Origin of the sequence: Rhodococcus daqingensis, from assembly GCF_042665615.1 — a bacterium.
Taxonomy (GTDB): Bacteria; Actinomycetota; Actinomycetes; order Mycobacteriales; family Mycobacteriaceae; genus Rhodococcus_G; species Rhodococcus_G daqingensis.
The window spans coordinates 55,951-111,949 of the sequence record NZ_JBHTCS010000002.1; the positions used below are offsets into that span (position 1 = coordinate 55,951).

Below are 55,999 nucleotides of genomic sequence, written 5' to 3' on the forward strand. Positions count from 1 at the left end.
CAGAGCCGCGGTCATGAACGCCTTCATGGCCTCCACCGAATCGTCGAAACCGCAGGCCTTCTGCAGCGGGGTGCCGCCACCGAGGTAGATGAACCCGCCGGCCATCGCGGCCGCGCCGCCCCAGCCGCCGGTGCGCTCGAGCACCAGGACGTCGGCGCCCTCCTGCGCCGCCGCCAGGGCCGCGGACGCACCCGCGACGCCGTACCCGGCGACCACTACGTCGGCCTCGTGATCCCACTGTGCGATCTCGTCGGCCCGCCTCGGGCGGACGGTCGCGCTGCTGCTCGTCATGTGCGTCTCTCCTGCATCTCTGATCCGAATGGGGCGCGGCGAATCCGGACAGCGAAGCGCCGTGGACACATCACAGTGCGCTCACGCAAACCCGACCATCGCCGTTCCCGCTGATCGGAACAAACACCCACACGCACCGACCACTGCGGCCGCGGCCCCGCACCCGAGCGAGTGGTTCGGCCGCTGGTGCCACGGTTTTGGTTGGTTGTCGCGCGGCGAGCTGGAACGTGTTCTAGATTCGGGGTATCGCGCTCGACACCGGGGGCCCGTGCTGAGAGGAATGATGATGCAGTTCAACCTTGCGGACGTTTTCGAGACGGTCGCATCCGCAGTACCTGATCGCGTCGCGCTGACCTACGAGGACGAAAACCTCACCTACGCCCAGCTGGAGGCGGAGGCCAACAGGACCGCGAACCTGCTTGCGGCCTCCGGGGTCGGCCACGGCGACCACGTCGCACTGTTCCTCAAGAACAGCCTCGAGCACGTGACCAGCATCCTCGGCCTGGTCAAGATCCGCGCGGTGCCGATCAACGTCAACTACCGCTACACCCCGGCCGAGCTCGAATACATCTTCACCAACTCCGATTCGGCCGCGGTGGTCGTCGAACTCCCCGAGCACCAGCGGACCCTCGCCGGACTGCTCGAGTCGTGCCCGCTGATCCGGACGGTGTTCGTGGTCGGTGAGACCGTCGACGAGCTCCGCACCGCCGCCGCGGCCCGCGGGGTTGCCCTGGTCGACTTCGCGGAGACCCGCAACCAGCCGGCGACCGGTGAGTTCGCGTCCCGCTCCGGCGACGACCTGTACGTGCTGTACACCGGAGGCACCACCGGGTACCCGAAGGGCGTCATGTGGCGCCAGGACGACTTCTTCCGCAAGCCGCTCTCCGGCGGAAACCCGTACGGCGACCAGCCGCGCCAGGACCTCGCCGAGGTCGCGGCCGCCGCCAAGGAGTTCCCCGAGCTCGCCTTCCTGATCGCCGCACCGCTGATGCACGGCGCCGCGCTGTACTCGCTGTTCACCTTCTTCACGCTCGGGGCGCGGGTGGTGCTGCGGCGCGACTTCGATCCGGCGAAGGTCGTCGAGTCGATCGAACGCGACCGGGTGCAGGTGATCCTCATCGTCGGCGACGGCATGGGCCTGCCGCTGGTCGACGAGATGGAACGCCGCAAGGACGAGGTCGACATGAGCTCGCTCTTCTCGATCACCTCCGGCGGCGCGATCTGGTCGACCAGCGTCCGCAATCGGATGCTCGCGGTGAAGCCGGATCTGCTGCTGCGCGACAACTTCGGCGCCTCCGAGTCCGGCAACGACGGCGCCTTCACCATCGACGAGGCCGGCAACCTGCGGATGCCGCCGTCGCCGAACATGATCGTCGTCGACGAGCGGTTCGAGCAGCTCCCCGCCGGCTCGGGCGACGTCGGCTACATCGCCCGGATCGGCAACGTCCCGCTCGGCTACTACAAGGACGAGGAGAAGACCGCCCGCACGTTCCCCACCCGCCCCGACGGCACCCGCATCTCGGTGCTCGGCGACATGGGCCGGGTGGAGGCGGACGGCACCATCGTCTTCCTCGGGCGTGGCTCGCAGTGCATCAACACCGGCGGCGAGAAGGTCTTCGCCGAGGAGGTCGAGGCCGCGCTGCACGCGCACCCGTCGATCGCCGACGCGCTGGTCGTCGGCGCCCCCGACGAGCGGATGGGTCAGCAGGTCGCGGCGGTGGTCGCGGTGTACCCCGACGCGCCCGAGCTGACGCTCGAAGAGGTCCAGGAGCACTGCCGCAAGACCCTCGCCCGCTACAAGGCGCCGCGCATCCTGGTCGTGGTCGACGAGGTCAAGCGCACCCCCGCGGGCAAGGCCGACTACCGCTGGGCGTCCTCGATGGCATCGTCCTAGCGACCGGGAATGACCCTGCCCGGGGCCGACGTGTCGGCCCCGGGCAGGTCCCTCACCTCCGCGCGGCGTCGAGGGCGGCGAGATAGCCGAAGACGATCGCCGGGCCGATGGTGGCGCCGGGGCCCGCGTAGGTGTGTCCCATGACCGGTGCGCTGGTGTTGCCCGCGGCGTAGAGGCCGTCGATCACTGTCCCGTCGGCGCGTAGCGCCCGCCCCGCGCTGTCGGTATCGACACCGCCCTTGGTGCCGAGGTCTCCTGGCACCATCTGCGCGGCATAGAACGGCGCCTTGGCGAGTTCACCGAGGCTCGGGTTGGGCTTGTTGGTGATGTCTCCGTAGTAGTGGTCGTACCTGCTCTGCCCGCGCCCGAAGTCGGGGTCGCTGCCAGCGCGCGCGTGAGCATTGAACCGGTCGACGGTGGCGGCCAGGGCGTCGGCGGGGACGCCGATCTTCCCGGCCAGTTCGGCGACGGTCCCGGCGGAGGTGATCGCGCCGGAGCGCTGCCAGGAGCGCGGCAGCGGTTGGCGGGCGGGCACACCGGCGAACATGTACCGGTCCCGGTAGGTCTGGTCGAAGATCAGCCAGGCCGGCAGGTTGTCCGCGGCCCCGTCGCCCTGCCCGAACGGCCCACCGAACATCCGATGGGTGGCCTCGACGTAGGGCAGCGATTCGTTCATGAACCGCACCCCGCGGTCGTTGACCATCAGGCTGCGCGGCAGCGAGCGCTCCGCCAGGGCGAACCACGGCCCCTTCGGCAGGGGGATCGACGGCGCCCACCAGGCGTCGTCCATGTAGGAGACGGCCGCGCCGACCCGCAGACCGGCGGTGATCCCGTCACCCGTGTTGGTCGGTGCGCCGAGGCTCCACGACGTGTCCACCGGAGCGCGCTGGTACTGCCGTCGCATCGCGCTGTTGTGGTCGAACCCGCCGCAGGCGAGCACGACGCCGCGGCGAGCGTGCAACGTGGTTCGTGACCGGCCGTCGTCGAGGGCCACGCCCACCACGCGGTCGCCGTCGGTGATCAGGTCGGTCATCGCGGTACCCAACCGGACCGGCACCCCCGCAGCGCGCACACCGAGCATCAGCTGGGCCATCAGCGCGGAGCCGAGGCCGATCAGCTTCTTGCGGCGGATTCGGCCGATGACGCTCCGGGCGCCCACCCGCAGCATGCGCTGCGGTCCGCGCCAGTGCCGCAGCCCGGTGCTCAGCCAGCGGTAGTCGGACTGCTTGACGACGACGCCGAGTGGGGCCTTCGTGTAGGAGGGGTGCAGTGTCGGCAGATCGTCGCCGAGCGCGCGAGCATCGAACGGCCGCGGTTCGCACGAACGTCCGGTGGCGCGCCCGCCCGGCGCCTCCGGGAAATAGTCCGAGTAGCCGTTCACCCATTCGAGATCCAGGCCGGAGTTCTCGATGAGAAAGTCGAGGGCCTCGGGTCCGCGGTCGATATAGGTATCGATGCGATCGGGGTCGGCACCGTCTCCGACGATGCTGGTCAGATACGTTCGTGCCGCGCCGAGGTCGTCGGCGGGCGCCTGTCGGCGCAACACCGAATTGCCCGGGATCCAGACCCCGCCGCCGGAGCGGGCCGACGATCCGCCCCAGTACTGGGACTTCTCCACGATGACCACGCTCATGCCGTTCCTGGCAGCGGTGATCGCTGCCGCCATCCCCGCTGCGCCCGACCCGACGACGACCAGGTCGACTGCTTCGTCCGTCCCGTTGAGATCCTGTGTCATGTCACGCCCTCCATGTCTCGTGAATCACGGTCTGGTGAATCACGCTGTGGTGTCGCGGTTTTCCGGTCCGGCTCCCCCGCTGCCGGGTCCCGCTCCCCACCGCTCGTCGAGGACGGCGCTGAGCGCTCCCTCGACACAGACGGGCAGGGACGCGCCCCGGTTGCTCGGATTGCCCAGCCATCGGAGGTAGCCGAACTCGGCGGCGGCGAGCATCAGGTGCACCAGCAGTCCGGGATTGCTGTCGGCCTCGGGATCACGCGACATTCGTTGCGCGACCAACTCGACCAGTCTCGACCGGTGTTCGGGGGTGATCAGGCCCACTCGATCGAGCAGATGCGGCGCGGTCCGGAAAGCGGCCCGCCACTGCTCGATCTCTGTCGCCGCGAAGGTGTTCGAGCGCGTCAGAATCGCCTGCGCCAGTGCCACGTCCGCCGACTCGGCGGCCGGACGTTCCTCGAGGAGGACAACGATCCCGGAACCGCCTTCGCGGACGGGATCGAGGAGCAGATCCTCCTTGCTCCGCACATGCCGGAAGTAGGTGCTCGGCGAGATACCCGCCTCTGCCGCGATCTGCTCGGTGGTCACGGCGTCGAAGCCGTCTCGGGCGAAAAGTGTGAACGCGGCGCGCTGGATCTCCGCCCGTACCTGAGCCCGCTGCCGCTCCCGCAAAGACATCCCGACCGTTCCTCTCACACACGCAACGCGACGCCATTGGCTGTCGCGCGACCACCTTCAGTGGTGAGAGTATCTACCTACGTGAGAGTTACTGTCAAGAGGATAGGCGCTGCCAGGCGGCGGTCAATACGGTGCGCGGCCGTACAGGTCGTATTCCGACCTCAAGCTGTTGAGCGCGTCGGGGGTCGCGCGAACGTAGTGGAGATCGCCATCGCCGAGATAGATCGGATCCTCGACGAGCCACGACTCGGTCCGCAGCACGGGCTTGTTGATCTTCCGTGTGGCCGTCACCGGGATGGCCGTGGCGATCCGCACGATCCGCGGGGCCCACTTGGTCCCGAGGTCGGGCTGCTCCGCCACGAAACGCCCGAACGCCGCCGGGTCGAAGTCCGCGCCGTCGTCCATCTGGATCGTGGCCATCACCCGGTCGCCGGTGCGTGGGTCCGGCACGGGGTAGACCGCGACCAGCCGGACGCCGGGGAATCGGGCGAGAATCCGCTCGACGGGTGCGGCGGAGAAGTTCTCGCTGTCGACGCGGATGCGGTCGCCGGACCGGCCGGCGAAGTAGAAGAAGCCCTCCGCGTCGCGGTATCCGAGGTCCCCCGATCGGTAGGCGCCTCCGTCGATCCGCTCCGCGGTGGCCTCCGCATTCCGGTAGTAGCCCTCGAACATGGCGGCTCCGGTTCGGTTCACGATCTCCCCGATTGCCTCGCCCGCGTTGAGGAGCACCCCGTTGGCGTCGAACAGTGCGCGGGGGCACTCCCGGCCGTCCTCGTCGTGGATCGCGACATCCATCACCTCCGGGGCCCTGCCGAGCGAATGCGGCGGCGAATCCGGGGTCACGCCGATCACCACGGCACCCTCGCTGGAGCCGTAGCTCTCGATCGGGCGGACGCCGAATCGCCGTTCGAACTCGTCCCGATCGCGCGGCGCCGCCTCAGTGCCGAAGACCACCCGCAGGTTCGTGTCCCGCTCCAGCGGCGACTCGGGCGCGGTGAGGAGATAGGCCAGCGATCGACCGACGTAGTTGAAGAAGGTCACCCCGAATCGTTGGACGTCGGGCAGAAATCCCGAGACCGAGAACTTGCGGCGCATCGTGAAGGTGGCGCCGCTGAACACCGAAGGCGCCCAGCAAGCCATGATCGCGTTGCCATGGAACAGCGGCATCGCGTTGTAGGTCACGTCCGCTCGGGTCAGCGAGCAGTAGTTGATCGCACCCAGGGCGGCAAGGCGACCGGTCGTGCAGATCACCGCCTTCGGCGCGCCGGTGGAGCCGGAGGTGAAGGTCAACAGCAGGCGGGTCGCCGGATCCTTTGCCTCGGGTGTGATCGGAAGCGGGTCGACGGAGGCGGATTCGACGGCAGTCAGCCACTCGGCGCCGTCGACGAGCAGGAGACGGTCGGCCTCGACTCCCGTGTAGAGACCGTCGAGCAGGGCGAGCCCGGCCCGATCGGTGAGGATGAGGTCGCAATCGACCCCACGGATATCCGATGCCAGTTCGGCTCCACGGCGGGTGGGGTTGATCCCGATCAGGGTGGCGCCCGAGAGCGCCGAGGCCCCGATGAGAAAGATGTACTCGGGGACGTTCTCCAGCAGGACGCCGATGTGGAAGGGGCGGTCGGGCCGGCGCAAGGCGGACAATACCGAGGCACGGGCGGCGCATTCGCGCACCACCTCCCGCCAGGTCCAGCGGGAGTCCTCGAACAGCAGTCCGGGATGGTCGTCCTCCGCGCGCGCGAGCAACAGGTCGGCGAAGGTCAGGCGCCGCTCGGCGACCTCGGCGGGGGTGAGCCGTGGAACCTCTTGTCCGGCAACAGATTCTGCGTGCACGTCATCTCTACTTTCGTATTCCATCGGGGCGCGGGACCCCGGGGGTCGGGCGGGACTACGCCACGTCGGCGTCAGCCCTGGCCGATCAGGCCGAGGGACTGCTCGCGCATGGCGACCTTGCGGACCTTGCCGGTCACCGTCATCGGGAACTCGTCCACCACGTGCACGTACCGGGGGATCTTGTAGTGCGCCAGCTTGCCGGTACAGAACTCCTTGACGGCCGCCGCGTCCAACGGGGCGGCCCCCTCACGCATCCGGATCCACACCATCAGCTCCTCCCCGTACTTCTCGTCGGGGACCCCGATCACCTGCGCGTCGAGAATGTCGGGGTGCGAGTAGAGGAACTCCTCGATCTCCCTCGGATACACGTTCTCGCCACCCCGGATCACCATGTCCTTGATCCGGCCCGTGATCGCGACGTACCCGTCCGCGTCCATCACCCCGATGTCGCCGGTGTGCATCCACCGCGCCGCATCGATCGCCTCCGCGGTCTTTTCCACGTTGTTCCAGTAGCCGAGCATCACCGAGTACCCGCGCGTGCACAGCTCCCCCGCCTCACCCCGCGGCAACGTCAGCCCCGTCGCCGGGTCCACGATCTTCACCTCGAGATGCGGGCCCACCCGCCCGACGGTCGACACCCGCTGCTCGATGCTGTCGCCGGAGCGGGTCTGCAGCGACACCGGCGAGGTCTCGGTCATGCCGTAACAGATCGACACCTCGCTCATGCCCATCCGCTCGATCACCTGCTTCATCACCTCCACCGGGCACGGCGAGCCGGCCATGATCCCCGTCCGCAGGCTGGAGTGGTCGTAGCGGTCGAAGTCCGGGTCGGCGAGCTCGGCGATGAACATCGTCGGCACCCCGTACAGCGAGGTGCACCGCTCGGCCTGCACGGCCTCGAGGGTGGCCTTCGGATCGAACGCGGGGCCCGGGATCACCATGGTCGCGCCGTGGCTGGTGCAGGCGAGGTTGCCCATCACCATCCCGAAGCAGTGATAGAACGGCACCGGGATGCACACCCGATCCTGCTCGGTGTAGTGGCACAACTCGCCGACGAAGTACCCGTTGTTGAGGATGTTGTGGTGACTGAGCGTCGCCCCCTTCGGGAAACCCGTTGTCCCCGAGGTGTACTGGATGTTGATCGGATCATCCGCCGACAACCCCGCCTGCGCTGCCGCGAGAACACCCGGATCGGCGGCCTGGGCCGCGGCACCATCGTCGACCAGCGCCCGCCAGTCCTCGCCGCCGAGCAGGACCACCGACTCCAGATCTGGGCACCGCGGCCGCACCGTCTCGATCATCGCCGCATAATCGGAGGTCTTGAAACTCGCCGCGGCCACCAGCATCCGGATGCCGGCCTGCTCGAGCACGTACTGCAATTCGTGCGCGCGGTAGGCCGGGTTGATGTTGACCAGGATCGCCCCGATCTTCGCGGTGGCGTACTGGATCAGCGTCCACTCCGGACAGTTCGGCGCCCAGATACCCACCCGATCGCCCTTACCGATCCCCCGCCCCAGCAACCCGGCCGCGAGACCGTCCACCTCCGCGGCGAACTCCCGATAGGTCCAGCGACGGCCCGTCGGGCAGTCCACCAACGCCTCCCGGTCCGGGTGCGCGGCCACCGTCCGATCCAGGTTGTCGCCGATGGTGTCACCCAACATCGGGGCATCCCACACCCCCGACGAGTAGCTGGGCTCCGGACTGTTCGTTGCGGTCCCGCTCACTCTGCCCTCACTTCCACATAGACGGACATGCATTCCGCTGCACGGAGGGCGCTAGGACGCGGGGGCGTGGACCAGATCGATGTACGCCTGGGGAAGCTCGTCGAAGGACAGCTTGGTGATGCTCACCGGTCCGGACGCGTACGAGTCCTCACCCTCGATCTTGCCGTTCTCGTCCACCGGCCACAGGAGCAGCTGCCGGAACACGATGAGGTAGTCCGCGGACTCGTCGTCGACCGGGAACCCGAGCTGCGCGGCGTACGAGCCGGGGTAGATCTGCTTCAGGTAGCCCTCGGTGACCAGGCAGTGATCGTCGACGATCAAGCGGTCGAGTTCGTATTCGAGGATGTTGCTGCGCGATTCGACGAAGGCGGCGTAATAGGCCCGCACCCCCTCGGTGGTCTTCGGGCCGACGTCCTGGCCGTTGTTCCAGAAGTGGTAGTCGGGCGTGGGGCACAGCGTCTCCATCAGGCGGTCGAGATCCGGGACCGCCTCGGCCTTCATGTGCTCGAGAACGACGCTCAGGACCACGCGGTGCCGCTCGTTGGTGGTGACGGCGAGACGCTCCTCGACCAGCTCCCAGGTGCGGTTCGAATCGATTACGGCCATCGGATGTTCCTCTCGGTTGTGGATCACACTTCGTCACACATCGTGATCCACGCCACACCCGGGTGTCATCCGACGCCCGTCGGCAGATCGGGAGACCCGGCCCGACTCCCGTCGGATGGTCCGTCAGGGGTGCAGAAACGCCTCGGACGCCGCCAGCTCCGCCGAGGACAGCGACATCCTGCGGAGCATCAATGCCAGGGTCGCCATGAACCGGTCCGTCGACCGCTCGAGGTCCCAGCCCATCTCCTTCTCGATGTGCGCCAGCCTCGAGGCGACCGTGCTGTGGTGCACGTGCAGCTCCGTCGCGGTCCGCCGGAGCGAGCCGAACACGCAGAACGCCTCCAACGTCGTAACGTCCTGCGCACCGGTCTCCGTGACCGCAAATGCGTTGAGCCGCGCCACGTCCCGGTCGTTGAGCAGGCGCTCGAGAGGGATCTCGGCCAGGAGTTCGAGCGAGCCGAGGAACCCGAATGCCACCGCCCGTCGACCGAACACGGTCGAGGAGGCGAAGCGCAGCGCACGCCGCGCCTGGTCCCACGACGCCGGTGCCGCGTAGATGCTCATGCGTTCGCCGATCCCCACCCACGGACCGCGGTCGCGGCCGGCCCCCGGCCCGGACGGGTACGCGGCAACGATCGCCTCGTGGAGGCCGTCGGCGAGCCGCCGGCTGTCGAGGTCCTCCTGCACCAGCATCGCGGTGAGGTTCCCGACCGCGACCGACCGCACGATCCGTCCGGGACACGATCGCGAGATCAGTTCCGCCGCGGAGCTGTTGGCGGTCGCGGACACCGCGAGCACGCGAACGTTCTGAGTGGGGTCCAATCCCAGCAGCTCCACGGCGCGAATGCGGTCCTCTCGCCGCTCCTTCCCCGAGAGCACCACCTCGAGCAGTGCCGGATCCCCCATCCGCGGCCCGGCCACCGCACCCGGCCGCACCGCGGCCACCCTCAGGGTGTGCCGCAATCGATCCATCAGGACCGAATCCAGGGGATGCTCCCCGCCCGCGCGTTCGAGCCACACCTCGAGGTCCTGCCGGATCGGCGCCTCGCGCCGATCGTCGTCGAGCGGATCCCCCAGTGCGCCGTACCTGATGACGGTTCCCGACCCCCACCGGGCACCGACGGGGCACTCGGCGAGCAGCGCCGCAGACCGGACCACCGTGTCTGCGTTCGCGGCCGACTCACCCAGCTCGTCGAAGTAGGAGATGATCCGCAGCACGGAGACCGAATCCGACCCCAGTTCGGACATCCGAAGTCGCTCAAATCTCATGGAACCACCATCTCTCATCGACTCCGGTTCATCCACACCCGCCGCCGCGGGGTGAGAATCAGTGCGAAGCTCGGGTCATGACGACTGTGTCCGGCGACTTCGAGCTGACCATCGAGGAACTTCGAGCTGTCGCGGCCTACGTGGCGGAAAGCGCTCAGGAAGTCCTACCGGTGTTCGAGGCCGCGAGTCCCGATGATCCTCGGCCCCGCGCAGCCATCGATGCTGCGTGGGAGTTCGTCAACGGTGCGAGAAGGACCCAGCTGCAGCGCGTGACTTCGATGGACGCACACCGAGCCGCGAAGGAGGCACCCACCGAGGCTGCACGTCTCGCTGCACGTGCCGCCGGCGATGCAGCGTCTGCCGCCTACCTCCACCCGATCGCCAAATCCCACCAGGTCAGTCACATCTTGCGCGCTGCTGCAAGTGCAGCGCGCATCGGTGAGTTGAACGCAGGCGACGATCCCGACGTCGGGAACAAGCTGATCGAGCAGGCTCGGCAACGCGGCACGCCCACGTTGACTGATGTCCTCAGCCGGTATCCCATGGCGCCAACTGGTAGGGACCGCGTTGCGCAGCTCATGAGTTCCCTGGACGCTTCTCTCCGCACAACCACGGGCGACGCCCCGCGCTGACGGATCCGGGCGCGGGGTGGGTGGACACTGGAGGGGAAGCGGGCCGGACCGTCCCCGACCCGCACGACGCGGAGGAGCCGACGACGCCCGCGAACAGCAGTTCCGCCGAGAGCCCGGTACTCCCGTGAGCACCGCGGTCGTCGTCGGCAGCGGGCCCAACGGGCTCGCCGCCGCGGTCCACCTGGCCCGCCACGGCGTCGAGGTCCAGGTACTCGAGGCCGGCGACACCATCGGGGGCGGCACCCGCTCCGCGGAACTGACCGTTCCCGGGCTGCTCCACGACGAGTGCTCCGCCATACATCCGATGGGCGCGGGGTCGCCGTACCTGCGGACCCTGGACCTCGGGCGGTACGGACTCAGCTGGCGGTGGCCGGACATCGACTGCGCGCATCCCCTCGACAGCGGCGAGGCCGGACTCCTGCACCGCTCGGTCGACACGACGGCCGCAGGCCTCGGTGAGGACGGTCCCCGGTGGCGGCGCATGTTCGGCGGGCTCACCGACGGTTTCGACGACCTCGCGGCCGACCTGATGCGACCGATCACCAACCTTCCGCGACATCCGCTCAAGCTCATGAGCTTCGGACCCCGGGCACTGCTGCCGGCGACCGCGCTCGCTCGCTGGTGGCGCACCGACAAGGGCCGCGCGCTGTTCGGCGGTGTCGCCGCCCACACCTACTACCGGCTCGATCGCCCCGCGACCTCGGCGGTCGGGTTGATGATCACCGCGGCGGGTCACCGATACGGCTGGCCGGTGGCCGCGGGAGGCTCGCAGTCCATCGCGAACGCACTGGCCGCCATGCTGACCGATCTGGGAGGCACGATCTCGACGGGGACGCGGGTCCGCAGCTGCCGGGACATCCCACCCGCCGACATCGTCCTGCTCGACCTGGCCCCCTCCGTCGCACTCGACATACTCGGCGACCGGCTGCCGTCGCGGGTCGCCAGGGCGTACCGCCGATACCGGCACGGGCCCGCGGCGTTCAAGGTCGACTTCGCCATCGAAGGCGGTGTGCCGTGGGCGAACCCCGACTGCGGGCGCGCCGGGACCGTCCATCTCGGTGGCGGTTTCGACGAGATCGCCGACGTCGAACGCGCCGTCGCAGCGGGCCGGATGCCGACGCGGCCCTTCGTCCTCATCGGACAGCAGTACCTCGCCGACCCCGGCCGTTCGAACGGGAGCCTGCACCCGCTGTACGCGTACGCCCATGTCCCGCACGGATATACAGGCGACGCCACCGAGGCGGTCGTCGCACAGGTCGAACGGTTCGCTCCCGGGTTCCGCGATCGCATCGTCGCGACGGTGAGCAGCGGGCCTGCGCGGCTCGCGGCCTCGAACCCCAACTATGTCGGCGGCGACATCATCGGCGGCGCCAACACCGAGACTCAGGTGGTCCTGCGCCCGCGCATCGCCCTCGACCCGTACGGCACCGGCATCCCGGGCACCTACCTGTGCTCCGCATCCACCCCTCCCGGCGCAGGCGCGCACGGCATGAGCGGCTACAACGCCGCCCAGGCAGCACTGCGCTACCTCCGACGACAGGGCTGAGACGGCCGGTGAGTGTCCGGCAATCACGGCGAGACGGGCCTTTTCATCGAACACACGTTCGAGTAGAATTCGGTCATGGATCTCGCCGAGATGATCGCCGACCCCCGAGGAGTGGCGGCCTGGCAGCTCGATGAGCGGGAACTCCTCGCACTCGTACCGGAGCTGTCCAAACGAATGCGACAACTCGAGGCACTGCGCACCCGCCTGTCGCGGGAAGTGATCACCCGGTCGGCCCTCGACAGAATCGGGGCCTCGTCCGCGCAGGCCTGGCTGGCCGGATCCTCGAAGCTGGTCAACGCCCACGCCAAGCGAATCCTGTCGGTCGGAAACTGCCTCGAACGATTCCCTGACGTCGGCCGGGCTTTCGACGCCGGTGACATAGACCTGCAGCAGGCGCGGACGATCATCGACCTACTCGAGAAGATCCCCGACTACACCGCCGACATCCGAAACAGCGCCGACGGTGGTGTATTCGACGACCCTGCCGCCGAATGCACCCGCCAGTGCACCGACCATCTGCTCGCCCACGCGGCCCGCGAGAATGCCGAGGACACCACCAAGCGCGCTGCCGCGCTGACGAACATGCTCAAGCCGGACGGCGCCCTACCGCCGGATGACGAAAACGACAGACTCAACGAGTTCTTCGCCTCCCGCACGGCAGGCGGACGGGTCCGCGTCAAGGGCCACTTCGACAAGACCACCGGCGAACAACTCATGACCGCGCTCTCGGCGTTGTCGAAGCCGCAGCCCGGCCGCAACAACGTCACCGGCGATCCCGAACCCGACCAGCGTTCCGCACCGCAACGCCGAGCCGACGCCTTCGCCGACATCATCCGCCACTACCTCGACAGCGGCGACGCACCCGGCGAAGGCGGGGAGAAGCCCCACATGACGGTCATCGTCGGTCTCGGAGACCTCGCGAACGCGACCCGAAAGACACACGGCGACAACGATCGCGATGGCAGCTCCGTGCACAGCGACGAAGAGCCCGGGACCCGCGACGAGGACGAGATCGAGTCCGGCAACGCCAGAGGTGGCGTCGCCACCGACGCGGCCGGACCTGACGAGCGCTCCTTCATCCGGAGTGGGCCGGCTGGGGGTCCCCCCTGGACGAAGTCCTTGGGGGCGATGCCTTGGCTAGGACCGATCAGCACCCGCCTGGCGAACCTGCTCTCCTGCGACGCGTCGATCACCCCGATAGCGATGGACGAGGATGGCAACCCTCTCGACGTCGGACACACCACCCGAACCATCCCCCGCCGGCTTCGCCGCGCCCTCGACGCCCGCGATTGCGGTTGCGCCTTCCCGGGGTGCGGTCGCCCAGCCGCCTGGACCGACGGCCACCCTCCCCCAAGCACTTCGTGCAGGGCGGTGCCCCCATCCGTCACTGGCCCTTAGGAGGAGCGACCAAGCTCTCAAATCTGGTGCTGCTCTGCCGTTTCCATCACACGCTCATCTACAAGGGTGAATGGGAAGTCTTCATCGGCGAGAACGGACACCCGTACTTCGTTCCCCCGTACTGGATCGACGTCCAACGAAGACCGGTCCCCGCCCACAACCGCAGTCAACTACCCCTCGCCTGCTGAGACGCCACCCGAGCACCGCCCCGGACCACGACCCCGAAATCGGGGCCGCGATCCGAGGCGGCCTGGTCCGTCAGGCGAGGTCGAACCGGTCCAGGTTCATCACCTTGTCCCACGCGGAGACGAAGTCCGCCACGAACTTCGGCTGCGCGTCGTCGCTCGCGTAGACCTCGGCGAGCGCCCGCAACTGCGAGTTCGAACCGAAGACGAGGTCGACGGTGGTGGCCGTCCACTTGACCTCATCCGTGCCGCGAGCGCGGCCCTCGTAGACGTTCTCGGCCGCCGCCGATGCCTTCCACTCCGTGCCCATGTCGAGCAGGTTCACGAAGAAGTCGGTGGTCAACGTCTCGGGCCGGTCGGTGAGGACGCCGTGCGCGGACTGCCCCGCGTTGGCGTTCAGTGCGCGCATCCCACCGATGAGAACCGTCATCTCCGGAGCGGTCAACGTCAGCAGGTTCGCCTTGTCCAGCAGCAGCCGCTCGGCGGGCAGTTTCTCCCCGGCGCGCAGGTAGTTGCGGAACCCGTCGGCCCTGGGCTCGAGCACCGCGAACGCCTCCACGTCGGTCTGCTCCTGGGCGGCGTCGGTGCGGCCCGGGCTGAACGGGACCGTGACGTCGTGCCCGGCGCCGCGCGCCGCCTGCTCCACCGCCGCGCAACCCGCCAGGACGATCAGGTCGGCCAGCGAGATCCTCTTGCCATCGGAGCGACCACCGTTGAAGTCATCCCGGATCCGTTCGAGGGTCTGCAGCGACTCCGCCAGCCCGGCCGGGTCGTTGGAATCCCAGTCCTTCTGCGGGGCAAGACGAATCCGCGCCCCGTTGGCACCGCCGCGATTGTCGGTGCCGCGGAAAGAGGCAGCCGACGCCCATGCCACACCGACCAGCCGGGGAATGGACAGCCCCGAGCCCAGGACCGTGGCCTTGAGCGCGGCGATCTCGTCCGGCCCGACCAGGTCGTGATCGACGTCGGGGACGGGGTCCTGCCACAGCTGCGGCTCCGCAACCCACGGGCCGAGATAGCGCGAGACCGGCCCCATGTCGCGGTGCAGCAGCTTGTACCAGGCCTTGGCGAACTCCTCGGCGAGCTCCTCGGGGTGGTCCAGCCAGCGACGGGTGATGGGCCCGTAGACCGGGTCGAGCCGCAGCGACAGGTCCGTCGTCAGCATCACCGGGCTGTGGGACTTCGACGGATCGTGGGCGTCGCGGACGGTGCCCGCCCCGCCGCCGTCCTTGGGAATGTACTGCCACGCCCCGGCCGGGCTCTTGGTCTTCTCCCACTCGTAGCCGTACAGGGTCTCGAGGAAGCTGTTGTCCCACCTGATCGGGGTGGGCGTCCAGGTGCCCTCGAGGCCGCTGGTGATCGCGTCCCCACCGACGCCGGTGCCGAAGGAGCTCTTCCAGCCGAGGCCCTGCTGCTCGATCGGCGCGGCCTCGGGCTCGGGCCCGACGAGGTCGGCCGGTCCCGCGCCGTGGGTCTTGCCGACGGTGTGGCCGCCGACGATCAGTGCGGCGGTCTCGACGTCGTTCATCGCCATCCGGCGGAAGGTCTCGCGGATGTCGACGGCCGCGGCGAGCGGGTCCGGGTTCCCGTTGGGCCCTTCCGGATTCACGTAGATCAGGCCCATCTGCACGGCACCGAACGGGCCGGTGAGCTCCCGGTCGCCGGTGTAGCGCTCGTCGCCGAGCCAGGTGTCCTCCGGGCCCCAGAACACCTCGTCGGGCTCCCAGATGTCCTCGCGGCCGAAACCGAAGCCGAACGTCTCGAACCCCATCGATTCGTAGGCGCAGTTGCCGGCGAAGATGAGGAGATCCGCCCAGGAGAGCTTCCGGCCGTACTTCTGCTTGACCGGCCAGAGCAACCGCCGCGCCTTGTCGAGGCTCGCGTTGTCGGGCCAACTGTTGAGGGGGGCGAAGCGTTGGGCGCCCTCGCCACCACCGCCACGGCCGTCCGCGATGCGGTAGGTGCCCGCCGCGTGCCAGCTCATCCGGATGAACAGCGGCCCGTAGTGTCCGAAATCGGCGGGCCACCAGTCCTGCGACGCCGTCATCAGCTCGATGACGTCCCGTTTCAGCGCGTCCACATCGAGCGTCGCGAACTCCGCCGGGTAGTCGAAGTCCTCGCCCATGGGGTTGGACAGCGGCGAGTGCTGATGGAGAACCTGCAGGTCCAGCTGATTCGGCCACCAGTCCCGGTTGGTCCTGGGCCGGTGCTCCTGCGGGGTCGGGGAGCCCATTGCCGGGCATTCGCTTTCACTGTTGGACACGACGGTCCTTCCTTCCGGGAGTGGGTGAATCGGACTGCGATCGCGAACCTGGTCGCGAAACCTGTGCTGCCGAGCAGTCACGGCACGATCCCCAGTAGGTGACCTCGGCCTCCTCGACGACGAAACCGCTGTCGCCGGGCGCGGTCAGGCAAGGGGCCGCGCCGACCGCACAGTCGACGTCGGCGATGACACCGCAGGTACGGCAGACGAAGTGGTGGTGGTTGTCGCCGACGCGGGCCTCGTACCTGGCGGCGGTGCCTGCCGGCTGGATCCGCCGCACCAGGCCCGCGTCGCTGAGTGCCTGCAGCACGTCGTACACCGTCTGGCGGGAGACCTCGGGCAGGACGGCGCGCACGGCTCCGAGAATCGTCTTCGTGTCGGCGTGCGGGTGCCGGTGCACGGCCTCCAGCACCGTGGCCCGGGGACGGGTCACGCGAAGCTCGGCCGTGCGCAAATGCGCTGCGTATTCCCTCGTGGAGGGCACCTCAATACAATGGCGCATCGTTCTGGATTCGGTCAAGAGTGAGGCGAATCCAAACCCGATTGCGCTACCCGAGGGTCTCCCTGATCCGCCGCACGGCGAGCGTGAGGGCCGGGGCGAGAGAGTTCAGGCGGTCCGGGTCGACATGCCCGCGAAGGGAAAGGCAGGCCATGTACACCGGCTCGCCCTCACCGTCTCGAACGGCCATGCTCACCGCCGACTCGCGGTGTTCGTGGTGCCCGAACATCAGCGACAACCCATGACGGCGACGGATCGTGAAGAGCTCCTCGTGCAGAGCGCCGAGATCGACCCCCTGATCTCCCCGCCCGCCGTAGAGCGCATCGACCTTCTCGATCGGCAGCGTCGCGAGCACCGCTTTGCCCTCCGGCGTCCGATGCGCGGGGACCCGTCCCCCGACGCGGGTGTGGATCGCCGGCGCGCAACGCCCGCCGACCTTGTCCAGATACACGAGGTCGGTTCCCTCGAGCACGGCGAGGTGCGCGATGAGCTTGGTCGTCATGTGCAGGTCGTGGAGATGAGGCGCGGCCGCCGCTCGCAGATCGTCACGTCCACCGTGTCCGCTCAACGCGAGCGCCCGACACCCGAGGCGATAGAGCCGGCCCGTGCGCGTGAGCCAGTGCAGCTGGGCCAGTTGTTCCAGGATGCGATGTGTGGTCGATCGGGGCAGCCTCGTCCTGGCCACGACATCCTCCGCTCGCAGGTGCGACGAGGGCCCATCGAACGCGCCGAGTATCAAAGTCAGGCGCGCCGCGTACGACGGATCGGCGGCGTTCATCCCCGCGGGCGGCCGCATACCGGCGATATCTTCGGTTTGCATAGGGCTCCTATCCGGGTACGGCACCCATTCTGTCAAATGCGCGACACCGCGGCGTCGGCCCCAAAAGCGGCACGCGCCAGGCGAAAAAGCCTCCCGGTCAGCGGTCCACCACCTTGCCCCGCCACGCTTTCCGTGCTCAGGGGAGGCATCGCCGAGCAGCGGACCCACCGTCTCGGCCACGTGTCCGGCGAGCCGGACCAGGGACTTCTCACTCATCGAGAATTCTTCGTGGTCGAGGGCGGACGCCCGGTGTGAGATGAGGGCATGTCACACCGAGCGGCTTTCACCCCTGGCGCGATGCTGACCGGACGGCGCGCCGTCGTCACCGGCGGCGCCGCCGGTATCGGCGCCGCCATCGCGCGCAGCTTCGCCGCGCACGGCGCCCACGTCCTCGTGGTCGACATCGACCCCGTCGGGGCCCTCGACTACGACCCCGCCGCGGGCGGGCACCTGCACGCGATCGAGGCCGATGTCTGCGCGCAGCAGGTGCACCCCGCGCTGCTCGAACACCGGCCCGACATCCTGGTCAACAACGTCGGTCACTTCCTGCGTCCGCCGCAACCCTTCACCGCGGACACCACCGAGCAGTGGTCCCGGCTCCACGAGGTCAACCTCGGCCACGCTCTGCGCCTGACACACGCGCTGCTGCCGGGGATGACCGGGCGTGGACGCGGCGGCTCGATCATCAACCTCACCACCGTGGAGGCGCACCGGTCCATTCCCGGCCACACGGTCTACTCGGCGTACAAGGCGGCGCTGATGCAGTTCACCCGCTCGCTCGCGGCCGAGGTGGGACCGGCGGGCATCCGGGTCAACGCGGTCGCCCCGGACCTCATCGACTCGGCACAGGTGCCCTACGACGACATCGTGCCCGCCGAGGATCTGCCGCTGTGGCCCAACTGGTCCCCCCTCGGAGGTCCCGGTCAGCCCGAGGATGTCGCGGGCGCCGCGCTGTTCCTGGCCTCCGACCTGTCCCGCTTCGTCACCGGCGGCACCATCCACGTCGACGGCGGCACCCATGCCGCCGGGGGCTGGGTGCCGCGCGCCGGCGGCGGCTGGACCAACCGCCCCCGCAACCCCTGACGTTCCGTCGCTCGATTCATCGGTTCAACTTCGAAAGGTCCATTGCAGTGAAGATTCTGATCATCGGGGGCACCGGCATGATCGGCGCCCACGCCGCCCTCCATTTGCGCGATCGGGGCAACGACGTCACCCTGGCCGCCCGCGGTCCGATCGCCGATGACTCGCCGGTCGCAGACTTCCCGGTGTTGGTCGGCGACTACACGGTCCCGTCCTTCACGCTCGAGCAGCTGTCGGGGTTCGACGGCATCGTCTTCGCCGCCGGCCAGGACGTACGGCACAAGGGCGCCGGCGTGGACGACGGCCCGTTCTGGGAGGCAACGCAGAGCGTAGGCGTCCCGCGATTCGCGGCCCTCGCCAAGGAGGCCGGTGTTCCTCGTTTCGTCCAGATCGGGAGCTACTATCACCAGCTCCGCCCGGACCTGGCCGCCGGCAACCCGTACGTGGCCGCCCGGCAGGCCGCCGACGAGGGTGCCCGCGCCCTCGCCGACGAGTCCTTCAACATCTCCACCCTGAATCCCCCCTCCATCATCGGCGCCGTCCCCGGTGCGTCCGCCAAGCGCTATCGCCGGATGATCTCGTGGGCGGCGGGAGACGAGCCCGGAATTCCCGACTTCGCCCCCGCCGGCGGGACGAACTACATGTCCGCTCGTTCGTTGGCGGAGGCCATCGGGGGTGCCCTGGACAATGCCGAGCCGGGCGCGGCATACCTTGTCGGAGACCAGAATCTGTCCTTCCGCGAGTTCTTCCAGATGCTCGTGGATGCCGCGGGCGGACATCGGGTCATCGACGAGCGCGACGAGGAACACCCGCTGCTGCCCGACGCGTTCATCGTCCAGGGCCGCGGCAACACCCTCGCCTATGAGGTCACCCCGGAGGTCACCGCCCGCCTCCGATACACGCGGAACGACTGTGCTCGTGCGGTCGAGGATCTGGTTCGGGTGGTACGAGCCGCATCCCTCTGATCCATCCGACCCGGTATTGCGGCGGTCCTGTCCGCGGGTGCGGTCGGGACCGCCGTGTGCTCGGGGTGGTCAGCTGGGCCGATCGGGAGTCACCACCGCGACTCCCCGGTCCACCTCCACGGACACCCCGCTCACGGCCGCGCCGCCTTCACCGCCGAGATCAACTCGGCGACATGGCTGTCCGACACCGGGTAGCCCGGGAAGTAGCAGCACACACGGTCCGCGTGGTCGCCGAATCGAGCAACGATCTCCGCCGCGCACTGCTCGGGGGTGCCGTGCACCGCGAGGGTGGCCATCATGTCGCCGTCGATCAGCTCCGCCATCGCGGCGAACTCGCCGCGCTTGGACAGCACGTTGAGTTCCGGCTGCACGTCCGCCCACCCCTCGACCTCCAGCACCGGCCGATACGCCGGGGTGGAGCCGTAGAACGCGAGCAGGCCCCGCACTCCCCGCGCCGCCGCGTCCAGCTCCTCCGGGGTGCGGCCGGTCGCCACGATGACCTGGGGGTAGATCGCGAGGTCCGATCGTGCACGTCCGCCGAGCTCGAGGCCCTCCTCGATCGCAGGCAGGGTCCGTTCCCGGAAGTGCCTGGCGCTGTTGAAGGGCATGACGAGCAGGCCGTCGGCGACCTCGGCGGCCGCCCGCGTCATCAGCGGGCCCAGCGCCCCGAGGCAGATCTCCGGAGTCCCATACGGATTGGGGCCCGGGTTGAACGTGGGGGGCATCAGGGTGTGCGTGGTGAACTCGCCCTCGAACCTGAGCGGTGCCCGGCCCTCCCACGCGGCGAATATCGCCTTGATCGCGAGCACCGTCTCGCGCATGCGGGCGGCGGGCCTCGACCACTGTGCACCGTACCGGCGCTCGATGTGCGGCCTGATCTGTGAGCCGAGGCCCAGCCGGAACCGTCCGCGGCTCAGGGTCTGTAGATCGTTGGCGATGTGGGCCAGATGCATGGGGCTGCGGGGCAGCGCGATGGCCACGTTCGTCATCAGGTCCGCCTCGACCACGCCCGACGCCGCGACGAGCGGTACGAACACGTCGTGGGGTCCCTCGAATGTGAACAGCCCGTCCGCGCCGAGCGAAACGAGCTCACGCGCCCGCGCGGCCGCGTCCTCGAGTCGGCCGTCCAACTGCACGTCGACCTTCATCGCGGTGCGGCACCGAGTCTCATACTTCACTATTACATAGCGACTCGTTACGTGCGTCTGGTCGTCCATCTCCCCGCCGACACCGCCACCGCCGCGGCGCTCGACTCCCTGATGGGCCGCCGCCCCCTGCGGGCTGCGCGCGGTCTCGAGTTGACGGACGCCTTCTTCGCGTTCACCGGAGTCAGGTGCTATTCACCCAGCGGCGCAGGGTGTTCGGCATCCTGGCCTCGATCCACTGCCCGTTCACCCGGGCCGGTGTAGGCGGCGAGCAGAGGGGGCGGCATCGGCCCTTTGATGCGGCGCCCGCCCTCGTGCTCTTCCCAGGAGTGTGCCAGGATCCCGACCGATCGGGACAGGATGAACAGGCCGCGGGCCAGTTCCGGCGCGAATCCGAGCTCGGCGTAGATGACCGCGGTGGCCCCGTCGATGTTCATCGGCACGGGTCGGGTATGTCCTTGCGCGAGTTGATGTTCGACCTCTACGGCGATGGCCAGATGGTGTCCGGGAACCGTGCCGAGGTCGACGTGACGCTGCACCGCGGCGAGCAGGGGGTCACGGCGGGGGTCACGCGGGTGGAAGCGGTGCCCGAAACCGGGCACGTGGCGATCGCCGGAACGGAACTCGTCGAGGGTCCGTCGCACGGCCCGCTCCAGGTCCGCACCGCCGAGGGTGTTCCGGCGGATGCCGTCGAGGACCTCCATGCACTGTTGCCCGGCGCCGCCGTGGCTGTCGCCGAGCAATCCCACCCCGGTGGACATGGCGCCCTGCAGCCCCACACCGCAGGTCGCGGCCATACGGGCCGCGGCGATCGACGGAGCCTGTGGCCCGTGATCGACCGCGGACACCAGGGCCTTCTCGAGCAGCGAGGCCTGCGCACGCGTCGGGAGGTCGCCCCGCACCATGAGCCAGATCGTGTCGACGAATCCGACCCCGTCGATGAGCTGCTCGACGGGATAGCCCCGCAGACGGATGACGCCCGGCTCGATGTCGCTGACCGCGGTGGACCACCAGTCGACGACCTCACGGGTGCTGGTGTGCGACAGCGCGTCGTCGCGTGCGCCGCTCATATCGCGTGATCCTCACGGAGACGATCGATCTCGGACCGACCGAAGCCGGCCTCGGCGAGGACTTCCTCGGTGTGCTCCCCCAGCTTCGGCGCGCGCGACGTGGGCGACACCGCGTGTCCGTCGACATGGGTGGGAAGTCCGAGAACCCTGACGGTGCCGCCGCCTGCGGCCGGGGACTCGACGGTGGCCACGAGTCCGCGACCCGCGATCTGCTCCGAACGAAGAGCTTGGGGCACCGAGACCACGGGGGCTGCGGGGACACCGCCGCCCAGGAAGATCTCGTCCCATTCCGCGGCGGTTCTCGCCTTGAGGGATGTTTCGAGTTCCGCACGCAGCACGTCCCTGTTGCGCTTGCGGTCTTCGCGGGTGGCGAAGCGCGGATCGTCGACGAGTTCGGGGCGCGCGAGGATTCGGCACAGGATCTCGAATTGTTCCTGCTTGTTCGCGGCGATGTTGAGGGCGCCATCGGCGGTGCGGAACGTGCCGGACGGCGCCGAGGTGATGTTCTCGTTCCCCATGGGGGCCGGTTCCCGACCGGCGATGAGGTGGTCGGAGACCACCCATCCCATCGAGCTGAGGGCGGCGTCGAGCATCGAGGTGTCGAGGAAGGCCCCCTGTCCGGTGCGTTGCCGGCGCACCAGCGCCGAGGACACGGCGAACGCCGCGGCAAGGCCGCCGAAGCTGTCGCACACCGGGTAGCCGACCCGCAGGGGCGCGGTGTCGCGAGTGCCGGTGACGGACATGATGCCCGACAGTCCCTGAACGACCTGGTCGTAGGCGGGCCTGGTCCGCATGGGCCCGTCGGCGCCGAATCCGGAGACCGCGCAGTACACCAGACGGGGATTGATGGAACGCAGTCGGTCCCAACCGAATCCGAGCCGCTCGAGCACCCCGGGCCGGAAGTTCTCGAGCAAGACGTCGGCACCGGCCACCAACTTCTCGAACACCTCCTTGCCGCCGGCGGTCTTGAGGTTGACCGTGACAGAACGCTTTCCGCAGTTCTGCGCCAGGAAGGACGTCCCGAGGCCCTCGCTGCTCAACTCGGCGCTGTCGCCGAGCCTGCGGGCGAGATCACCGGTGCCGGGCGCCTCGATCTTGATGACGTCGGCACCCATGAGCGCGAGCTGATAGCCGGCGAACGGCCCCGCGAGGACGTTCGTCATGTCCAGGACGCGGATGCCCGCGAGCAATCCGACGCCCGCCTGAGGATCGACGTTCTCGATGTCGTGCTCGCGCCTTTCGTTCACAGGAACGCCTCCACACTTCCCAGGCCGACGCTGCTGATCTCTGCCGCGGCCCCGGTGACCGCCTCGACATAGCGGCCCACCCGATCGGCGGTGAAGCGCGAGGTGGGACCGCCGACGGACAGCGCCGCCAGCACGCGTCCGTCGGCCGACAGGATCGGTGCCGCGACGGCCGACGCGCCGAGTTCGCGATCACCATGGGTCACCGCGTACCCCGCTGCCCGGATGGCCGCCACGTCGCGGCGAAGCGAGTCGGCGTCGAGGTCCGGGCGACGTTCGGAGAGTTGACGCAGGACCGCCTCGGGCGCTCCGCCGAGGAGCACCTTGGCGGCAGCGCCGGTCTCGAGCGGGTAGGGGACGCCGGTCCTCACCACGCTGCGCACGGTGGCGGTTCCTTCGACCTGCGCGATCGAGACCCTGCTGAGGTTTTGGCGAACGTAGACGTTGACCGTTTCACCGCACGCGTCGACCAGGCGGGCCATGACGCGCCGGGCATCCGCACCGACTTCCCACAGCGACCGCGCGAGATCCACCCAGCGGAGGAAGCCGGCGCCCGGGCTGTAGCTGGAATCGCGCCGATCGACGATGAGGCCGAGCCCGTCCAGGGTCGCCAGGACCCGCACCGCCGTGGTCTTCGGCAGGTCGGTCAGCGCCACGATCTCGCGCAACGTGCGACTCGGATGATCGACGTCGAACAATCGGAGCACGTCGACCGCCCGGGCGATGCTGCGCACCCCACCGTCCACTGTGCCCGCCGCCGGTCCCGCCTCGGCCATACCTCAGACTAGACCGCCAGCCGGTTTCACAGAACCATTCTGCGGGTTGAGCTGGCACCGCATTCCCGACCGCCACCCCCGAGTCGTCAGGTGAGGGCGGCGAGCTTACGTTCCAACACCGCGCGCTCGCGCTCATTGGCACACAACCGAACCGCGAGCCCCAGTTCGGTGCGCGCCTCGTCGGTGCGTCCCATGCGGGTGAGCAGCTCCCCGCGAACGGTCGGCAGCAGATGCGAGTTCGACAGCTCCCCGGCCGCCGCCAGCCCGTCCACGATCGGCAGCGCAGCGGCCGGTCCCTGGGCCATGGAGACCGCCACCGCCCGGTTGAGGTCGACGACCGGCGACGGTGCGAGCCGGCCGAGCGCCTCGTAGATGAGCACGATGCGCTCCCAGTTCGTCTCCTCGACCGACGTTGCGACGGCATGGCATTCGGCGATCGCCGCCTGCAGGCCGTAGGCGCCCAGGCCCCGGCCGACCCGTCCCGCACGGGCCAGGGCCGCTCGTCCCCGCAGGATCGCGGCGCGATCCCAGCGGCGCCGGTCCTGATGCTCGAGCAGCACCGGCTCGCCGTCCGGACCGGTGCGGGCGGGGAAGCGCGCCGCGGTCAGCTCGAGCAGCGCCAGCAGGCCGTGGGCCTCGGGCTCCTCCGGTACGAGCCGGGCCAGCACCCGGGCGAGGCGCTGCGCCTCGCTCGCGAGGTCCAGCCGGATGAGATCGCCACCCGAGCTGGCCGAGGACCCCTCGGTGAAGATCAGGTAGACCACGCCGAGTACCGAGCCGAGCCGTTCGGCGCGCTCCCGGGCCGTCGGCACCTCGAACGGCACCCGGGCCGCCCCCAGGGTCTTCTTCGCCCTGGTGATCCGGGCCTGCACCGTCGCGGTCGGGACCAGGAACGCCTTGGCGATCTCGTCGCTGGTCAGACCGCCGACCACCCGCAGGGTGAGCGCCACCCTCGCCTCCCGCGACAGCACGGGGTGACAGGAGATGAACATCAACGCGAGCACGTCGTCATCGATCTGGTCCGGATCCCACAGCACGTCCTCGGCCTCCCGAGCCGGGTCGGCGGGCCCACTCCCGGAGACGGCGCCTCCCTCGTCAAGGTCGCGCGCGAGGGAGGCGTACCGCTCGTCGAGGGCGGAGCGCCGGCGAAACGCGTCGATCGCGCGGCGACGGCCGACGGTGAGCAGCCACCCCGCGGGGTTGCGGGGAACGCCCTCGCGCGGCCAGGCCACGAGCGCCTCGGCCAGCGCCTCCTGGGCGAGGTCCTCGGCGAGCGCGAAGTCGCCGGTGTACCGCGCGAGCGCACCGACGATCCGCGCGGACTCGATTCGCCAGACGGCGGCGACGGCCTCACGACCCGTGGGATCGGCCATCGCCGTTCGCCCGGTCAGAGCTGGCCGGTGGCCTCGCGCCACGCCCGCTCCTTCTGGATCCACTCGTTGTCCTGCGGGAATTCGTCGATCGTGGTGACCCGACGGATCTCGGTCTTGAAGCCCGGGCCGGTGATGGGCGAGCGCTTGGCCCACTCGATGGCCTCCTCCTTCGAGGCCACGTTGAGGATGTAGAAACCGCCGAACAGCTCCTTGGTCTCGCCATACGGACCGTCGGTGACCACCGGCGGCTCGGAGGAGAAGTCCACGACCACGCCCTCGGCGGAGTCGTCGAGGCCCTCCGCGGCAAGCAACACGCCGGCCCGGATCATCTCGTCGTTGTACTTCCCCATGGTCTCCAACATCTCGTCGAAGTCGGTGTCCATCATTCCCGCGAAGGCCTCGTCGGTGGCGCGCATGACCAGCATGAACTTCATGGTTGTCTCCCTATGTGTCCGGGTCCCTCTCGGACCCTCTCATCCATAGGTCGAACGGGGAAGGCGCCGGATCGACACGCTCACGAAATTTCTTTTGCGGCGATCCACATGCGGGCACCGCCGAGGCGGTCGACTCGACTCTTCGTCCCGCACACCGGCGCCCCGCCGTGCTACCGGAGCCGCTCCCGGCGGGCCAGGGTGCTGCCCAGTCCCGCGGCCGCTGCCCGCACGGCACCGACCTGACTCTCCGGGCGAAAACGGCCGGTCGGCCCGGTGACGCTGATGGCCGCAAGCGGCTCGTCCCCCTGCCCGAGAACCGGCACGGCCACGCAGGTGATGCCGAGCGCGGATTCCTCGTGCTCGAAGGCCACCCCGGTCTCCAGCACCCGCGTCAGCTGACGGCGCAACAGCCCGGGCGCGACCACGGTGTGCGCGGTGCGCCGGGCCATCGGCGTCGACAACACTTCCCGCTGGACCTCCGGAGCGGCATGGGCGAGGAGCACTTTCCCGATCGCGGTGCAGTACAGGGGTATCCGTCCGCCGGCACGGGAAGGGGACTTCGCCTGGTGGTGGCCGCCGATCTTCGCGATGTACACGACGTCGTGGCCCTCCCGCACGCCGAGGTGCACGGTCTCGTGAGTGCGCTCGCACAGGTCCTGCAGAAACGGCATCGCCACCTCGAGCAGGCTCCGTTCGAGCGATGCCCGCATCCCCAGCTCGAACAGGCCTCCGCTCAGTCGGTAGCCACCGTCGAGACGGTCGAGCAGTCGGTTCGCGACGAGGTCGCCCGCGAGTCGATGAACGGTCGCCTTGTGCAGACCCGTGCGACGGACGAGTTCGGCGAGGGTGAGCACCTGGTCGTCTGCTCGGAAGGCACGCAGGATGGTCACCGCTTTGCCGAGCACGGTATCGAGGTCCGCCGTCTCCGCCACCGAAACAGTGTATCGCTGAGTGAGACGCCATCCTGGTTCAGGGAGCCGCCGGCCGACACAGTGGTGGCATGAATCAACCCACGAACTCAGTTCCGGCGCGAGAGGCCGACACCGTCACTGCGGCGGACCGTCTCGTGTCCGCCGCGGCCGCGGGTGTGCCCTGCGCGCCGATCAGGGACCTGATCGGCAGCGACGACCTCGTCGCCGCGTACGCGGTGCAGAACCGCGTCAACGCCCTCCGAGAGGAGGCAGGCGCCACCGTCGTGGGCCGCAAGATCGGCCTGACGTCGAAGGCGGTCCAGCAGCAGCTCGGCGTCGACCAGCCGGACCTCGGCGTGCTGTTCGCCGACATGGAGTACCCCAACGGCGGCGACATCCCGATGAGCCGGCTGATCCAGCCCAAGATCGAGGGCGAGGTCGCGTTCGTGCTCGCCGCCGACCTGGTCGACGGCCCGCTGGACGCGGCGCAGGTCCGCGGCGCGATCGAGTACGCCGTCGCCGCGCTGGAGATCTGCGACAGCCGCATCGAGAACTGGGACATCCGCTTCGGCGACACCGTCGCCGACAACGCCTCGTCCGGCGTGTACGTCCTCGGGACCGAGCGCCGCACCCTCGACGAGGTCACACCGGTCGACGTCGTCATGTCGATGGCCGTCGACGGCCAGGAGGTCTCCTCCGGCAACGGCGCCGCCTGCCTCGGCGACCCGATCGAGGCCGTGGTGTGGCTCGCCCGCACGGCCCGCGACCTCGGCCAGCCGCTGCTCGCCGGTCAGGTGATCCTGTCCGGCGCCCTCGGCCCGATGGCGACCGTCGCCGCCGGCAACACCGTCACCGTCACCGTGTCCGGTCTCGGCACCGTGACCGCCCGTTTCGTGGGAGAGAAGGAAGCATGAGCAAAGTCAAGGTCGCGATCATCGGATCGGGCAACATCGGCACCGATCTGATGATCAAGGTGCTCAACCATTCGGAGTACCTGGAGATGGGCGCGATGGTCGGCATCGACCCCGCCTCCGACGGTCTGGCACGGGCGGCGAAGCTCGGCGTGCCGATCACCGCGGAGGGTGTCGAGGGCCTCGTCGCGCTGCCGAACTTCGACGAGATCGAGATCGTCTTCGACGCCACGTCGGCCAAGGCGCACGTCGCGAACGATGCGCGTCTGCGCCCGCTCGGCAAGCGCATGATCGACCTCACCCCGGCCGCCATCGGCCCGTTCGTGATCCCCGCGGTCAACGGCGACGACCACCTCGACGCCCCGAACGTGAACATGGTGACGTGTGGTGGCCAGGCCACCATCCCGATGGTCGCGGCCGTCTCCCGGGTTGTCCCGGTGGCCTACGCCGAGATCGTCGCGTCGATCGCGTCGAAGTCGGCGGGCCCCGGCACCCGCGCCAACATCGACGAGTTCACCGAGACCACGTCCGGGGCGATCGTGTCGGTCGGCGGCGCCAAGCGCGGCAAGGCCATCATCATCCTCAACCCCGCCGAGCCGCCGCTGATCATGCGCGACACGGTCTTCTGCCTCGTCGACGCGCCGGACCCGGCCACCCACGACGAGATCCGCCAGTCCATCGAGAAGATGGTCGGCGACGTCTCGGCCTACGTGCCCGGCTACCGGCTCAAGCAGCAGGTCCAGATCACCGAGATCCCCGCCGACCAGCCGGTCGAGACGCTGGTCGTCGACGGCAACCGCCCGACCCACCAGGTGTCGATCTTCCTCGAGGTCGAGGGCGCCGGACACTACCTGCCCGCCTACGCCGGCAACCTCGACATCATGACCTCCGCCGGACAGCAGATCGCGGAGCGGATCGCACAGAAGAAGGAAGCCACCCGATGAGCACCAACCCCACCATCTTCGTCCAGGACGTCACCCTCCGGGACGGCATGCACGCGGTGCGCCACCGGATCTCGCCGGAGGACGTCAAGCGCATCGTGACCGCCCTCGACGCCGCGGGTGTCGACGCCATCGAGGTCGCGCACGGTGACGGTCTCGCCGGCGGGTCGGTGAACTACGGTCCCGGCTCGAACACCGACTGGGAGTGGATCGAGGCCGCGGCGGACTCCATCAAGAACGCTCGGCTGACCACGCTGCTGCTGCCCGGCGTCGGCACCATCGAGGAGCTCAAGCACGCCTACAAGCTGGGTGTGCGGTCGGTGCGCATCGCGACGCACTGCACCGAGGCCGACGTCTCCGCGCAGCACATCGAGACCGCCCGCGAGATCGGCATGGACGTCTCGGGCTTCCTGATGATGAGCCACATGGCGCCCGCGGAGGAGCTCGCGAAGCAGGCCAAACTGATGGAGTCGTACGGCGCGCACTGCGTCTACGTCACCGACTCGGGCGGACGCCTGACCATGGGCGGGGTCCGCGAGCGGGTCCGCGCCTACAAGGAGGTCCTCAACGAGGGCACCGAGATCGGCATCCATGCCCACGAGAACCTCTCGCTGTCGGTGGCGAACAGCGTCGTCGCGGTCGAGGAGGGCGTCTACCGTGTCGACGCGTCCCTCGCCGGGCACGGTGCCGGCGCGGGCAACTGCCCGATCGAGCCGTTCATCGCGGTCGCCGACCTGTACGAGTGGAAGCACGGCTGCGACGTGTTCGCCCTGCAGGACGCGGCCGACGACATCGTCCGTCCGCTGCAGGACCGGCCGGTGCGGGTGGACCGCGAGACCCTGACCCTCGGCTATGCCGGTGTGTACTCGAGCTTCCTGCGGCACGCGGAGACGGCATCGGCCCGCTACGGCATCGACGTGCGCACCCTGCTGCTCGAGGCGGGCAAGCGCAAGCTGGTCGGCGGCCAGGAGGACATGATCGTCGACATCGCGCTGAACCTGGTTGCGGAGCGGGAGCGCGAAAGCGCCTGACATCACGCAGCTCGGGTGTCGTGACCCTGCGGTCACGGCACCCGAGCTGCGTTCTTCTGCCGTCGACCGAATTCCGCGTGAACACTCGGTGATTCCCGGCCCCCAGAGTTGAACAGCTGTCCACGTTCGGGTTTGCTCTAGTCGGTGCGCGCATCGACGAGACGAACGAGGACATGCTGATGGAGTTCGACGGAATCAACCGACGCCGGTTCCTCGCCGGCGCTGCCGCCGCGGGGGCGACCGTCCCGCTCACCGCGATGTCGTCGGCGCCCGCAGCGGCCGTCCCGGCCCCGGCCGGGACGGGAAAGTTCGCCTTCCCCACCGAGTCCGCGCTGCGGGTGCTGGTCACCGGTGACGCCGGAACCGGCACGCGGGCGCAGTGGGCGGTGGCCGACGCGATCCGCGATCTCCATCGCCGCGAGCCCCTCTCGATGGCGCTCGGGCTCGGCGACAACATCTACGAACTCGGCCCCAACGGCGATCAGGACGTCCAGTTCGCCTCGAAGTTCGAGGACCCGAACCACGGGCTCGACTTCCCCTGGGTGATGGCGCTGGGCAATCACGACAACAGCGCCATCTTTCCCGGCGACGGGGGCTGGCTGCTGCGCGGCGATGACGAGGTCGACTACCACCACCGCTCCCGGCGGTGGTGGATGCCCAGCCGGTACTACTCGGTGCGCGTGCCCGAGCAGAACCCAGTCGTCGAGTTCTTCGTCCTCGACCTCAACCCGCTCGCCGCCTATCTCCCGCCGGTGCTCGCCCCGTACTGGGCTCCCGACGGACAGTTCATGAACGAACAGCGGGCGTGGCTCGACGCGGCGATCGCCTCGTCGACCGCGAAGTGGAAGGTCGCCTGCGCCCATCACCCCTACCTGAACAACGGCTCCCACGGCGACGCGGGCGCGTACGACGGGATCCCGCTCGAGCCCATGAACGGTGTGCACGCGAAGCGGTTCTTCGAGGAGCACGTGGTCGGCCGCTGCCAGTTCATCCTCTCCGGGCACGACCACTCGCTGCAGATCCTCGAACCGACCATCGAGTCCAAGGGCACCCGGCAGATCGTCTCCGGGGCCGCGGCGAAGAACAACCACGGCAAGGCCGGCCCGCAGGTCGGCCGCAGGAATCTGTTCCAGAACTTCACCGACGTCGGTTTCATGGTGATGGACCTCGCCGCGGACGCCGTCACCGTCCGGGTCTACACCGTGGACATCGCCACTGCGAAGGCGACGCAGGCGTTCGAGCGCCGCCTGGGCTGAACCGCCCGCCCAGTGGTCCCTCCCCCTTGCCTCACGGCCACCACCCTGCGAGGGTCGCCGGGCCCGCCGCCGTGACGATGCACCGGCGGCGGGCGCCTAGCCCGAACGAGAGGGGACCGACCGTGACCGCCGTCGACGGAACCGACGAGGTGCAGGCCCGCTTCAGCCGCGGATGGCACCGGCTCGGCGTGGCCGAGGACTTCCGCGACGGCAAGCCGCACTCCGTCGAGGCGTTCGGCACCAGGCTGGTGGCCTTCGCCGACCGCAGCGGTGAGATCAAGGTTCTCGCCGCCCGATGTCCGCACATGGGCGGCGACCTCGGTCACGGAGTCGTCACCGGAGACACGATCGACTGCCCCATCCACCACTGGCGCTGGGACGGAGACGGCCGGTGCACGGGCGGAACCCCGCGCCCGACGCCCACCCGCGCGTGGACCACTCGCGAACGCGACGGGCTGCTGTTCGTGTGGCACGATCCGGCAACCGACGCGGCGGGCCACCGCCGACCCGACCGATCCCGGTAGCAGGAGGGTCGGCCGCCAGGCCAGATTCGCGGGGCCTCGCCACACCACCGGTGGTGTCGCCGTGGCTGCCGGTGGTGTCATCCCGCCCCGGCTCTCCCGGAAGTGCTTCACCGTGGCGCATCGCCACGCTCGCCCGCAGGGGCCACAGAAGGCTGTGACCTGCGCATTCATCTACCCTGCGCCAGATTGACACCACCACGCCACCAGTATGACGCCCAATCTCTTGCATTGACACCCCAATGGTGTCATAGTGGTGTCATGGACCTGACAAGATATGTCGACGAGCTGCAGAACCAGCTCGGCACCGCAGCCGCTGCCGGCGGGGACGAGGCACGTGAGATCGCCGACCGCCTGACGGCCCCGCTCGACGCCGCCGTCCGACTCGTGCTGCTCGAGGCGCTCTCGACCGCGGCGAACGAGATCACGGCCGAGCTCGCGCCGGGATCCGTCGACGTGCGCCTCCGTGGCCGCGACCCGGAGTTCGTCGTCACCCCCGCCCCCGCCCCGGCATTCGAGGACGCGGAGCCCCCGACGGCGGAGCCCGCGCGGCCCACGGCCCTCGACCCCGACGACATCAGCACGTCCCGCACCACGCTCCGTCTCCCCGACCAGCTCAAGGCCCAGGTCGAGGCGGCGGCAGCTCGTGAGGGCGTGTCCCTCAACACGTGGCTCGTGCGCGCGGTCGCGGCCGCGCTCCTGCCCGCCACCCCATCCCGCGCGACGGCGCGCAACACCAGCACCTCCGGTCGGCTGACCGGCTGGGTGCGCTGATCCACCGCCCCGAACCACACACCCGCGCCCCGCAATCAGGGGCCGACACCAGAACCCGAGGACTCACCATGCCTACTTTCGCGACCCCTGAGCCGATCACCGTCGCCGTCGACATCGCCGTCGGCGCCGTCAATCTCGTCGCGAGCGATCGCTCCGACACCGTGGTCACCGTCCGCCCCAACGACCCGAGCAAGTCCGGCGATGTGAAGGCCGCCGAGGACACCCGCGTCGACTTCCACGACGGCACCCTCACCGTGCAGACGGGCACCAGGTGGAAGTACCTCACCAAGTCCTCCGTCGACCTCACGATCGAGCTGCCGACCGGTTCCACCGTGCAGGGCGGTGCGCTCGGCCCCCTCTTCGCCCAGGGTCGGCTCGGAACCTGCTCGTTCACGAGCCGCGCCGGTGACGTACGGATCGACGAGGTCGGCGGCAGGCTCGACCTCCGCGCGAGCGCGGGCTCCGTCGTCGTGGGACGCGCCCTCGGCTCCACCGAGATCGTCGTCACCGCAGGCGGCGTGCGTATCCGCGAGCTCGCCGGGGACGCCAGCATCAAGAACCCGAACGGTCCGACCGAGATCGGCGAGGCGACCGGCACCCTGCGCGTGAACGGCGCCCACGGGCCCATCTCGATCGACCGGTCGCTCGGTGACACCACCGCTCGCACCGCGCACGGGAACATCCGCATCGAGCAGGCCACCAGCGGCCGGGTCCAGCTCGAGAGCTCGACCGGCGCGATCGAGATCGGGGTGCCCGAGGGCACCGCGGCCTGGCTCGACGCCACCGCGCAGCACGGCAAGGTCCGCAACCTCCTGCACGACGCCGCGGGCCCCGACGAGAGCGACCGGACCGCCGAGGTTCGCGCCAGCTCCAGCTACGGCGACATCGTCGTCCGACGTCCGCACGCCTGACCCAGAGCCCGACCCACCACCATCGAAGGAGAACCCATGACCACCACCGTCCGCGGTCCCGCGATCGAGGTCGCCGGCCTGCGTAAGTCGTACCGGTCGAAGGCAGGCGAGCAGATCGTGCTCGACGGCGTCGACCTGGTCGTGCCCGCCGGCACCGTGACCGCCCTGCTGGGCCCCAACGGGGCGGGCAAGACCACCGCCGTCGGCGTCATGTCCACCCTGCTCGCCGCCGACGCGGGCACGGTCCGCGTCGCCGGCCACGACGTGGCCCGCGAGCCCGAGGCGGTGCGCGCGTCGATCGGCGTGACGGGCCAGATCACCGCCGTCGACGAGCTGCTCAACGCCACCGAGAACCTGCGGCTCATGGCCGACCTCAATCACCTCGGCCGCGCCGAGGGGCGCCGCCGGATCACCGAGCTGCTCGAGCGCTTCGGCCTCGCCGACGCCGCGCGCAAGCCCGTGGCGACCTTCTCCGGCGGCATGAAGCGCAAGCTCGACCTCGCGATGACGCTCGTCGGTGCGCCGTCCGTCGTGTTCCTCGACGAGCCGACGACGGGCCTGGACCCGCGCAGCCGCCGCGTCCTGTGGGACGAGGTGCGGACGCTCGTCGCCGCGGGCACCACGATCCTGCTCACCACGCAGTACCTCGAGGAGGCCGACCAGCTCGCCGACTCGGTCGCCGTCCTGAACGAAGGCCGCATCGTCGCCGAGGGCACACCCGCCGAGCTCAAGGCCGCGCACGACACCGGCTCGCTCGACGACGTGTTCCTCGCCCTCACCGAGCCGCCCACCGAGACCGAAACCGAGAACGGCCCCGCCACCACCAAGGAGAACGTCCGATGACCGCCATCGCCACCGCCGCTCCCGCCGCCGTGCGCTCGCGCCCGGCGACGGATGTCCTCACGATGCTGCGCCGCAACCTCCTGCGCGCGGTGCGCTACCCGGGGCTCACCATGTTCCTCGTCGCCGGGCCGCTGGTGATGCTCGTGCTGTTCGTGTACATCTTCGGCGGCGCCCTCGGCGCCGGCGTCATGCCCGGGGTCGCCCCCGGTGCCGACGGGCGGGCGGCGTACCTGGACTACATCACGCCCACGCTGTTCATCCTCACGATCGTCGGCGCGGGACAGTCCGTTGCCATCAGCGCCGCCATGGACGCCGCGAGCGGGATCATGGCGCGGTTCAAGACCATGGCGATCGCGCCGGGGTCCGTGCTCTCCGGGCAGGTGCTCGGCACGGTGCTCCAGTCGCTGGCGGCGCTCGTCCTGGTGCTCGGTGCGGCATTCGCGATGGGCTACCGTCCCGACGCAGGCGCGCTCGACTGGCTCGCGCTGCTTGGCCTGTTCGTGCTGCTGGGGCTCGCCCTCAGCTGGCTGTGCGTCGCGATGGGGCTGAACGCTCGGAGCGTGGAGACGGCCAGCAACACCCCGATGATCCTGCTGCTGCTGCCGTTCCTGGGGAGCGGGTTCGTGCCGGTCGAGACCATGCCGACGGCGGTGCGCTGGTTCGCGGAGTACCAGCCGTTCACGCCGATCATCGAGACCGTGCGCGGGCTGCTCGCCGGCGGCGCGGGCCTCGAGGGCGCGGTGGTCGCGCAGGCCGTCGGCTGGACCGTGGCGATCGGCGTCGCCGGCTACGCGTGGGCACGCTCGCTCTACCGCCGCGAGCGTCGCCTCTGAGCTCCCCTCAACTCACGAGATGTCAGGGCCACACCTGGGAATGTCCCGGTGTGGCCCTGACAATGCGCGGGTGGAAGACGTCAGTGCAGCGGCTCGACCCGCGGCTCACACCTAGTTCAGCGCCTGACGGAGAGCGTGATGCATGTCGTCCCGGGTACGGGCAGACACCGTCGCACCCGGCATCACATTGGACCCGTGGAAAGTCCCTGGCCGATGGTGCAATTCGACCGGGACGCCGGCGCGCATCAGCCGCAGCGCATACTCGATCGCCTCGTCCCGCAGCGGGTCGAGCTCGTTGGCAGCGATCCAGGCGGGTGGCAGTCCGGTCAGATCCTCGGCGCGGGCCGCGGCCGCATAGGGAGGCACCTCCGTGGGCGACTCGCCCAGATAGAGCGCCAACCGAGGGCAGCCTGCGCGCCGGTCCACAGCGGGGTGTCGATGAACTCACGGATCGAGTCGGTGTCGAGTCGGTCATCGAGCATCGGGTTGTCCAGCACCTGGCAGACGAGGGCGGGCCCACCCTCGTCGCGTACCCGGAGGGCGAGTCCGGCCGCCAGGCCCGCACCGGCACTGACACCGCCGATCGCGATGCGTGCGGAATCGACCCCGAGCTCGCCGGCATGTGCGCCGACCCACGCCAGCGCGGTGTGGCAGTCATCGATCCCGGCGGGGTACGGATGCTCCGGCGCCAAGCGGTATTCGACGCTGACAACAACGCATCCGACCTCGTCCGCGATGGTCAGGCAGGAACGCTCGGAGCTGGCGATCTCACCGAAAACATATCCACCGCCGTGGAACCAGACCAGCGCACCGACCGGACGCGAGATCTGGGTGGGGGCATAGATGCGGATCGGGATCGAGGGCCCGCCGGGTGGGCCCGGTATCTCGCGGTCGACCACACTCACGTCGCCGGGACGGTCGATCGCCGCCGCCAGCGCGGCGGCGCGGACGCGTTGGGTCTCCCGGAATCCCACCGGGTCGGCGATGTCCACGTCCGGCAGCGCCGGCACCAGTGCGCGCAACTCCGGATCGATGCGATGGTGCATGAAACCCCCTGTTGGAAAACAGATTCCCGACACCGGTTGGCGCCTGTACGCGAGAGCGTAGAAACGCCCGCGGCCGGGATGGAGGAACCGTCCCGCACGATGGAACGGGAATCCGGGGCATCGCCTCCCCAGCCAGCCGCGTTCCCGCAGCGCAGGATCCGCGCTGGGCCCGTCACGCACACCTTCTGGCAAGAACGCGCACGCGTTGGAGCGTCAATTCGTGTGCGAACTCGTCAACGAGTGTGCGTCTGACGCGCCAGATGCCGCTGGCGACCGTCGAGCACCCGGATCCGGCCCCGCCGCTTCTGGCTACGATGCGGACATGACGCGATGGAGGTCTGGGTTCGGGGGCATCCTGATCGTGCTGGGGGTGGCCACCTGCCTCTCGGTCGGTCTGGCCCAAGGGGTTCCGGCATCACCCACCGGTGATCTCGACTGGCTGCTGGTGTTCCTGTGGCCGGTGTTCTCCGGGTTCCTTGCCTTCGCCTACTTCTCGTGGCGCTCACTGGCGGGCCGGCGGGGCCACGTCGACCGGTCGCCGACCGAACTCCCCGCGGGGCTGCTGCCGCCCCGGCGCGAAGCGATCGTCGACTGCGACGACCTCGACGACCCGAACGCCTTCGCGATGGTTCACTACAACGTCTGCCTCAGTGATCTCGCGGCCGGAGGGGGCAGGCACACCGCTTCCTGATCCCGCCGGGCTCGGTGCCCGGCCGCCTCCCCGCTACTCGGGGGGCAGGATGCCGTGCAGGACGATGTCGGCCAGCGAGTCCGCGAACGGCCCGGGATCGTCGACATCGCGAACGGACATCGCGAAGATGGCCGCGCCCGCCATGATGTCGAGGAGGGTGTCGGCGTCGACGCCCGCCCGGATCTCGCCCCGTTCCCTCGCCGCTTCGAGGCGGCGCTTCAGCTCGACCCGGACCCCGGCGAGCATCCGCACCACCAGGACCTCACGCAACTCCCCGTTGGTCCGGACCTCGCTCATCAGTCCGGGGGCGGCGGCGCGGGTGGCCGGGGCGGCGAAGAGGGCGACCGCACCCTGGACCAACGCGCGAACCTGGTCCGCGATCGTGCCCTCCACGCCGATCTCTCCGCCGAGGTCGGCGGCCTGCTCCGCGTCCAGCACCGGATAGATCGCCTCGTTGACGATGTGGGCCTTCGACGGCCAACGCCGGTAGATCGCCGGGCGCCCGACGCCCGCGAGGGTGGCGATGGCGTCGATGGAGGTCCCGGCGTAGCCCTTGTCCGCCAACAACTGCCGGGTGGCGTCCAACACGGCCGCGTCGATCGCCGGGTTCCGCTGCGGTCCGAGCCGGTGCTGGGCCTCGGGTTCCTTCGGCATTTTCTCCAAACCCCTTGTGTCTTCGTGTGATGGCCGTTACATTCTGTCACGATTTTAGTCGATACAACGTGTATCGACTAACGCCACGTGCGCACCGGCGCCACCGAACCACCGAGGAGTGGTGATGACCTCTGAAACCGTCGGAGCAGACCCCGACTACGCCGAACTCGCCCGCCCCGGGGAGTCCCGCAACGATCCCGCCGTGATGCGGGCGAGCCTCGAGCGCTGGCTCGGTACCGTGCTCGGTCTCGGCGCGAACCCCGAGGTGACCTCGCTCGAGGTCCCGTCGGCGAACGGAATGTCCAACGAGACCGTGCTGTTCGATGCGACCTGGACCGAGGACGGCGCCCGATCCGAGTACCGCCTGGTCGCCAGGATCGCGCCGCCCGCCAGCGCGGCGCCGCTCTTCCCGTCCTACGACCTGAACCAGCAGTACGAGGTGATGCAGGCGGTCGCCGCCCACACCTCCGTGCCGATCCCCCGGGTCTACTGGTCGGAGTCCCGCCCGGAGGCACTCGGCGGCGAGTTCTTCGTCATGGAACGGCTCGACGGGGAGGTCCCGCCGGACGTCATGCCGTACACCTTCGGGTCCTGGCTCTCCGAGGCCTCCGCCGAGGACCGGTCCCGGCTTCAGCAGTCCTCCGTCGGGGTGCTGGCCGAGCTGCACGCCATGGCCCATCCGCAGCAGGCCTGCCCGAACCTGGTCGCCGAGGGCACCGAACTGACCGGTGCGGCAACACTGCGCGCGCACGTCGAGGGGCAACGGCGCTACTACGAGTGGGCCACCGCCGACGGCCCCCGGTCCCCGCTGATCGAACGGGGACTCGACTGGATCAAGGCGAACCTGCCCACCGAGGCCGGGCCCGCGGTGCTGTGCTGGGGCGACGCCCGGATCGGCAACATGATGTACCGGGATTTCGAGCCGACGGCAGTGCTCGACTGGGAGATGGCCACGATCGGGCCGCGCGAACTCGACCTTGGCTGGATGATCTTCCTGCACAGGTTCTTCGAGGACCTGGCCGGAATGGCGGGTCTGCCCGGCATGCCCGACTTCCTGCGCCGCGAGGACGTGGCCGCCACCTACCTGGAGCTGACCGGACACCGAGCGGCGGACCTGGACTTCTACACCCTCTACGCGGCGCTGCGGCATGCCGTGATCATGTTCCGCGTGCAGAGCCGCGCCGTCGCGTTCGGCCAGGCCGAAATGCCGGCGAACCCGGACGAGATGATCCTGCACCGCGCGACGCTCGAGGCCATGCTCGAGGGCACCTACTGGACGTCGGTGGCGACGGGATCCGCCCGATGACGCTGTCCCCGCTCGACGACTACCCGGTGCACCAGATCGCCGAGACGATCCGGCACGTCGGCACCTCCGACCGCAACTTCTACGACCGCTACTACTTCAACTGCCATCCCGGCCTCGACGGCGACGCCGACCCCCTGTTCCTCATCATCGGGCTCGGGCAGTACCCCAATCTCGGTGTGTGCGATGGCTTTGCGGTGCTGCGGCGCGGGGACGACCACATCGTCTTCCGGGCGTCCCGCGCGCTCGGCGAGGACCGGATGGACCTGTCCGTCGGGCCACTGCGCATCGAGATCCTCGAGGGACTGCACCGCCTGCGCGTGGTGCTGGAACCGAGCACCGAGGCGCCGGACCTGAGCTTCGATCTCGTCTTCGAATCCGACGGGCCCGCCAATCTCGAGGCCCGGCACTTCCACCGCCAGCTCGAGCGCGTCACGTTCGACACCCAACGATTCGTGCAGACCGGCACGTGGTCCGGCTCCCTCACCGTCGACGGCGAGGTCCGGCCCGTCACCCCGGAGACCTGGCGCGGCAACCGTGACCGCTCATGGGGTGTACGGCCGGTCGGCGAGGCGGAACCGCCTGGGCGCAAGGCAGATCCGGCCGTCGCCGCGAGCCAGAACTTCTTCTGGATCTACGTGATCATGCAGTTCGGCGACCACACCATCGTCACGGTCATCCAGGAGGACCAGCAGGGTCGCCGCATCGTCGAGGATGCGACCCGGGTCTGGTCGGACCGCACCAGGGAACCGGAGTGGCTGGGCCGGCCCGATCACGAGCTGACCTTCGTCCCCGGGACCCGCGAGGTCGCCACCGGAACCCTGCACTTCCGCCGCCCGGGCGCGCCCGGGGAGCCGGATCGGGTCCTCACGGTCACCTGCGAACCGGTGTTGCCGCACTACCTCGGTGTCGGCACCGGCTACGGCCTCGAGCAGGACTGGCGCCACGGCATGTGGCAGGGCGAGCTGGTGGTCCAGGGGCTACGGGAGAAGGTCTCGGAGATCGAGCCCTGGAAGAAGATGCTGTGCCCGGTCGACAATCTCGCCCGATTCACCCTCACCGAGGGCGGTGCCTCCCGCACCGGGGCCGGCCTCTTCGAGGTGGCGGTCATCGGACCCCACCAGCGTTACGGCTTCACCGGGATCGGTGACGTCGCCCCCTGACCGGCCCCGGCCCTCGCCGGGTTCGACCGCCGTCCGTCAATCCATTCGGTCGGTCCGTTCCACGCAGAAAGAGAGAGGTTCCGTCACATGTCCACACGCTCCCGAAAGTTGTCCACCCGCACCGCGAGGGCCGCCGCCTTACTGGTCGCAGGCGGTCTGCTGTTCACCGCTCCCGCCACCGCGGGCGCCTTCGACCTCAGCTCGATCGACACCGGCTCGCTCGGCGGGTCGCTCGACCTGGGCTCGAGCAACCCGGTCCTCGCCCCGACGCCGAAGCTGGCGTCCGTGGCCAACTTCCGCGACGTGGCGGGCAACGACGGCGCCGGGTACGCCACCGCCGACGGCAAGCACCTCAAGCGCGGCGTCATCTACCGCGCCAACGCGCTCACCAAGACCAGCGATGCCGACAAGGCGACGCTCACCACCCTCGGCCTGGCCGACGTCTACGACCTGCGTGGCGCAGCCGAGATCGCCAACCCGCTGGTCGGCGGCCAGGACAAGCTGCCGGACGGCGTCACGTACAAGAGCATCCCGATCGAGTTCGCGGACCTGGTCCAGCTCGCCCAGACCATCCAGTCGCCCGAACAGGGCCGCCAGTTCATGGTGGACACCAACCGCAGCTTCGTCACCGACCCCGCGCGCCGGGCCGGCTTCGCGCAGGTGCTCTCCGACATCGCCGCGGGTGACGGCGCGCAGCTCTTCCACTGCACCTCGGGCAAGGACCGCACCGGCTGGACCGCCATGCTGCTGCAGTCGATCGCCAAGGTCCCCGCGCAGACCATCATGGACGACTACCTGCTGAGCAACACCTACCTCGAGGCGACCAACCAGAAGACCCTGGCGCAGATCACCGCGGCCCTGGGCGCGCAGGCCGCCGCCAACCTGACCCCGGTCCTCGGTGTCGACGCGAGCTTCCTAGAGGCCGGCCTCGCACAGATCACCGCCGACTACGGGACCGTCGACGGCTACCTCACCGAAGGCCTCGGACTGAGCCCGGCCACCATCGCCGCACTCAAGGCCAAGCTGGTCGGATAGCCCACCCCGGCGACCCCGGGCGCCGTACAGCGCCCGGGGTCGTCGTGGTGCGGATCGGCGCGGCGGCACGTGCCGATCGAGCTCGTCCGAACATGGTGTGTCCCAACCTCATAGGACATCGACTCCGGCCGGGGGCACCGATGCGAGCGCGCTGTCCGTCTCGACGGCGGCGCGGGCCCCGGACTCGACGGCGCCGTCGATGTAGCCGGGCCACCGGGTCGCGGTCTCCGTTCCGGCCCAGTGCAGCGGACCGACCGGCCGCCGCAGGCTCGGACCGAAGCGGGTGAGGGTGCGCGGAGCGGTGAATGCCCCGTATCCGCCGCGGGAGAATTCCTCTGCGGCCCAGTCACGTTCGATGAAGTCGATCGGATTCGCCGCGTCCGGCCCGAAGTAGGTCACCAGGTCGTCGATCACCCGACGTCGGCGCTCGGACGGATCGAGCCGGGCCGCGACGTCGGCCGCCGCGCCCTCGAGGAAACCGACGAGCACGCCGGGGCCGCCGCCGGGCAGGGTGTTGTCGTAGACCACCCCGAAGGGCCGGCTGTCGCTGGTGACCTGACCGCTCAGGCCCGCGCGACGCCAGAACGGCTCCTCGTACACGACGTTGACCTTGATCACCCGGCCCATCGGCATGCGCTGGAGCAGCTGATCACGATCCCCCGGCAGGGCAGGCGTGAAACGGATCCTCGCGGCCAGCGGCGGCGGGACGGCTACGATCGCCCGGCCGGCCCGCACCTCCGTTCCCGTCACCGTCGTCACCCGAACGCCCATGTCGCTCCAGTCGATTGAGGCGACCGGCGTTTCGAGCACGACCCGGTCCCCGAGTTCGGCGGCCAGCTCCAGGGCGATGCGCTGAGTGCCGCCGACAACCCGATCCTGCTGGGCTCCGCCCGTCGTCTCGATCATCGCGTCGAGGCCACCCGCCGCCGCGATGTAGGACAGGGCCCACAGCGCGGACAGGTCCTCGGGCTCGGCCGAGAACACGGCCTCGGTGATCAGCCGCATGAATGCGCGACCCCCGCGGGTGACGAAATGCCGGTCCACCCAGGTGGCGAACGTCTGCCCGTCCAGCCGGTCCGCGCCGGCGCTGCGCCACGGCTCGTCGCACACGATGGCCCGCGTGGCCCGCTGCAGGCGCCATTGCCCCTGCGCGAGGTCGGCGAGTGCGGCGGGGCCGAGCTTCGGGATCCGCCCGGAGTACTCACTGCGCCTGCCGGCGAACTCCGCGATGCGCAGTCCGTGATCGTGGGTCGGGAAGGTCGACAGCCCGAGTTCCGCGATCAGGTCCAGGACCCGGCGTTGCCCGGGACCGACCCACTGACCGCCGACCTCGATCGGCGCCCCGCCCGGCAGCGTGTCGTTCAGCAGCCGGCCGCCGACCCGGTCCCGCGCCTCGAGCACGACCACCTCCCTGCCGCGCCGGACCAGGTCGCGCGCGGCGACCAGCCCCGCGACACCCGCCCCCACGATCACCACATCCACGACCGCTGCACTCATATCCGCTCCTCACCATCCGCCCTGAACCAACTGACATACACTGTGTATGTGATAGACATTACGTATGTCAATAGTTGCGAGCCGACGTGAGCAGTACGCCCAGAGCACGCGCCGCGCGCTCCTCGACGCCGGACTCGAGGCATTCGTCGAGCGCGGCTACGCGGCCGTGTCCGCGGAGGAGCTGGTCCGCGCCGCCGGCCTGACCCGAGGCGCTCTCTATCACCATTTCGACGGCGGCAAGAAGGGCCTGTTCGAGGCGATCTTCGAGGACCAGGAGGACCGGGCGGCCCGGGCCGTGGTCGCCGCCATGACCGACCACGACGACCCCTGGGAACGACACCTCGCCGGCGTGGACGCCTTCCTCGAGATCTGCTCGGACCCGCACTATCGCGAGATCGTCCTGCTGCAGGGGCCCCTGGCACTGGGCTGGCAGCGTTGGCGCGAGCTCGACCAGGAGTACCTCGGCGGGCTGGTCCTCGACGCGATGAAATCCCTCCGCCGAGAGGGCCTCACCCAGCCGCATCCCGACGACCTCGCGGCCGCCGCCCTCTACGGCGCGATCACCGAGGTCGCGCTCACCGCGGCCCGATCCCCGGATCCGGCCGCCGCCCGTGCCGGCGCCGCACTGCTGATCCGCGACCTGTTCGAGGGAATCCGGCGCCACCGCTGAGGCGCTCCGCGGCACCACGCCGAGCCCTCACCCGGCCCTGGAGCCCGCTGCCGATGTTTCGCTGGTGCCGGCACCGGGGCTCCGGGCACCCCCAGCGAACCCGCAGCGGATCGTGCGCACCCGCCGGCACGGTGGTACTCGGCCAGGGACACCGCCGGACCGGCGGCCACCCCCTGGCCTCCGGACCGCACACCGCGCCCGGGCCCTCGTCGAAAGGCCGTCATGCTCGCCCTCGTCCACGACCCCCACGCCCCCGGACTCCTCAGGCTCGGTGACGCGCCGGACCCGATCGCAGAACCCACGCAGGCCGTGATCGACGTCGCCGCGGTCTCCTTCAACTTCGGGGAGATCGCGTATCGATCCGCGCTCACCCGGCCCGGCCACGTCTCCGGATGGGACGCCGCGGGGGTCGTCGCGCGGCCCGCCGCCGATGGCTCGGGGCCGCCCGCCGGGACCCGCGTGGTGACCTTCGGCTGGTCCGGCGCCTGGGCCGAGCGGCGCGCCGTGCACACCTCCGAGCTCGCGGTGGTGCCCGACGGCGTCGATCTCGGGACCGCCAGCGCACTACCGGTCGCAGGTGTCACGGCACTCCAGGCGACCCGCCGCCTGGGCTCGATCCTCGGCCGCCGGGTGTTAATCACCGGAGCCTCGGGCGGCGTCGGCCGGTTCGCCGTGCAACTGGCCGCCATGGCGGGCGCGCACGTCATCGCCTCGGTCGGTAGCCCCGCTCGCGCGGAGGGCCTGCGAGCGCTGGGCGCCGCCGAGATCGTCCTCGGCCCAACCGAACTGACCGCGCCGGTCCATGGTGTCCTCGACAACGTCGGCGGGAGCCAGCTGGCCGAGGCCTTCAACCGGCTCGAGGACGACGGCGTGGCACTCGCCATCGGGAAGGCCTCCGGCGAACCGACACTCATCGATTTCGAGCGGGCCCGCACCACCAGCGCGCGGGGACGGCTCGAGAACTTCAACGTGAGCACGCCGTTCGGAGACGACCTGGCCTACCTGCTCCGACTGCTGCAGGCGCGCCGTCTCGACCCGCAGATCGGCTGGCGCGGTCCCTGGACCTCGGCCGCCGACGCGGCGGACGCACTCCTCTCCCGCCGCGTCAGGGGCAAGGCCGTCCTCGACCTCGTCCCGAATCCCGGATTCACCACAGGGTCGGCGTAGCTTGGTAATCATGTAATCACCCTTAGCGAGGAGTGCCATGACAGCGGACAGGAACACCACCGAATCGCTTTTCGAGCATGTCGGCGGCCGGGAGGGACTGCACCGCCTCGTCGCGACCTGGTATCCGAGGGTCCTCGCCGATCCGCTCCTGCACCCGCTGTTCGGCGCGGGCAGCCCCAGCCACATCGACCACCTGACGGACTTCCTCGCCGAGGTGTTCGGCGGCCCCACCGACTACACCGACCGGCTCGGCGGGTTCCCGGCGCTTCTCGACGCGCACCGCGGCAAGCAGATCGACGAGGCGCAGCGGCAACGATTCGTCGACCTGTTCCTCACCGCCGCCGACGACGCCGGGATGCCCACCGACACGCGGTTCCGCACGGCGTTGCGCGACTACCTCCGCTTCGGCACCGAGGTCGCGGTGCAGAACTCCCATGCCACCGGCGAGACCGAGCTGCACCCCTGCCAGGAGGTGCCCCGCTGGGACTGGTGAGGCAGTTCATCCCGCCACGAACTGTCCTGCCGGACAACGGGTGTGGACGGATCTACCCCGACCCGCGCCCCGGGGACGACAACAGCTGCTCGTCGGCCACCCCGAGTCCGGACAGATAGGCCGCGGCCGCGGGTGTCGGCCGCAGCCGGCTCCACACCAGGTGCTCGACCCGCTTCGGGGGGTCGAGCAGTTCGACGACGCGCAGGTCGGGGAACTCGGACACCACCGAGGCCGGCAGCAATCCGATGCATAGACCCTGCCGGATCAGGCGCGCGAAGAAGTCCACCGCCATCACCTCGAACGCGACCCGGCGCTGGACACCGACCGCCGCGAACGCCTGATCCGATTGCGCTCGACCGGCGGAGCCCGCCGGAAAATCGACGAACACCTCGTCGGCCAGCCCCTTCAGGTCGAGACCCCTCGCCTCGGCGAGGGGGTGCCCCGGCGCCATCAACGCGACCAGCTCCCCGCGCCCCAGTTCGACGCCACGGACCCCCGCCGGCTGTGCTCCCGGCGGCAGGCCGAGGAAGGCGACATCCAGTGCGCCCTGGCGGATCTGGTCGATGTGATCGCCGCTCGCCCCCATCCGGAGGCTGATCTGCACCTGCGGGTGACGCGCCCTGAAGTCCCGCAGCGACGCGGCGAGGTCGATCGCGCCGACCGTCGGGATGGCGCCGATCGCGAGCCGACCGCGGATCTCGCCCGCGGCGGCGGTGACCTCCGCGCGGGCCCGTTCCGCGGCCTCCACGCTCTGCCGGGCCGCGGGGAGAAACGCCTCGCCCGCGGGGGTGAGCTCGACCCGCCGACTGGTCCGGTCGAACAGCTTCGCGCCGAGCTCGCGTTCCAGTCGGGCGATCTGGTGACTGAGCGCGGACTGGACCACCAGGCAGCGTTCGGCGGCCCGGGTGAAGTTCTTCGTCTCCGCGACGGCAATGACATACCGCATCTGCTGCAGTTCCATCCATCCATCTTGAATCATGATTGTTCCGGTGACAAACATGTGTTGGACTCATTGATCCTTCTTGGCCAGGATTTCAGTCATGACAAACGTGATGACGCGAACCACACCGCGTGCCACCGCTTCCGAGGCGGTGAGCGGTCTGAGCCGAGGGCTGCTGCTACTCATGTCGGTCTCGACCGGACTCGTGGCGGCGGGCAACTACTTCGCCCAGCCGCTCCTGGACGTGATCCGCCAGGACCTCGAGCTCAGCACGTCGACGGCGGCGATGGTCGTCACCGCCGCACAGGCCGGCTACGCCCTGGGGCTGATCCTGCTGCTCCCGCTCGGAGATCTCCTGGAGCGGCGCCGCCTCGCGGTGGTGCTGTTCGGGGCCACCGCGGTGTTCCTCCTGATGTCGGCCACCGCGGCCAACGGCGCCGTCCTGCTGGCGGGCACCGCATTTGCCGCCATCACCTCGGTGGCGGCGCAGGTGCTGGTGACCTTCGCGGTGGCGCTCGCCGATCCGGAACATCGCGGCCGGGTGGTGGGCACCGTGATGAGTGGCCTCCTGCTCGGTGGCCTGCTGGCGCGGACGGTCTCGGGAACGTTGTCGGAGTTCGGTGGCTGGCGCACGGTCTACTGGGTCAATGCGGTGCTGCTGACCGTGGTGGCGGTGTTGCTGTGGCGCGTCCTGCCCCGCCTGCACACTCCCGCCGGGATGTCCTACCCCTCGCTGCTCCGCTCGACCCTCGTCCTGTTCCGAACCGAACCCGTGTTGCGGTGGCGGGCGGTCATCGCCGCGCTCTCGCTCGCCTCGTTCAACGTGTTCTGGACGTCCGTCACCTTCCTGCTGGTCGGGGACCACTACCAGTGGTCGGAGGCGGTGATCGGTCTCTTCGGCCTGGTCGGCGTCGCGGGGACGATCGCCACCCCGGTGGCCGGCAGGCTCGCCGACCGCGGCTACGTGCAGTGGGTGGCCGGCATCGGCACCGCGCTGCTGGCGGTGTCCTGGCTGGCGATCGCCGCGGGGGCGACGTCGCTGGTGTGGCTGCTGGCCGGCGCGATCGCCCTCACCGTGGCGCAGCAGTCGGTGCTGAACAGCAACCAGAACGTCATCTACGCCCTGGCCCCCGAGATCCGCAACCGGCTGAACTCCGCGTTCATGACGGCCTTCTTCGTCGGCGGCGCCGCAGGTTCGGCGCTGACCGCCGCCGCCTGGGTACGCGGCGGATGGGCGGGCGTGAGCGCCCTCGGCGGCGCGCTGGCGCTCGCGACCTTCCTGGTGTGGGTCGCCGAACGCGCGAGCAGCGCCCGGGCCACCCGGACCGCCTGACCCGCCCACCCGATCGCCCGCCCCGGGCGATCCGATCACCCCGAACTCGACATCCACATACCGACAGGAGCGAAACACCCATGCGTATCACAGTTTTCGGCGCGGCAGGACAAGTGGGAAGCCGGGCGGTGAAGGAGGCCCTCGCCCGCGGCCACGAGGTGACCGCCGTGCTGCGAAGCCCCGCCCGAGCCCACGAGGTGCCGCCGCGAGCGGAGGTTCGCATCGGCGATGCCGCGAACATCGAGGACGTCGTCGACCTGAGTATCAGCCAGGACCTCGTGATCAGTGCGACCCGGCCGACGCCGGGCCGGGAAAGCGAGCTCGTCGCGACCACGAAGGTGTTGCTCGCGGGGTTGGCCCGGACCCGGGTGCGCCTGCTGGTCGTCGGTGGCGCCGCGACCCTGACCGTGCCGGGCGCGGCCGGCGTGACCGTGATGGACGAGCCGGACTTCCCGGCCGCGTTGCGAGGCATCGCACGGGCGTGCGCCGATCAGCTCGAGGTGTGCCGCGCCGACGCGGCGGCGCAGTGGACGTACCTGAGCCCGCCCGCATTGTTGGAGCCGGGAACACGAACCGGCCGTTTCCGGCTGGGCTCGGACGACCTGCTGGTCGACGCCGACGGCGCCTCGATGATCTCCATGGAAGACCTGGCGGTGGCACTGCTCGACGAGGCGGAACGGCCACAGCACCACCGCACCCGGTTCACCGCCGCCTACTGACCCGCGCCCGCCACACCCACACCCACACCCACACCAGGAGTACCGAAATGACCACCGAGCCCTCCCGACTCGCCATCGCGCAGGTCATCGCCGACGCCGTGGAGTTCCAGAACGACGTGGACCGATTCATCCCGCTGCACACCGAGGAGGTGAACATCGTCAACTTCGGCGGGCGCCGCGTGTCCGGCCTGGACGCGCTGACCGAGGCCATGCGGCAGGCGCTGGCGACACCGCTCGCCGACGTGGCCACCACGGTGGACGTCGAGAAGATCCGATTCCTCCGCGACGACGTGGCGCTCGTGTCGTGCGTCAAGCACGTCGTCGACCGAAGGGGCTCCGCGGCAACGGAAGACCCCGCGGCGGCCCTGCCCGCGACCGCGGGGCAACTCACCTACGTGATGGTCGAGCAGGACGGCCGCTGGCGGATCGCCTCCGCCCAGACCACGCCGATCCGGACCTGAATCCCCGACCGACCATTTCCGACAGGAGAACCACCATGAGCACCGATACCAGTTTCTACTCGATCATCGACTACACCGTCGACGGACCCCGAACCCAGACCGAACTCGTCGACGCGTTCGCCGAACTCCAGGACCGCTGGGTGAGCTTCTATCCCGGCTACGTCTCCGCGCGGTTCCACGTCAGCACCGACGGGTCCCGCGTGTACAACATCGTGCACTGGGCGAGCGAGGCGGACTACCGCAACTTCATCGAGACCTCCGACACCGAGGGCCGGGTGTCGGACATCGCGGCGGCGCTGGGAGGCATCACCGGCACGGCCGAGCCCCGCATGAGCGGGATCCCGACCTACACGGTCGTACGCGAGGTCGGCCCCAGGGCGCCGGAATCCGGCGATGCGGTGTGATCGCGAGCCCCGATGAGGGGTGAGCGACCACTCATCCGTGCCCGTTATCGCACCGCCGTGTCCACTGCGGTGAGCGCGGGATCGCCCAGAACATCGGCGATCTCGCGCTCGGCGCCGTGCCGGAACTCGGAGTCGAACACGTCCTCGGACAACGCATCCCGGATCCGCGCCTCGATCCGGTTCACGTCGCCGCGCTCGGCCTCGGGCAGCGGCTGGCCCACCGATCTCCGCGCCGCGTCGGCGACCCCCAGGAGTCGAGCACCCAGTTCGGGACGGCCGCCGACCGCGTGGGCGCCGGCGAGACCCTCGAGCGCCAGGGCGATCGCGCGTGGATCGCCGGTCTCCCGCACGGCCGCGAGGCCCTCCAGGTGCAGTGCCGTGGACTCCTCCGCGTTGCCGCGTTGCTCGGCGACGAAACCCAGCTCGGCGAGGATGAGCACAACGCCGTAGAACGGGACGCCCTGGGCGGCCTCGAGCCGCCGGTCCCACTCGAGCCAGCGCCGCAGATGTGCCTCGGCGGCATCCAGATCGCCCCGCCTGCGGGCCACGAGGGCGAGCCCGACCTCGGCGAACTGCTCGGCGAAACGGTGCGATTGCTCCGCGGCGACCCGCATCGCCCGCTCGTGCAGCACCCTGGACTCGTCTAGATCACCTGTGAGCAACGCGATTCGACCGAGCCCGGACAGTCGGTACGAGACATCGGTCCACAGGCGGAGTTCCTCGGCCAGGCCGATCCCCTCCCGGTGCAGGCGCGCGGCCGCCGGATAGTCCCCCGTGATCTCCGCGAGCGCCGCCAGCACGTCGGTGGCCTGCATCCGGCCCCACCCGTCCCCGAGATCGGCGAACACGGCCACACCGGCCGCGCCGTGACGGCCGACCGATTCGAGATCGCCCCGGAACAGCGCCGCCGTCGAGAGAGCGTGCTCGGCGGCCCCGATGCCCCAGCGGTCGCCGAGTTCCCGGAACGTCGCGATCGCCGCGTCGATGAGCTCGGCGGTCGTGTCCAGCGCGCCCAGCCTCAGGTGGACGTACGCCAGGAACCATTGCGCGCGCGCCCGACCGCGGGAGTCGTCGGCGCCGTCGAAGCCCTGCAGCGCAGTCCGGCTGCGCTCCGCCGGGTTTGCGCCCTCGCCGACGAGCATGGAGAACCCGGCGAACCACACGCCGGCCCTGGCCCGGACCGCGGGGCCGGCCTCCCCCTCGAGCGCCAACGCCCCGCGCAGCGCCCGATGTCCCTCCGACAACCGGCCGCGCAGAAACCAGTACCAGGACATCGCGTCGACGATCCGCAGGGCGAGGTCCGCATCGCCTCGCTCCCCCGCACCGTCGAGCGCGGCGCGGACGTTGGCCGCCTCGCCATCGAGCCGGCGCAGGCAGGCCTGCTGGGATCCATCCCGCAGGCCAGATCCGGCATCCTCGGCCAGCTCGGCATAGAAGATGTTGTGCCGCAGTAGAACCTGCTCGAGCTCCCCGGATTCGCGCAGCCGCTCGAGGCTGTAGGCCGCAACCGATTCGAGGAGCCGGTACCTCGGCTCCGATCCCTCCTCCTCGACCGCCACGAGTGATCGGTCGACCAGGCGCGTCAACAGATCGAGCACCTCGGCGGTATCGATGCCGTCGCCCGCGCAGACGACCTCCGCGGCGCGGAGGGTGCACCCACCCGCATGCACCGCCAAGCGGCGCAACACGATCTGCGCCGGCTCGTCGAGGAGCCCCCAGCTCCAGTCGATCACGGCCCGCAGCGTCTGGTGCCGTGCGGGCGCGCCGCGCCTGCCGGCCGCCAGGAGCCGAAAGCGGTCGTCGAGCCGCTCGGCGAGCTGGTGGATCCCCAACGCGCGCACCCGGCTCGCGGCCAGCTCCAGGGCCAGCGGGATCCCGTCGAGGCGGCGGCAGATGGTGGCGACGCTGCGTGCGTTCTCGGCATCGAGCGCGAACCCAGGGGCGGCGGCCGCGGCGCGCGCCGCGAAGAGCTGCACCGCGGCCGACCGTTCGACGGCCGCGAGCCCGGCTTCAGAATCCGCGTCGGGGAGATCGAGCGCAGGCACCGCCTGTAGGACTTCCCCGTCCACGGCCAGGGGCTCCTGGCTGGTGGCCAGAACCCGAAGCCCGGGCGCCTGCCGCAGCAGCAGATCCACCAGTGCAGCAACGGAATCCGCCACCTGCTCGCAGTTGTCCAGCAGGAGCAGGGACCGTCTCGTGCGCATGGCGCCGGCGAGAAGGTCCGCCGCGTCGGTGGACTCGATCGCCGGGTGTGGGCCCGCCGCGGCGTCGTCGCGGATCCCGAGCACCGCAGCGACCGCACCGGCCACCTCATGTGGGGACGACGACTCCCGCGGGTCCGGCCGTCGCAGCTCGGCGAGTTCGACGAACCACACACCGTCGGGGAAGGTCTCGGCCACCGCCTCGGCCGCGGCCAGCGCCAATCGCGTCTTGCCCACACCGCCGGGTCCGGTGAGCGTGACCAGGCGGGCACCGGCGAGGTGGTCTCGGACCGTGGCCAGCTCCCGAGCCCGGCCGATCAGCTCGTTGCGTGCGGCAGGCAGGTTGTCGCGCGGGCGTGGCGGCGCGGCCGGCGCCGGCCCCAGGCCCGGATCCTGTTCCAGGATCGCGTGATAGAGAGCAACCATGTCCGGGCCGGGGTCGACACCGAGTTCGTCGGCCAGGACCTCCCGGAGCTGCCCATAGCTCGCCAACGCCTCGCTCTGCCTGCCGGCCCGGTACAGGGCACGGACCTGGGCGGCACGCAGGCGCTCCCGCAGCGGATTGGCCGCGACCGACGGACCCAGCTCATCCGCCAGCAGATCGTGCTCGCCGAGCTCGAGGCGTGCCTCGGCCTGATCCTCGAGGGCGGTCAGTCGCAGCTCCTGCAGGCGGGTGATGGCCTCGCGCGCGAATTCCTCGTCGGCGAAATCGGCGTAGGCGGGGCCGCGCCACAGCGACAACGCCTCGGAGAGCAGACCGGCCCGCTCCCGGGGGTCGGTGGCGGCGCGCGCCCGCGCTGTCAACGCGACGAACTGCCCGGCGTCGACGGCGTCCGGGTCGATCCGCAACAGATAACCGGGTGGGCTGTAGCCGACGAGGTCCCGGCCGCCGGACTCGGCGCTCTCGAGGGCCCGGCGCAGCTGCGAGACCTTCGTCTGCAGGGTGTTGGTGGGGTTGCCCGGCGGATCGTCGCCCCACAGGTCGTCGGCCAGCCGCGACGCCGTCACCGGTCGCCCGTGATGCACGAGCAGGTCGGCCAGCAGTGCCCGGACCTTCACCTCGGGAACCCGCACCGAGGTGCCATCAGCGGTCCACACCGCGAGCGGACCGAGCACCCCGAAACGCATTTCGCCACAGTAACGCAGCCGGTCGGGCATCGACCGGTCCCACCGTGCGTGACCCCCAGCGAACCCCCAGTCGATCGTGCGCGCCCGTCGGCAAGGTGGTTTCCAGCGAGGCCGAGGGAACCGACCAACGGGCCGCCACCGCCTCGACACCGACTAGAGAAGAGCGACTCATGACCACGAACCAGAACACCGCCACCGCGCTCACCGGCCGCGAGATCCGCCTCGCCTCCCGCCCGGTCGGCGAGCCCGGACCGGACGACTTCGAACTCGTCGAGACCGCCGTGCCGCAGCCGGGCGAAGGTCAGATCCTGGTCCGCAACACCTGGATGTCCGTCGACCCGTACATGCGGGGCCGGATGGACGACGCCGAGTCCTACATCCCTCCGTTCCAGCTGGGCGCCGCCCTCGACGGCAGCGCGGTCGGCGAGGTCGTCGCGTCCCGGTCGGAGACGATCCCGGTCGGTGCGACAGTGACCCACTTCCTCGGATGGCGGGAGTACGCGCTCCTGGACGCGGCCGACGCCACCGTCATCGACACCGAGATCGCGCCCGCCCAGGCATACCTCGGGGTGCTCGGCACCACCGGCCTGACCGCGTACACCGCGCTGACCGAGATCGCGCCGGTGCGTGAGGGTGACGTCGTCTTCATCTCCGCGGCGGCCGGCGCGGTGGGATCGGTCGCCGGCCAGATCGCACGGAAGTTGGGTGCCGCCAAGGTGATCGGGTCGGCGGGTGGTCCGGACAAGACCAAGAAGCTGATCTCCGACTTCGGTTACGACGCTGCGATCGACTACCGCGAGGGCCGCCTCGCCGAGCAGCTCGCCGAGGCCGCGCCCGAGGGCATCGACGTCTACCTCGACAGCGTCGGCGGAGGTCACCTCGAGGCAGCCGTCGGGGCGGCGCGTGTCGGCGGCCGGGTCGCCCTGGTCGGCGCGATCAGCACCTACAACAACACCGCTCCGGCTCCCGGCCCCACCAACCTGTTTCAGGCCGCCGCAAAGGAACTCACCCTGCGGGGCATGCTCATCGGCTCGTACTTCCACCTGTTCCCGGAGTACATCCCGCAGGCCGCCGGATGGCTCGCCGACGGCACCCTGAGCACCGAGGAGACCGTCGTGGACGGTCTCGACCAGGCCCCGGCCGCCTTCCTCGGGGTACTGCGCGGTGCCAACACCGGCAAGATGCTCGTCCGGCTCGGCGCCTGAACCGGCACGGCGGCGGCGCGACCCGGTCGCGCCGCCGCGAGCCCGACCCTCACCTGACACCTCCCCCGAAAGGAACCCCTGCGATGTCGTACTCCGTCATCAACCCCGAGGGCCTGCACGATCCGAGCGGATTCGGCTACAGCCATGTCGCCCGCACACGTGGGGACCTGGTGTTCATCGCCGGCCAATACGCCTCCGACGGCGACGGCCATGTCACCTCACCCGACTTCACCGAGCAGGTCGAACGTTCGCTCGGGAACCTGCGGACGGCGCTGACCTCGGTGGGTCTCGATTTCCGCCACGTCGTCGCGCTCCGCACCCACATCGTCGACCACGACCCCGAGAAGCTCGCGGTCGTCGCCAGGCTCATCGGCGAGATCTGGGGCGACCGGCCGCCAACCCAGACGCTGACCGGAGTGGCCGCGCTCGCCCTGCCGGAGATGCAGTTCGAGGTCGACGCCGTCGCGGTCACAGAGTGACCACGACCACCACCTCCTGGGGCCGTCGATGACATCGGCGGTGGTTGGCCCGACGCTCGTACAGCGAACCGCCGTAACGGGTTGCGGCTCAGCGTAATCCGTGGCGGCGCGCCACCAGCTTCTCCACCACGGTTCGCGGCAGCACGCGGCGCAGGGCGAAGGTCACCGGGGCGTTGCTGCCCACCGCGTAGAGCTGCTTGGGCCGGTCGGCCTCGATCGCCTTGACCACGGTCTCGGCCACCCGCTGCCCGCTGATGCCGGCGCGCTCGTTGGCGTCGAGCGCGGCGATCATGGTGCGGTACTCGTCCGTGTACGGCGATCCGTCGGCGAGGTAGTGGGTGCGACGCTCGCCGATGCCGGTGCTGATCGACCCCGGCTCGACCGTGGTGATCCCGACGCCGAACGGCGCGACCTCCCGCCGGGCCGCGGTCGCGAAACCCTTGATCGCCGCCTTCGTCGCGACATAGGACGAGCGGTAGGCCAGCGGGAAGCTGGCCAGCATCGACCCGACCATGACGATCCGCCCATATCCCCGTGCACGCATGCCCGGCAGCACCAGCTGGGCGAGCCGGACCGCACCGAAGACGTTGGTCTGGAAGAGCCGCTCGACCGCCTCCATCGGCAGCTCCTCGATGGGTCCGCTCTGGCTCTCCCCCGCGTTGTTGACGAGCACATCCACCTCGCCCGCGGCGGCCGCACACGCCTCGATGCTCGCCGCATCCGTCAGATCCAGGGCCAGGTACTCGACGCCGGGGATGGGATCGCCGATCGACGACGGGTTGCGGCTGGTGCCGAACACGCGATACCCGCGCCCGACAAGAGCTTTCGCCACCGCGGCACCGATTCCGGAGGACGCGCCGGTCACCAGCGCCGTCCGCGCGGCGGTCACGCGAGTTCCCGTGCCAGCGCCCGCCCCGCGGCGCGGCCGGAGAAGATGCACCCGCCCAGGAAGGTCCCCTCCAGGGCGTTGTAGCCGTGCACCCCACCGCCGCCGAACCCGGCGACCTCGCCCGCGGCATACAGGCCGTCGAAGGTCTCGCCGTCGGCGCGGATCACCTGCGAATCCAGGTTGGTCTCGAGTCCACCGAGGGTCTTGCGGGTGAGGATGTTCAGGCGCACCGCGATCAGCGGTCCGTGGTCGGGGTCGAGCAGCCGGTGCGGCTTCGCGACGCGGGTGAGCTTGTCGCTGCGGTACTGCCGGGCGTTGGTGATCGCCATCAGCTGCAGATCCTTGCCGAACTTGTTGTCGAACTGGCGATCCCGGGCGAGAACCTCTCGCTCGACCTGTTCGAACTCCAGCTGCGGGCCGCGCGCGATCTTGTTCATCCCGTCGACCAACCCGCGCAGGTTGTCCGCGACCACGAAGTCGACACCGTTGCGCTTGAACGCCTCCACCGGTCCCGGCGCCCCCTTGGCCACCCGGCTGCGCAGCAGCAGCTTGATGTCCTTACCGGTGACGTCGGGGTTCTGCTCGGAGCCCGACAGCGCGAACTCCTTCTCGATGATCGACTGGGTGAGGATGTACCAGGAGTAGTCGTGCCCGGTCGCGAGGATCGCCTTCATCGTCTGGTTGGTGTCGAAGCCGGGGAAGTTCGGCGCGGGCAACCGATGGCCGGTGGAGTCGAGCCACAGCGACGACGGGCCCGGGATGATGCGGATGGCGTGGTTCGGCCAGATCGGATCCCAGTTGACGATGCCCTCGGTGTAGTGCCACATCCGGTCGCGGTTGACGATGTTGCCCCCCGCCTTCTCGGTGATCGCGAGCATCCGGCCGTCCACATGCGCGGGAACACCCGAGATCATCGTCTCGGGAGCCGGGCCGACGCGCTCGGTCGGCCAGTTCTTGCGGACCAGGTCGTGGTTTCCGCCGATGCCGCCGGATGTGACGATTACCGCCGCGGCCCGGAACTCGAACTCGCCCACCGCGGTTCGGGAGGACGCCTTGCCCCGCTCCAGGTCGGTCGGCTCCAGGACCGTCCCCCGGACGCCGACGACGGCGCCGTCCTCGACGATGAGGTCGTCGACCTGATGACGGAACTCGAAGCTCACCAGGCCCTGCTTCTCGCCCTCGAGGACCGGCTCGGCGAAGATGCGGACGACCTCCGGCCCCGTGCCCCAGGTCAGGTGGAAGCGCGGCACCGAGTTGCCGTGCCCGGCGGCGCTTCCGCCGCCGCGTTCGGCCCACCCGACGGTCGGCACCACCTTGAGCCCGAGCTCGCGCAGGTACTCCCGCTTCTCGGTCGCCGCGAAGTCGACGTAGGCGCGCGCCCATTGCCGCGGCCAGTGATCCTCGCGTTCGCGGTCGAACCCGGCCGACCCCATCCAGTCCGCGAGTGCCAGCTCGTGGGAGTCCTTGATCCCGAGCCGGCGCTGCTCGGGCGAGTCGACGAAGAACAGCCCGCCCAGTGACCAGAATGCCTGTCCACCAAGGTTGTTACGGTTCTCCTGGTCGAGCACCAACACCCGGCGTCCGGCCTTCACGAGCTCGTGGGTGGCCACCAGTCCGGCCAGGCCCGCCCCCACCACGATGACATCGGCGTTCACATTCACACTTCCTCGCTGTAGTTGCGCAGCACGCTCACGAACAGGTTCGTGCGCGCCCGGCGGACGGTGTCACTCTCGGGTTCCATCAGGCATTGGACGGTGGTCCCGTCGTGGACGGCCACCAACGCCCGGCCGAGGGCTCGTGGGTCGGCGGCGCGCCGACCGACAGCGGCCAGCCCCGCCTCGACGAGCGGCAGGATCGTGGCGAGTATCGCGTTCTCCCGCGCGGCCATCACCCGCTTGAGGGACGGGTTCCGCAGCGCGTGGGCGGTGAACTCGGCGGTGATCCGGTACCACCGGTCGTCGACGGGGATGGCCTCGAGCAGTGCCGCGGTCATCTCCTCGAGCGTGACCGGGCCCGGCGGTTTCGCCCGCGTGGCGGCATCCGCCGCCCGGACGTCGTCGAGCATCTGCGCCGACCGCTGCTCCCACATCGCGAGGAAGAGCTCGTCGAGGGAAGCGAAGTTCGAATAGAAGGCG

51 protein-coding genes and 2 pseudogenes (2 of these 53 running past the window's edge) are annotated in these 55,999 nt (G+C 70.0%); 28 read left to right on the top strand and 25 right to left on the bottom strand.

Features of this window, described 5'->3' with window-relative positions; translation table 11 throughout:
* Positions 1-291, bottom strand: the 5' portion of a protein-coding gene (locus ACFQS9_RS01610; protein WP_378400892.1) for an FAD-dependent oxidoreductase. The gene continues 1,185 nt to the left of window position 1, outside the view; only the first 291 of its 1,476 coding nucleotides appear in the window; the start codon lies at positions 289-291; the stop codon falls past the left edge of the window.
* A gap of 286 nt (positions 292-577) precedes the next feature.
* Between ACFQS9_RS01610 and ACFQS9_RS01615 the strand changes: the two genes are divergently transcribed.
* The gene (locus ACFQS9_RS01615) at positions 578-2,185 is read left to right on the top strand and encodes an AMP-binding protein (RefSeq protein ID WP_378400894.1); all 1,608 of its coding nucleotides are present in this window, start codon (positions 578-580) and stop codon (positions 2,183-2,185) included.
* A 52-nt stretch (positions 2,186-2,237) separates the two neighbouring features.
* Here ACFQS9_RS01615 and kstD read toward each other — a convergent pair whose 3' ends face one another.
* The 6 genes from kstD to ACFQS9_RS01645 form a co-directional block, all read right to left on the bottom strand.
* The gene (kstD, locus tag ACFQS9_RS01620) at positions 2,238-3,920 is read right to left on the bottom strand and encodes a 3-oxosteroid 1-dehydrogenase (RefSeq protein WP_378400896.1); all 1,683 of its coding nucleotides are present in this window, start codon (positions 3,918-3,920) and stop codon (positions 2,238-2,240) included.
* A 39-nt stretch (positions 3,921-3,959) separates the two neighbouring features.
* Positions 3,960-4,595 carry a TetR/AcrR family transcriptional regulator gene (locus ACFQS9_RS01625; protein WP_378400898.1) on the bottom strand — a complete coding sequence of 212 codons (636 nt, stop codon included), beginning with the start codon at positions 4,593-4,595 and terminating at the stop codon, positions 3,960-3,962.
* 123 nt (positions 4,596-4,718) lie between these two features.
* Complete coding sequence (locus ACFQS9_RS01630) at positions 4,719-6,425, bottom strand: AMP-binding protein (RefSeq protein WP_378400900.1); 1,707 nt, start codon at positions 6,423-6,425, stop codon at positions 4,719-4,721.
* A 71-nt stretch (positions 6,426-6,496) separates the two neighbouring features.
* Positions 6,497-8,086 carry an AMP-binding protein gene (locus ACFQS9_RS01635; RefSeq protein WP_378401585.1) on the bottom strand — a complete coding sequence of 530 codons (1,590 nt, stop codon included), beginning with the start codon at positions 8,084-8,086 and terminating at the stop codon, positions 6,497-6,499.
* 114 nt (positions 8,087-8,200) lie between these two features.
* On the bottom strand, positions 8,201-8,755 hold the full coding sequence (locus ACFQS9_RS01640) for a nuclear transport factor 2 family protein (RefSeq protein WP_378400902.1): 555 nt from the start codon (positions 8,753-8,755) through the stop codon (positions 8,201-8,203).
* A gap of 123 nt (positions 8,756-8,878) precedes the next feature.
* Entirely contained in the window at positions 8,879-10,024 is a 1,146-nt protein-coding gene (locus ACFQS9_RS01645; RefSeq protein WP_378400904.1) for a PucR family transcriptional regulator, read from the bottom strand.
* Between the two features lie 77 nt (positions 10,025-10,101).
* On the opposite strand from ACFQS9_RS01645, the gene ACFQS9_RS01650 reads away from it, so the two are divergent.
* The 3 genes from ACFQS9_RS01650 to ACFQS9_RS01660 all read left to right on the top strand — a co-directional run bounded on the left by ACFQS9_RS01650 (position 10,102) and on the right by ACFQS9_RS01660 (position 13,600).
* On the top strand, positions 10,102-10,656 hold the full coding sequence (locus ACFQS9_RS01650; RefSeq protein ID WP_378400906.1) for a putative immunity protein: 555 nt from the start codon (positions 10,102-10,104) through the stop codon (positions 10,654-10,656).
* A 124-nt stretch (positions 10,657-10,780) separates the two neighbouring features.
* Positions 10,781-12,202, top strand: a complete 1,422-nt coding sequence (locus ACFQS9_RS01655) for a phytoene desaturase family protein (protein ID WP_378400908.1) — start codon at positions 10,781-10,783, stop codon at positions 12,200-12,202.
* A 75-nt stretch (positions 12,203-12,277) separates the two neighbouring features.
* Complete coding sequence (locus ACFQS9_RS01660) at positions 12,278-13,600, top strand: DUF222 domain-containing protein (protein ID WP_378400910.1); 1,323 nt, start codon at positions 12,278-12,280, stop codon at positions 13,598-13,600.
* Between the two features lie 258 nt (positions 13,601-13,858).
* Here ACFQS9_RS01660 and katG read toward each other — a convergent pair whose 3' ends face one another.
* Genes katG through ACFQS9_RS01675 form a run of 3 tightly spaced genes read right to left on the bottom strand, consistent with a single transcriptional unit; the run spans position 13,859 to position 17,367 of the window.
* Positions 13,859-16,018, bottom strand: coding sequence for a catalase/peroxidase HPI (gene katG / locus ACFQS9_RS01665; protein ID WP_378401587.1), 2,160 nt, complete (start codon positions 16,016-16,018; stop codon positions 13,859-13,861).
* 16 nt (positions 16,019-16,034) lie between these two features.
* The gene (locus ACFQS9_RS01670) at positions 16,035-16,550 is read right to left on the bottom strand and encodes a Fur family transcriptional regulator (protein ID WP_378400912.1); all 516 of its coding nucleotides are present in this window, start codon (positions 16,548-16,550) and stop codon (positions 16,035-16,037) included.
* A gap of 46 nt (positions 16,551-16,596) precedes the next feature.
* Positions 16,597-17,367 carry an IclR family transcriptional regulator gene (locus ACFQS9_RS01675; RefSeq protein ID WP_378400914.1) on the bottom strand — a complete coding sequence of 257 codons (771 nt, stop codon included), beginning with the start codon at positions 17,365-17,367 and terminating at the stop codon, positions 16,597-16,599.
* A gap of 264 nt (positions 17,368-17,631) precedes the next feature.
* Between ACFQS9_RS01675 and ACFQS9_RS01680 the strand changes: the two genes are divergently transcribed.
* Together ACFQS9_RS01680 and ACFQS9_RS01685 are read left to right on the top strand one after the other, a co-directional pair.
* Entirely contained in the window at positions 17,632-18,450 is an 819-nt protein-coding gene (locus tag ACFQS9_RS01680; RefSeq protein WP_378400916.1) for an SDR family NAD(P)-dependent oxidoreductase, read from the top strand.
* A 47-nt stretch (positions 18,451-18,497) separates the two neighbouring features.
* Positions 18,498-19,412 (top strand): NAD-dependent epimerase/dehydratase family protein, encoded by a 915-nt coding sequence (locus tag ACFQS9_RS01685; RefSeq protein ID WP_378400917.1) that lies wholly within the window; start codon positions 18,498-18,500, stop codon positions 19,410-19,412.
* A gap of 131 nt (positions 19,413-19,543) precedes the next feature.
* Here ACFQS9_RS01685 and ACFQS9_RS01690 read toward each other — a convergent pair whose 3' ends face one another.
* From ACFQS9_RS01690 to ACFQS9_RS01720, 7 genes are all read right to left on the bottom strand, one after another.
* Positions 19,544-20,560: a TIGR03617 family F420-dependent LLM class oxidoreductase gene (locus ACFQS9_RS01690; protein WP_378401589.1), complete on the bottom strand. Its 1,017-nt coding sequence runs from the start codon at positions 20,558-20,560 to the stop codon at positions 19,544-19,546.
* A gap of 188 nt (positions 20,561-20,748) precedes the next feature.
* Entirely contained in the window at positions 20,749-21,627 is an 879-nt protein-coding gene (locus ACFQS9_RS01695; protein WP_378400920.1) for a citryl-CoA lyase, read from the bottom strand.
* Positions 21,624-22,874 (bottom strand): CaiB/BaiF CoA transferase family protein, encoded by a 1,251-nt coding sequence (locus ACFQS9_RS01700; RefSeq protein WP_378400921.1) that lies wholly within the window; start codon positions 22,872-22,874, stop codon positions 21,624-21,626. Before ACFQS9_RS01700 ends, ACFQS9_RS01695 begins: the two co-directional genes overlap by 4 nt.
* The gene (locus ACFQS9_RS01705; protein ID WP_378400923.1) at positions 22,871-23,647 is read right to left on the bottom strand and encodes an IclR family transcriptional regulator; all 777 of its coding nucleotides are present in this window, start codon (positions 23,645-23,647) and stop codon (positions 22,871-22,873) included. Before ACFQS9_RS01705 ends, ACFQS9_RS01700 begins: the two co-directional genes overlap by 4 nt.
* Before the next feature lie 86 nt (positions 23,648-23,733).
* A complete protein-coding gene (locus ACFQS9_RS01710; RefSeq protein WP_378400925.1) occupies positions 23,734-25,020 on the bottom strand; it encodes an RNA polymerase sigma factor in 1,287 nt (428 codons plus the stop codon).
* A 14-nt stretch (positions 25,021-25,034) separates the two neighbouring features.
* Positions 25,035-25,454, bottom strand: a complete 420-nt coding sequence (locus ACFQS9_RS01715) for a YciI family protein (protein ID WP_378400927.1) — start codon at positions 25,452-25,454, stop codon at positions 25,035-25,037.
* A gap of 170 nt (positions 25,455-25,624) precedes the next feature.
* Entirely contained in the window at positions 25,625-26,386 is a 762-nt protein-coding gene (locus ACFQS9_RS01720; RefSeq protein ID WP_378400929.1) for an IclR family transcriptional regulator, read from the bottom strand.
* A 68-nt stretch (positions 26,387-26,454) separates the two neighbouring features.
* Between ACFQS9_RS01720 and ACFQS9_RS01725 the strand changes: the two genes are divergently transcribed.
* The 9 genes and pseudogenes from ACFQS9_RS01725 (at position 26,455) to ACFQS9_RS01765 (ending at position 34,386) form a co-directional block, all read left to right on the top strand.
* On the top strand, positions 26,455-27,279 hold the full coding sequence (locus ACFQS9_RS01725) for a 2-keto-4-pentenoate hydratase (protein ID WP_378400931.1): 825 nt from the start codon (positions 26,455-26,457) through the stop codon (positions 27,277-27,279).
* Entirely contained in the window at positions 27,276-28,220 is a 945-nt protein-coding gene (locus ACFQS9_RS01730; protein ID WP_378400933.1) for an acetaldehyde dehydrogenase (acetylating), read from the top strand. Before ACFQS9_RS01725 ends, ACFQS9_RS01730 begins: the two co-directional genes overlap by 4 nt.
* Complete coding sequence (gene dmpG, locus ACFQS9_RS01735; RefSeq protein WP_378400935.1) at positions 28,217-29,248, top strand: 4-hydroxy-2-oxovalerate aldolase; 1,032 nt, start codon at positions 28,217-28,219, stop codon at positions 29,246-29,248. Before ACFQS9_RS01730 ends, dmpG begins: the two co-directional genes overlap by 4 nt.
* Before the next feature lie 179 nt (positions 29,249-29,427).
* Positions 29,428-30,504 carry a metallophosphoesterase gene (locus ACFQS9_RS01740; RefSeq protein ID WP_378400936.1) on the top strand — a complete coding sequence of 359 codons (1,077 nt, stop codon included), beginning with the start codon at positions 29,428-29,430 and terminating at the stop codon, positions 30,502-30,504.
* A gap of 77 nt (positions 30,505-30,581) precedes the next feature.
* Positions 30,582-30,980, top strand: a pseudogene (locus ACFQS9_RS01745) (Rieske 2Fe-2S domain-containing protein); the annotation flags it as partial.
* 306 nt (positions 30,981-31,286) lie between these two features.
* A complete protein-coding gene (locus ACFQS9_RS01750; protein WP_378400938.1) occupies positions 31,287-31,799 on the top strand; it encodes a toxin-antitoxin system HicB family antitoxin in 513 nt (170 codons plus the stop codon).
* Between the two features lie 68 nt (positions 31,800-31,867).
* Complete coding sequence (locus ACFQS9_RS01755; RefSeq protein ID WP_378400939.1) at positions 31,868-32,710, top strand: DUF4097 family beta strand repeat-containing protein; 843 nt, start codon at positions 31,868-31,870, stop codon at positions 32,708-32,710.
* Between the two features lie 36 nt (positions 32,711-32,746).
* The gene (locus ACFQS9_RS01760) at positions 32,747-33,553 is read left to right on the top strand and encodes an ABC transporter ATP-binding protein (RefSeq protein ID WP_378400941.1); all 807 of its coding nucleotides are present in this window, start codon (positions 32,747-32,749) and stop codon (positions 33,551-33,553) included.
* Positions 33,550-34,386, top strand: coding sequence for an ABC transporter permease (locus tag ACFQS9_RS01765; RefSeq protein WP_378400943.1), 837 nt, complete (start codon positions 33,550-33,552; stop codon positions 34,384-34,386). Before ACFQS9_RS01760 ends, ACFQS9_RS01765 begins: the two co-directional genes overlap by 4 nt.
* A gap of 111 nt (positions 34,387-34,497) precedes the next feature.
* Here the strand turns inward: ACFQS9_RS01765 and ACFQS9_RS01770 are convergent.
* Positions 34,498-35,432: pseudogene (locus ACFQS9_RS01770) on the bottom strand (alpha/beta hydrolase).
* Positions 35,433-35,754: 322 nt separating this feature from the next.
* On the opposite strand from ACFQS9_RS01770, the gene ACFQS9_RS01775 reads away from it, so the two are divergent.
* Positions 35,755-36,123 carry a hypothetical protein gene (locus ACFQS9_RS01775; RefSeq protein WP_378400945.1) on the top strand — a complete coding sequence of 123 codons (369 nt, stop codon included), beginning with the start codon at positions 35,755-35,757 and terminating at the stop codon, positions 36,121-36,123.
* A gap of 33 nt (positions 36,124-36,156) precedes the next feature.
* Here ACFQS9_RS01775 and ACFQS9_RS01780 read toward each other — a convergent pair whose 3' ends face one another.
* Positions 36,157-36,777 carry a TetR/AcrR family transcriptional regulator gene (locus ACFQS9_RS01780; protein ID WP_378400947.1) on the bottom strand — a complete coding sequence of 207 codons (621 nt, stop codon included), beginning with the start codon at positions 36,775-36,777 and terminating at the stop codon, positions 36,157-36,159.
* Positions 36,778-36,901: 124 nt separating this feature from the next.
* Between ACFQS9_RS01780 and ACFQS9_RS01785 the strand changes: the two genes are divergently transcribed.
* The 3 genes from ACFQS9_RS01785 (at position 36,902) to ACFQS9_RS01795 (ending at position 40,278) form a co-directional block, all read left to right on the top strand.
* Positions 36,902-38,083 carry a phosphotransferase family protein gene (locus ACFQS9_RS01785; RefSeq protein WP_378400949.1) on the top strand — a complete coding sequence of 394 codons (1,182 nt, stop codon included), beginning with the start codon at positions 36,902-36,904 and terminating at the stop codon, positions 38,081-38,083.
* Positions 38,080-39,243: an Rv3169 family protein gene (locus tag ACFQS9_RS01790; protein ID WP_378400951.1), complete on the top strand. Its 1,164-nt coding sequence runs from the start codon at positions 38,080-38,082 to the stop codon at positions 39,241-39,243. Before ACFQS9_RS01785 ends, ACFQS9_RS01790 begins: the two co-directional genes overlap by 4 nt.
* Positions 39,244-39,330: 87 nt before the next feature.
* Positions 39,331-40,278: a tyrosine-protein phosphatase gene (locus tag ACFQS9_RS01795; RefSeq protein ID WP_378400953.1), complete on the top strand. Its 948-nt coding sequence runs from the start codon at positions 39,331-39,333 to the stop codon at positions 40,276-40,278.
* A 108-nt stretch (positions 40,279-40,386) separates the two neighbouring features.
* Here the strand turns inward: ACFQS9_RS01795 and ACFQS9_RS01800 are convergent, their stop codons facing one another.
* Positions 40,387-41,775 carry a flavin monoamine oxidase family protein gene (locus ACFQS9_RS01800; RefSeq protein ID WP_378400955.1) on the bottom strand — a complete coding sequence of 463 codons (1,389 nt, stop codon included), beginning with the start codon at positions 41,773-41,775 and terminating at the stop codon, positions 40,387-40,389.
* Between the two features lie 64 nt (positions 41,776-41,839).
* Between ACFQS9_RS01800 and ACFQS9_RS01805 the strand changes: the two genes are divergently transcribed.
* The 3 genes from ACFQS9_RS01805 to ACFQS9_RS01815 all read left to right on the top strand — a co-directional run bounded on the left by ACFQS9_RS01805 (position 41,840) and on the right by ACFQS9_RS01815 (position 44,105).
* Positions 41,840-42,445, top strand: coding sequence for a TetR/AcrR family transcriptional regulator (locus ACFQS9_RS01805; protein ID WP_378400957.1), 606 nt, complete (start codon positions 41,840-41,842; stop codon positions 42,443-42,445).
* A gap of 222 nt (positions 42,446-42,667) precedes the next feature.
* Positions 42,668-43,612, top strand: coding sequence for a zinc-binding dehydrogenase (locus tag ACFQS9_RS01810; RefSeq protein ID WP_378400959.1), 945 nt, complete (start codon positions 42,668-42,670; stop codon positions 43,610-43,612).
* 37 nt (positions 43,613-43,649) lie between these two features.
* Positions 43,650-44,105, top strand: coding sequence for a group II truncated hemoglobin (locus ACFQS9_RS01815; RefSeq protein WP_378400961.1), 456 nt, complete (start codon positions 43,650-43,652; stop codon positions 44,103-44,105).
* Between the two features lie 52 nt (positions 44,106-44,157).
* Here ACFQS9_RS01815 and ACFQS9_RS01820 read toward each other — a convergent pair whose 3' ends face one another.
* Positions 44,158-45,066: a LysR family transcriptional regulator gene (locus ACFQS9_RS01820; protein WP_378400963.1), complete on the bottom strand. Its 909-nt coding sequence runs from the start codon at positions 45,064-45,066 to the stop codon at positions 44,158-44,160.
* A 79-nt stretch (positions 45,067-45,145) separates the two neighbouring features.
* On the opposite strand from ACFQS9_RS01820, the gene ACFQS9_RS01825 reads away from it, so the two are divergent.
* The 4 genes from ACFQS9_RS01825 to ACFQS9_RS01840 all read left to right on the top strand — a co-directional run bounded on the left by ACFQS9_RS01825 (position 45,146) and on the right by ACFQS9_RS01840 (position 47,962).
* A complete protein-coding gene (locus ACFQS9_RS01825) occupies positions 45,146-46,378 on the top strand; it encodes an MFS transporter (RefSeq protein WP_378400965.1) in 1,233 nt (410 codons plus the stop codon).
* Positions 46,379-46,458: 80 nt separating this feature from the next.
* The gene (locus ACFQS9_RS01830) at positions 46,459-47,097 is read left to right on the top strand and encodes an NAD(P)-dependent oxidoreductase (RefSeq protein ID WP_378400967.1); all 639 of its coding nucleotides are present in this window, start codon (positions 46,459-46,461) and stop codon (positions 47,095-47,097) included.
* 47 nt (positions 47,098-47,144) lie between these two features.
* A complete protein-coding gene (locus ACFQS9_RS01835) occupies positions 47,145-47,558 on the top strand; it encodes an SgcJ/EcaC family oxidoreductase (protein WP_378400969.1) in 414 nt (137 codons plus the stop codon).
* Between the two features lie 35 nt (positions 47,559-47,593).
* A complete protein-coding gene (locus ACFQS9_RS01840) occupies positions 47,594-47,962 on the top strand; it encodes an antibiotic biosynthesis monooxygenase family protein (RefSeq protein WP_378400971.1) in 369 nt (122 codons plus the stop codon).
* A gap of 44 nt (positions 47,963-48,006) precedes the next feature.
* On the opposite strand, the gene ACFQS9_RS01845 is transcribed toward ACFQS9_RS01840, so the two are convergent.
* The gene (locus tag ACFQS9_RS01845; RefSeq protein ID WP_378400973.1) at positions 48,007-51,291 is read right to left on the bottom strand and encodes an AfsR/SARP family transcriptional regulator; all 3,285 of its coding nucleotides are present in this window, start codon (positions 51,289-51,291) and stop codon (positions 48,007-48,009) included.
* 170 nt (positions 51,292-51,461) lie between these two features.
* On the opposite strand from ACFQS9_RS01845, the gene ACFQS9_RS01850 reads away from it, so the two are divergent.
* Together ACFQS9_RS01850 and ACFQS9_RS01855 are read left to right on the top strand one after the other, a co-directional pair.
* On the top strand, positions 51,462-52,496 hold the full coding sequence (locus ACFQS9_RS01850; RefSeq protein WP_378400975.1) for an NADP-dependent oxidoreductase: 1,035 nt from the start codon (positions 51,462-51,464) through the stop codon (positions 52,494-52,496).
* 83 nt (positions 52,497-52,579) lie between these two features.
* Positions 52,580-52,975 (top strand): RidA family protein, encoded by a 396-nt coding sequence (locus ACFQS9_RS01855; protein WP_378400977.1) that lies wholly within the window; start codon positions 52,580-52,582, stop codon positions 52,973-52,975.
* 88 nt (positions 52,976-53,063) lie between these two features.
* Here the strand turns inward: ACFQS9_RS01855 and ACFQS9_RS01860 are convergent, their stop codons facing one another.
* The 3 genes in view from ACFQS9_RS01860 to ACFQS9_RS01870 are tightly spaced (at most 2 nt apart) and all read right to left on the bottom strand, a layout consistent with a single transcriptional unit that may run on beyond the window.
* Positions 53,064-53,864, bottom strand: coding sequence for an SDR family oxidoreductase (locus ACFQS9_RS01860; RefSeq protein ID WP_378400979.1), 801 nt, complete (start codon positions 53,862-53,864; stop codon positions 53,064-53,066).
* Complete coding sequence (locus ACFQS9_RS01865) at positions 53,861-55,519, bottom strand: FAD-binding dehydrogenase (RefSeq protein ID WP_378400981.1); 1,659 nt, start codon at positions 55,517-55,519, stop codon at positions 53,861-53,863. The genes ACFQS9_RS01860 and ACFQS9_RS01865 overlap by 4 nt, the downstream gene beginning before the upstream one ends.
* Positions 55,520-55,521: 2 nt before the next feature.
* Positions 55,522-55,999, bottom strand: the 3' portion of a protein-coding gene (locus ACFQS9_RS01870; protein WP_378400983.1) for a TetR/AcrR family transcriptional regulator. Its footprint extends 167 nt past the window's final position; 478 of the gene's 645 nt are visible here — the last part of the coding sequence; the start codon falls outside the window, past its right edge — the gene reads right to left on this strand; its stop codon occupies positions 55,522-55,524.

Bases quoted from the DNA above. Each gene is read 5' to 3' on its own strand.
- ACFQS9_RS01615 (WP_378400894.1), top strand. From the start codon at position 578: ATGCAGTTCAACCTTGCGGACGTTTTCGAGACGGTCGCATCCGCAGTA.
- kstD (WP_378400896.1), bottom strand. From the start codon at position 3,920: ATGACACAGGATCTCAACGGGACGGACGAAGCAGTCGACCTGGTCGTC.
- ACFQS9_RS01625 (WP_378400898.1), bottom strand. From the start codon at position 4,595: ATGTCTTTGCGGGAGCGGCAGCGGGCTCAGGTACGGGCGGAGATCCAG.
- ACFQS9_RS01635 (WP_378401585.1), bottom strand. From the start codon at position 8,086: ATGTTGGGTGACACCATCGGCGACAACCTGGATCGGACGGTGGCCGCG.
- ACFQS9_RS01640 (WP_378400902.1), bottom strand. From the start codon at position 8,755: ATGGCCGTAATCGATTCGAACCGCACCTGGGAGCTGGTCGAGGAGCGT.
- ACFQS9_RS01645 (WP_378400904.1), bottom strand. From the start codon at position 10,024: ATGAGATTTGAGCGACTTCGGATGTCCGAACTGGGGTCGGATTCGGTC.
- ACFQS9_RS01650 (WP_378400906.1), top strand. From the start codon at position 10,102: ATGACGACTGTGTCCGGCGACTTCGAGCTGACCATCGAGGAACTTCGA.
- ACFQS9_RS01660 (WP_378400910.1), top strand. From the start codon at position 12,278: ATGGATCTCGCCGAGATGATCGCCGACCCCCGAGGAGTGGCGGCCTGG.
- katG (WP_378401587.1), bottom strand. From the start codon at position 16,018: ATGGGCTCCCCGACCCCGCAGGAGCACCGGCCCAGGACCAACCGGGAC.
- ACFQS9_RS01670 (WP_378400912.1), bottom strand. From the start codon at position 16,550: ATGCGCCATTGTATTGAGGTGCCCTCCACGAGGGAATACGCAGCGCAT.
- ACFQS9_RS01675 (WP_378400914.1), bottom strand. From the start codon at position 17,367: ATGCAAACCGAAGATATCGCCGGTATGCGGCCGCCCGCGGGGATGAAC.
- ACFQS9_RS01680 (WP_378400916.1), top strand. From the start codon at position 17,632: ATGTCACACCGAGCGGCTTTCACCCCTGGCGCGATGCTGACCGGACGG.
- ACFQS9_RS01690 (WP_378401589.1), bottom strand. From the start codon at position 20,560: ATGAAGGTCGACGTGCAGTTGGACGGCCGACTCGAGGACGCGGCCGCG.
- ACFQS9_RS01695 (WP_378400920.1), bottom strand. From the start codon at position 21,627: ATGAGCGGCGCACGCGACGACGCGCTGTCGCACACCAGCACCCGTGAG.
- ACFQS9_RS01705 (WP_378400923.1), bottom strand. From the start codon at position 23,647: ATGGCCGAGGCGGGACCGGCGGCGGGCACAGTGGACGGTGGGGTGCGC.
- ACFQS9_RS01710 (WP_378400925.1), bottom strand. From the start codon at position 25,020: ATGGCCGATCCCACGGGTCGTGAGGCCGTCGCCGCCGTCTGGCGAATC.
- ACFQS9_RS01715 (WP_378400927.1), bottom strand. From the start codon at position 25,454: ATGAAGTTCATGCTGGTCATGCGCGCCACCGACGAGGCCTTCGCGGGA.
- ACFQS9_RS01725 (WP_378400931.1), top strand. From the start codon at position 26,455: ATGAATCAACCCACGAACTCAGTTCCGGCGCGAGAGGCCGACACCGTC.
- ACFQS9_RS01730 (WP_378400933.1), top strand. From the start codon at position 27,276: ATGAGCAAAGTCAAGGTCGCGATCATCGGATCGGGCAACATCGGCACC.
- dmpG (WP_378400935.1), top strand. From the start codon at position 28,217: ATGAGCACCAACCCCACCATCTTCGTCCAGGACGTCACCCTCCGGGAC.
- ACFQS9_RS01740 (WP_378400936.1), top strand. From the start codon at position 29,428: ATGGAGTTCGACGGAATCAACCGACGCCGGTTCCTCGCCGGCGCTGCC.
- ACFQS9_RS01750 (WP_378400938.1), top strand. From the start codon at position 31,287: ATGGACCTGACAAGATATGTCGACGAGCTGCAGAACCAGCTCGGCACC.
- ACFQS9_RS01755 (WP_378400939.1), top strand. From the start codon at position 31,868: ATGCCTACTTTCGCGACCCCTGAGCCGATCACCGTCGCCGTCGACATC.
- ACFQS9_RS01760 (WP_378400941.1), top strand. From the start codon at position 32,747: ATGACCACCACCGTCCGCGGTCCCGCGATCGAGGTCGCCGGCCTGCGT.
- ACFQS9_RS01765 (WP_378400943.1), top strand. From the start codon at position 33,550: ATGACCGCCATCGCCACCGCCGCTCCCGCCGCCGTGCGCTCGCGCCCG.
- ACFQS9_RS01775 (WP_378400945.1), top strand. From the start codon at position 35,755: ATGACGCGATGGAGGTCTGGGTTCGGGGGCATCCTGATCGTGCTGGGG.
- ACFQS9_RS01780 (WP_378400947.1), bottom strand. From the start codon at position 36,777: ATGCCGAAGGAACCCGAGGCCCAGCACCGGCTCGGACCGCAGCGGAAC.
- ACFQS9_RS01785 (WP_378400949.1), top strand. From the start codon at position 36,902: ATGACCTCTGAAACCGTCGGAGCAGACCCCGACTACGCCGAACTCGCC.
- ACFQS9_RS01790 (WP_378400951.1), top strand. From the start codon at position 38,080: ATGACGCTGTCCCCGCTCGACGACTACCCGGTGCACCAGATCGCCGAG.
- ACFQS9_RS01795 (WP_378400953.1), top strand. From the start codon at position 39,331: ATGTCCACACGCTCCCGAAAGTTGTCCACCCGCACCGCGAGGGCCGCC.
- ACFQS9_RS01800 (WP_378400955.1), bottom strand. From the start codon at position 41,775: ATGAGTGCAGCGGTCGTGGATGTGGTGATCGTGGGGGCGGGTGTCGCG.
- ACFQS9_RS01805 (WP_378400957.1), top strand. From the start codon at position 41,840: ATGTCAATAGTTGCGAGCCGACGTGAGCAGTACGCCCAGAGCACGCGC.
- ACFQS9_RS01810 (WP_378400959.1), top strand. From the start codon at position 42,668: ATGCTCGCCCTCGTCCACGACCCCCACGCCCCCGGACTCCTCAGGCTC.
- ACFQS9_RS01815 (WP_378400961.1), top strand. From the start codon at position 43,650: ATGACAGCGGACAGGAACACCACCGAATCGCTTTTCGAGCATGTCGGC.
- ACFQS9_RS01820 (WP_378400963.1), bottom strand. From the start codon at position 45,066: ATGGAACTGCAGCAGATGCGGTATGTCATTGCCGTCGCGGAGACGAAG.
- ACFQS9_RS01825 (WP_378400965.1), top strand. From the start codon at position 45,146: ATGACAAACGTGATGACGCGAACCACACCGCGTGCCACCGCTTCCGAG.
- ACFQS9_RS01830 (WP_378400967.1), top strand. From the start codon at position 46,459: ATGCGTATCACAGTTTTCGGCGCGGCAGGACAAGTGGGAAGCCGGGCG.
- ACFQS9_RS01835 (WP_378400969.1), top strand. From the start codon at position 47,145: ATGACCACCGAGCCCTCCCGACTCGCCATCGCGCAGGTCATCGCCGAC.
- ACFQS9_RS01840 (WP_378400971.1), top strand. From the start codon at position 47,594: ATGAGCACCGATACCAGTTTCTACTCGATCATCGACTACACCGTCGAC.
- ACFQS9_RS01845 (WP_378400973.1), bottom strand. From the start codon at position 51,291: ATGCGTTTCGGGGTGCTCGGTCCGCTCGCGGTGTGGACCGCTGATGGC.
- ACFQS9_RS01850 (WP_378400975.1), top strand. From the start codon at position 51,462: ATGACCACGAACCAGAACACCGCCACCGCGCTCACCGGCCGCGAGATC.
- ACFQS9_RS01855 (WP_378400977.1), top strand. From the start codon at position 52,580: ATGTCGTACTCCGTCATCAACCCCGAGGGCCTGCACGATCCGAGCGGA.